This window comes from Micromonospora sp. CA-248212 (assembly GCF_050948405.1).
Classification (GTDB): domain Bacteria; phylum Actinomycetota; class Actinomycetes; order Mycobacteriales; family Micromonosporaceae; genus Micromonospora.
Map to the genome: position 1 here is coordinate 7,140,331 of NZ_CP192023.1, position 56,206 is coordinate 7,196,536.

General features: G+C 71.9%; 55 protein-coding genes and 1 pseudogene (2 of these 56 running past the window's edge). 32 read left to right on the forward strand and 24 right to left on the reverse strand.

From position 1 onward, the window contains the following. Positions 1-713, reverse strand: the 5' portion of a protein-coding gene (locus ACQP03_RS33655; protein ID WP_357131487.1) for an arginine deiminase. Its footprint begins 517 nt before the window's first position; the window shows 713 of its 1,230 coding nt (coding positions 1-713); it begins with the start codon at positions 711-713; its stop codon lies off the left edge, out of view. A gap of 163 nt (positions 714-876) precedes the next feature. On the opposite strand from ACQP03_RS33655, the gene ACQP03_RS33660 reads away from it, so the two are divergent. The 5 genes from ACQP03_RS33660 (at position 877) to pheA (ending at position 4,321) form a co-directional block, all read left to right on the forward strand. After that, positions 877-1,617 carry a hypothetical protein gene (locus tag ACQP03_RS33660; protein WP_357131483.1) on the forward strand — a complete coding sequence of 247 codons (741 nt, stop codon included), beginning with the start codon at positions 877-879 and terminating at the stop codon, positions 1,615-1,617. A gap of 168 nt (positions 1,618-1,785) precedes the next feature. Continuing rightward, a complete protein-coding gene (locus ACQP03_RS33665) occupies positions 1,786-2,244 on the forward strand; it encodes a hypothetical protein (RefSeq protein ID WP_357131480.1) in 459 nt (152 codons plus the stop codon). A 75-nt stretch (positions 2,245-2,319) separates the two neighbouring features. Next, positions 2,320-2,709, forward strand: coding sequence for an ACT domain-containing protein (locus tag ACQP03_RS33670; protein WP_357131477.1), 390 nt, complete (start codon positions 2,320-2,322; stop codon positions 2,707-2,709). 81 nt (positions 2,710-2,790) lie between these two features. After that, positions 2,791-3,357 carry a hypothetical protein gene (locus tag ACQP03_RS33675; protein ID WP_357171778.1) on the forward strand — a complete coding sequence of 189 codons (567 nt, stop codon included), beginning with the start codon at positions 2,791-2,793 and terminating at the stop codon, positions 3,355-3,357. Positions 3,358-3,367: 10 nt separating this feature from the next. Continuing rightward, the gene (gene pheA, locus ACQP03_RS33680; protein WP_357131471.1) at positions 3,368-4,321 is read left to right on the forward strand and encodes a prephenate dehydratase; all 954 of its coding nucleotides are present in this window, start codon (positions 3,368-3,370) and stop codon (positions 4,319-4,321) included. 64 nt (positions 4,322-4,385) lie between these two features. Here pheA and ACQP03_RS33685 read toward each other — a convergent pair whose 3' ends face one another. The 3 genes from ACQP03_RS33685 to ACQP03_RS33695 form a co-directional block, all read right to left on the reverse strand. Continuing rightward, the gene (locus tag ACQP03_RS33685; protein ID WP_357131467.1) at positions 4,386-5,108 is read right to left on the reverse strand and encodes an AIM24 family protein; all 723 of its coding nucleotides are present in this window, start codon (positions 5,106-5,108) and stop codon (positions 4,386-4,388) included. A 103-nt stretch (positions 5,109-5,211) separates the two neighbouring features. Beyond that, complete coding sequence (locus ACQP03_RS33690) at positions 5,212-5,559, reverse strand: metallopeptidase family protein (RefSeq protein ID WP_357131815.1); 348 nt, start codon at positions 5,557-5,559, stop codon at positions 5,212-5,214. Between the two features lie 93 nt (positions 5,560-5,652). Further along, positions 5,653-6,084, reverse strand: a complete 432-nt coding sequence (locus ACQP03_RS33695) for an OsmC family protein (protein ID WP_355048644.1) — start codon at positions 6,082-6,084, stop codon at positions 5,653-5,655. Between the two features lie 186 nt (positions 6,085-6,270). Between ACQP03_RS33695 and ACQP03_RS33700 the strand changes: the two genes are divergently transcribed. The 3 genes from ACQP03_RS33700 to ACQP03_RS33710 all read left to right on the forward strand — a co-directional run bounded on the left by ACQP03_RS33700 (position 6,271) and on the right by ACQP03_RS33710 (position 8,994). Beyond that, positions 6,271-7,014: a hypothetical protein gene (locus ACQP03_RS33700; RefSeq protein WP_357171777.1), complete on the forward strand. Its 744-nt coding sequence runs from the start codon at positions 6,271-6,273 to the stop codon at positions 7,012-7,014. A 346-nt stretch (positions 7,015-7,360) separates the two neighbouring features. Continuing rightward, positions 7,361-8,182: an HAD family hydrolase gene (locus tag ACQP03_RS33705; RefSeq protein ID WP_355048642.1), complete on the forward strand. Its 822-nt coding sequence runs from the start codon at positions 7,361-7,363 to the stop codon at positions 8,180-8,182. Continuing rightward, positions 8,182-8,994 carry a Cof-type HAD-IIB family hydrolase gene (locus ACQP03_RS33710; protein WP_357131459.1) on the forward strand — a complete coding sequence of 271 codons (813 nt, stop codon included), beginning with the start codon at positions 8,182-8,184 and terminating at the stop codon, positions 8,992-8,994. Before ACQP03_RS33705 ends, ACQP03_RS33710 begins: the two co-directional genes overlap by 1 nt. Positions 8,995-8,998: 4 nt before the next feature. On the opposite strand, the gene ACQP03_RS33715 is transcribed toward ACQP03_RS33710, so the two are convergent. Then, positions 8,999-9,589, reverse strand: a complete 591-nt coding sequence (locus ACQP03_RS33715) for a bacterial proteasome activator family protein (protein WP_357131456.1) — start codon at positions 9,587-9,589, stop codon at positions 8,999-9,001. Positions 9,590-9,674: 85 nt separating this feature from the next. Here ACQP03_RS33715 and ACQP03_RS33720 point away from each other — a divergent pair, with 85 nt between their 5' ends. Both ACQP03_RS33720 and ACQP03_RS33725 read left to right on the forward strand, forming a co-directional pair. Continuing rightward, the gene (locus ACQP03_RS33720) at positions 9,675-10,472 is read left to right on the forward strand and encodes an alpha/beta hydrolase family protein (protein WP_357171776.1); all 798 of its coding nucleotides are present in this window, start codon (positions 9,675-9,677) and stop codon (positions 10,470-10,472) included. Positions 10,473-10,551: 79 nt separating this feature from the next. Then, on the forward strand, positions 10,552-11,739 hold the full coding sequence (locus tag ACQP03_RS33725; RefSeq protein ID WP_357131451.1) for an ABC transporter substrate-binding protein: 1,188 nt from the start codon (positions 10,552-10,554) through the stop codon (positions 11,737-11,739). A gap of 73 nt (positions 11,740-11,812) precedes the next feature. Here ACQP03_RS33725 and ddaH read toward each other — a convergent pair whose 3' ends face one another. Further along, positions 11,813-12,598: a dimethylargininase gene (ddaH, locus tag ACQP03_RS33730; RefSeq protein WP_433461243.1), complete on the reverse strand. Its 786-nt coding sequence runs from the start codon at positions 12,596-12,598 to the stop codon at positions 11,813-11,815. 107 nt (positions 12,599-12,705) lie between these two features. Between ddaH and ACQP03_RS33735 the strand changes: the two genes are divergently transcribed. After that, positions 12,706-13,167, forward strand: coding sequence for an Lrp/AsnC family transcriptional regulator (locus ACQP03_RS33735; protein ID WP_354814963.1), 462 nt, complete (start codon positions 12,706-12,708; stop codon positions 13,165-13,167). A gap of 99 nt (positions 13,168-13,266) precedes the next feature. Beyond that, positions 13,267-14,223 (forward strand): zinc-binding dehydrogenase, encoded by a 957-nt coding sequence (locus tag ACQP03_RS33740; protein WP_433459723.1) that lies wholly within the window; start codon positions 13,267-13,269, stop codon positions 14,221-14,223. Here the strand turns inward: ACQP03_RS33740 and ACQP03_RS33745 are convergent. From ACQP03_RS33745 to mobA, 3 genes are all read right to left on the reverse strand, one after another. Beyond that, positions 14,220-15,314, reverse strand: coding sequence for a T3SS (YopN, CesT) and YbjN peptide-binding chaperone 1 (locus ACQP03_RS33745; RefSeq protein WP_357171774.1), 1,095 nt, complete (start codon positions 15,312-15,314; stop codon positions 14,220-14,222). The two genes, ACQP03_RS33740 and ACQP03_RS33745, sit on opposite strands and share 4 nt — an antisense overlap. Positions 15,315-15,422: 108 nt before the next feature. After that, a complete protein-coding gene (locus ACQP03_RS33750) occupies positions 15,423-15,686 on the reverse strand; it encodes a DUF6457 domain-containing protein (RefSeq protein ID WP_357131438.1) in 264 nt (87 codons plus the stop codon). Next, positions 15,683-16,417 carry a molybdenum cofactor guanylyltransferase gene (gene mobA, locus ACQP03_RS33755; protein WP_433459725.1) on the reverse strand — a complete coding sequence of 245 codons (735 nt, stop codon included), beginning with the start codon at positions 16,415-16,417 and terminating at the stop codon, positions 15,683-15,685. The genes ACQP03_RS33750 and mobA overlap by 4 nt, the downstream gene beginning before the upstream one ends. A gap of 102 nt (positions 16,418-16,519) precedes the next feature. Here mobA and fdhD point away from each other — a divergent pair, with 102 nt between their 5' ends. Further along, positions 16,520-17,383 carry a formate dehydrogenase accessory sulfurtransferase FdhD gene (fdhD, locus tag ACQP03_RS33760; RefSeq protein WP_357131432.1) on the forward strand — a complete coding sequence of 288 codons (864 nt, stop codon included), beginning with the start codon at positions 16,520-16,522 and terminating at the stop codon, positions 17,381-17,383. A 6-nt stretch (positions 17,384-17,389) separates the two neighbouring features. Here the strand turns inward: fdhD and ACQP03_RS33765 are convergent, their stop codons facing one another. Beyond that, positions 17,390-18,436 carry a DUF4192 domain-containing protein gene (locus ACQP03_RS33765; RefSeq protein ID WP_357392282.1) on the reverse strand — a complete coding sequence of 349 codons (1,047 nt, stop codon included), beginning with the start codon at positions 18,434-18,436 and terminating at the stop codon, positions 17,390-17,392. Positions 18,437-18,588: 152 nt separating this feature from the next. Between ACQP03_RS33765 and ACQP03_RS33770 the strand changes: the two genes are divergently transcribed. The 5 genes from ACQP03_RS33770 to ACQP03_RS33790 all read left to right on the forward strand — a co-directional run bounded on the left by ACQP03_RS33770 (position 18,589) and on the right by ACQP03_RS33790 (position 25,296). After that, positions 18,589-19,503 (forward strand): fructosamine kinase family protein, encoded by a 915-nt coding sequence (locus tag ACQP03_RS33770; RefSeq protein ID WP_357131812.1) that lies wholly within the window; start codon positions 18,589-18,591, stop codon positions 19,501-19,503. Next, entirely contained in the window at positions 19,500-20,513 is a 1,014-nt protein-coding gene (gene moaA / locus ACQP03_RS33775; RefSeq protein WP_357392279.1) for a GTP 3',8-cyclase MoaA, read from the forward strand. The genes ACQP03_RS33770 and moaA overlap by 4 nt, the downstream gene beginning before the upstream one ends. 3 nt (positions 20,514-20,516) lie before the next feature. Beyond that, positions 20,517-20,771, forward strand: coding sequence for a MoaD/ThiS family protein (locus tag ACQP03_RS33780; protein ID WP_355048625.1), 255 nt, complete (start codon positions 20,517-20,519; stop codon positions 20,769-20,771). A 12-nt stretch (positions 20,772-20,783) separates the two neighbouring features. Next, positions 20,784-22,034, forward strand: coding sequence for a metallophosphoesterase (locus tag ACQP03_RS33785; RefSeq protein ID WP_357392275.1), 1,251 nt, complete (start codon positions 20,784-20,786; stop codon positions 22,032-22,034). A 61-nt stretch (positions 22,035-22,095) separates the two neighbouring features. Further along, positions 22,096-25,296: a UvrD-helicase domain-containing protein gene (locus ACQP03_RS33790; RefSeq protein ID WP_357131419.1), complete on the forward strand. Its 3,201-nt coding sequence runs from the start codon at positions 22,096-22,098 to the stop codon at positions 25,294-25,296. Between the two features lie 128 nt (positions 25,297-25,424). Here ACQP03_RS33790 and ACQP03_RS33795 read toward each other — a convergent pair whose 3' ends face one another. Then, complete coding sequence (locus ACQP03_RS33795) at positions 25,425-26,054, reverse strand: prepilin peptidase (protein ID WP_357131416.1); 630 nt, start codon at positions 26,052-26,054, stop codon at positions 25,425-25,427. A 10-nt stretch (positions 26,055-26,064) separates the two neighbouring features. Beyond that, positions 26,065-27,069, reverse strand: a complete 1,005-nt coding sequence (locus tag ACQP03_RS33800; protein WP_357131413.1) for an EamA family transporter — start codon at positions 27,067-27,069, stop codon at positions 26,065-26,067. A gap of 519 nt (positions 27,070-27,588) precedes the next feature. On the opposite strand from ACQP03_RS33800, the pseudogene ACQP03_RS33805 reads away from it, so the two are divergent. The 3 genes and pseudogenes from ACQP03_RS33805 to ACQP03_RS33815 form a co-directional block, all read left to right on the forward strand. Then, positions 27,589-28,086, forward strand: a pseudogene (locus tag ACQP03_RS33805) (LppU/SCO3897 family protein); the annotation flags it as partial. Between the two features lie 398 nt (positions 28,087-28,484). Continuing rightward, positions 28,485-28,895, forward strand: a complete 411-nt coding sequence (locus ACQP03_RS33810) for an LppU/SCO3897 family protein (RefSeq protein ID WP_357131809.1) — start codon at positions 28,485-28,487, stop codon at positions 28,893-28,895. A 133-nt stretch (positions 28,896-29,028) separates the two neighbouring features. Beyond that, the gene (locus ACQP03_RS33815; protein WP_357131410.1) at positions 29,029-30,267 is read left to right on the forward strand and encodes an ATP-binding protein; all 1,239 of its coding nucleotides are present in this window, start codon (positions 29,029-29,031) and stop codon (positions 30,265-30,267) included. Between the two features lie 45 nt (positions 30,268-30,312). Here ACQP03_RS33815 and ACQP03_RS33820 read toward each other — a convergent pair whose 3' ends face one another. Next, a complete protein-coding gene (locus ACQP03_RS33820; RefSeq protein WP_357131806.1) occupies positions 30,313-30,861 on the reverse strand; it encodes a GNAT family N-acetyltransferase in 549 nt (182 codons plus the stop codon). A 134-nt stretch (positions 30,862-30,995) separates the two neighbouring features. Between ACQP03_RS33820 and ACQP03_RS33825 the strand changes: the two genes are divergently transcribed. Next, positions 30,996-31,541 (forward strand): DoxX family protein, encoded by a 546-nt coding sequence (locus tag ACQP03_RS33825; protein ID WP_357131407.1) that lies wholly within the window; start codon positions 30,996-30,998, stop codon positions 31,539-31,541. A 215-nt stretch (positions 31,542-31,756) separates the two neighbouring features. After that, on the forward strand, positions 31,757-33,202 hold the full coding sequence (locus ACQP03_RS33830; RefSeq protein WP_357131404.1) for a glycosyltransferase 87 family protein: 1,446 nt from the start codon (positions 31,757-31,759) through the stop codon (positions 33,200-33,202). A 43-nt stretch (positions 33,203-33,245) separates the two neighbouring features. Here the strand turns inward: ACQP03_RS33830 and ACQP03_RS33835 are convergent, their stop codons facing one another. The 5 genes from ACQP03_RS33835 to ACQP03_RS33855 all read right to left on the reverse strand — a co-directional run bounded on the left by ACQP03_RS33835 (position 33,246) and on the right by ACQP03_RS33855 (position 39,333). Then, a complete protein-coding gene (locus tag ACQP03_RS33835) occupies positions 33,246-33,674 on the reverse strand; it encodes a molybdenum cofactor biosynthesis protein MoaE (RefSeq protein ID WP_355048616.1) in 429 nt (142 codons plus the stop codon). Then, entirely contained in the window at positions 33,671-34,927 is a 1,257-nt protein-coding gene (locus tag ACQP03_RS33840; protein ID WP_433459732.1) for a molybdopterin molybdotransferase MoeA, read from the reverse strand. The genes ACQP03_RS33835 and ACQP03_RS33840 overlap by 4 nt, the downstream gene beginning before the upstream one ends. A 116-nt stretch (positions 34,928-35,043) precedes the next feature. After that, positions 35,044-35,514 (reverse strand): MogA/MoaB family molybdenum cofactor biosynthesis protein, encoded by a 471-nt coding sequence (locus ACQP03_RS33845; protein WP_357131399.1) that lies wholly within the window; start codon positions 35,512-35,514, stop codon positions 35,044-35,046. Continuing rightward, positions 35,511-36,002, reverse strand: a complete 492-nt coding sequence (gene moaC, locus ACQP03_RS33850; RefSeq protein ID WP_357131396.1) for a cyclic pyranopterin monophosphate synthase MoaC — start codon at positions 36,000-36,002, stop codon at positions 35,511-35,513. Before moaC ends, ACQP03_RS33845 begins: the two co-directional genes overlap by 4 nt. Before the next feature lie 265 nt (positions 36,003-36,267). Next, positions 36,268-39,333: an AfsR/SARP family transcriptional regulator gene (locus ACQP03_RS33855; RefSeq protein ID WP_433459735.1), complete on the reverse strand. Its 3,066-nt coding sequence runs from the start codon at positions 39,331-39,333 to the stop codon at positions 36,268-36,270. A gap of 553 nt (positions 39,334-39,886) precedes the next feature. On the opposite strand from ACQP03_RS33855, the gene ACQP03_RS33860 reads away from it, so the two are divergent. From ACQP03_RS33860 to ACQP03_RS33885, 6 genes are all read left to right on the forward strand, one after another. Beyond that, on the forward strand, positions 39,887-42,409 hold the full coding sequence (locus tag ACQP03_RS33860) for a putative bifunctional diguanylate cyclase/phosphodiesterase (protein ID WP_357131393.1): 2,523 nt from the start codon (positions 39,887-39,889) through the stop codon (positions 42,407-42,409). A gap of 77 nt (positions 42,410-42,486) precedes the next feature. After that, a complete protein-coding gene (locus tag ACQP03_RS33865; RefSeq protein ID WP_357392265.1) occupies positions 42,487-43,809 on the forward strand; it encodes a glycosyltransferase 87 family protein in 1,323 nt (440 codons plus the stop codon). A gap of 41 nt (positions 43,810-43,850) precedes the next feature. After that, positions 43,851-44,483: a phosphoribosyltransferase gene (locus tag ACQP03_RS33870; RefSeq protein ID WP_433459738.1), complete on the forward strand. Its 633-nt coding sequence runs from the start codon at positions 43,851-43,853 to the stop codon at positions 44,481-44,483. 22 nt (positions 44,484-44,505) lie between these two features. Continuing rightward, entirely contained in the window at positions 44,506-44,895 is a 390-nt protein-coding gene (locus ACQP03_RS33875) for a zf-TFIIB domain-containing protein (protein WP_357131384.1), read from the forward strand. Between the two features lie 96 nt (positions 44,896-44,991). After that, positions 44,992-45,669, forward strand: coding sequence for a maleylpyruvate isomerase N-terminal domain-containing protein (locus tag ACQP03_RS33880; protein WP_357131381.1), 678 nt, complete (start codon positions 44,992-44,994; stop codon positions 45,667-45,669). Positions 45,670-45,688: 19 nt separating this feature from the next. Then, positions 45,689-45,883 (forward strand): helix-hairpin-helix domain-containing protein, encoded by a 195-nt coding sequence (locus ACQP03_RS33885; protein WP_357131378.1) that lies wholly within the window; start codon positions 45,689-45,691, stop codon positions 45,881-45,883. A gap of 78 nt (positions 45,884-45,961) precedes the next feature. Here ACQP03_RS33885 and dnaB read toward each other — a convergent pair whose 3' ends face one another. Then, positions 45,962-47,365, reverse strand: coding sequence for a replicative DNA helicase (gene dnaB / locus ACQP03_RS33890; protein ID WP_357131374.1), 1,404 nt, complete (start codon positions 47,363-47,365; stop codon positions 45,962-45,964). Between the two features lie 397 nt (positions 47,366-47,762). On the opposite strand from dnaB, the gene ACQP03_RS33895 reads away from it, so the two are divergent. Next, positions 47,763-49,361: a hypothetical protein gene (locus ACQP03_RS33895; protein ID WP_357171766.1), complete on the forward strand. Its 1,599-nt coding sequence runs from the start codon at positions 47,763-47,765 to the stop codon at positions 49,359-49,361. 87 nt (positions 49,362-49,448) lie between these two features. On the opposite strand, the gene rplI is transcribed toward ACQP03_RS33895, so the two are convergent. From rplI to rpsF, 4 genes are all read right to left on the reverse strand, one after another. After that, on the reverse strand, positions 49,449-49,895 hold the full coding sequence (gene rplI, locus ACQP03_RS33900) for a 50S ribosomal protein L9 (RefSeq protein ID WP_007453817.1): 447 nt from the start codon (positions 49,893-49,895) through the stop codon (positions 49,449-49,451). A 14-nt stretch (positions 49,896-49,909) separates the two neighbouring features. After that, a complete protein-coding gene (rpsR, locus tag ACQP03_RS33905) occupies positions 49,910-50,149 on the reverse strand; it encodes a 30S ribosomal protein S18 (RefSeq protein ID WP_007073789.1) in 240 nt (79 codons plus the stop codon). A gap of 41 nt (positions 50,150-50,190) precedes the next feature. Beyond that, positions 50,191-50,727: a single-stranded DNA-binding protein gene (locus tag ACQP03_RS33910; RefSeq protein WP_433459743.1), complete on the reverse strand. Its 537-nt coding sequence runs from the start codon at positions 50,725-50,727 to the stop codon at positions 50,191-50,193. 90 nt (positions 50,728-50,817) lie between these two features. Next, positions 50,818-51,108, reverse strand: coding sequence for a 30S ribosomal protein S6 (rpsF, locus tag ACQP03_RS33915; RefSeq protein ID WP_007453836.1), 291 nt, complete (start codon positions 51,106-51,108; stop codon positions 50,818-50,820). 631 nt (positions 51,109-51,739) lie between these two features. Between rpsF and ACQP03_RS33920 the strand changes: the two genes are divergently transcribed. Continuing rightward, on the forward strand, positions 51,740-52,531 hold the full coding sequence (locus ACQP03_RS33920; protein ID WP_357131363.1) for a deoxyribonuclease IV: 792 nt from the start codon (positions 51,740-51,742) through the stop codon (positions 52,529-52,531). Continuing rightward, positions 52,528-54,741 (forward strand): hypothetical protein, encoded by a 2,214-nt coding sequence (locus ACQP03_RS33925; RefSeq protein WP_433459747.1) that lies wholly within the window; start codon positions 52,528-52,530, stop codon positions 54,739-54,741. Before ACQP03_RS33920 ends, ACQP03_RS33925 begins: the two co-directional genes overlap by 4 nt. A gap of 126 nt (positions 54,742-54,867) precedes the next feature. Here ACQP03_RS33925 and ACQP03_RS33930 read toward each other — a convergent pair whose 3' ends face one another. After that, positions 54,868-56,206 carry the 3' portion of a glycosyltransferase family 87 protein gene (locus ACQP03_RS33930; protein WP_357131357.1) on the reverse strand. The gene runs 182 nt beyond the window's last position, so the window shows 1,339 of its 1,521 coding nt (coding positions 183-1,521); its start codon lies beyond the right edge, outside the window; it ends in the stop codon at positions 54,868-54,870.

A 56,206-nucleotide genomic window follows, 5' to 3' on the forward strand; every position in this document is an offset into this window, starting at 1 on the left:
CGTTCCGCGCCCGCCGGGGTGGTCCGCTCACCCACGCCGACCGCCAGCACGCCGGGTGCGAGCAGCAGCACGTCCCCGCCCTCCAGGTGTTCCAGGTCGGGGCGGTAGACGAACTCGGTGCCGGCGAACCGGGGGTGGTGCCGGTAGATGGCGTCGGTCAGGGTGGTCTCCCGGCGGCGGGCCGGCATGGCGAGGCTGGTGACGCCGACCCGGTCGCCGATCCACAGCGACGAGTCCCGGGTGAAGAGCAGGTTGGGCAGCGGGTCGATGACGAAGTCGTGCCGGTCCATCAGGGTGTAGACGAGCCCGCCCGGCCGCTCCGAGCTGATCCGCAGCTCCTCGTGGGCCAGCCCGGCGGTCAGCACGTCGGCCAGCGCGGCCGGGTCCAGGTAGGCGAGGTGGTCGGCGACCCGGGCGCGGAGCGTGTCGCCGAGGCGGCGCGAGCGCAGCACCTGCTCGGTCAGTTCGGCGCGGGCGTCCGCGACGGCCAGCGCCTCGGCCAGCAGGGTGGCCAGGTAGAGCACCTCGACCCCGCGCTCGCGCAGCGCCGCCGCGAAGGCGTCGTGCTCCTCCTGCGCGCGGCCGACCCAGGGGATCGCGTCGAACAGGAGCGAGTCGTTGTTGCGCGGGGTGAGCCGGGCCAGCTCCGGGCCGGGCCGGTGCAGCAGGACGGTGCCGAGCCGGCCGACTTCACTGTCGACGTAGTGGGTCACTCCCGCAGCGTAGGGCAGGGTTTGGCGGCATCCGAGAAAAGAACTGTGGATGAATATGGCATTCATCCACAGTCACTCCGGCGTTCCGGCTTGCCGAACACCCACAGTGGCAACGTAGGGTAGTGAGGACATAACTTCGAGGGACCTTTTGCCGGAGGTCGCGATGACTGTCTTTCCCGCACGACGAGCCGTACCGACCGCACGGGCACTGCCGCCCATCGCGGTTCCCCACCCCCGCGTCGAGGCGCCGGGGGCTCTCGAACCGATCCGCCCCACACCGCTCGAGTGGGCCCGACGCCGCCGTGCCGAGCGAGGCGCCCGTCGGCTGGAGGCGGCCGGCGCGCGGGCACTCGGTCAACTCGACCACCTCGGGCCGTCCTGGCACGTCATCGAGTGGCCCCGCACCGACGTGGCGGACGTCCTGCTCGACCGCGCGCAGGACGACCGCGCCGGTTTCCTCGCCATCGGGCCGAGCGGCCTGTTCGCGGTGACCATCGCCGACCACGGCCGGGCCCGGGTGCTCGTCGCCGGGGACGTCGTACAGATCAACGGGAAGCGGCCCCCGTACGTGACCGAGGCCCGCCGGGACGCCAAGCGGGCCAGCAAGGCCCTCTCCGACGCGGTGGGGCTGACCATCCCGGTGACGCCCGTGCTGACCTTCGTGGGTTCCGGCGTGATCAGCGTCTACGGCCTCCCGAAGGACTGCCTGATGGCCACCCACCGGGAGCTGGACCGGCTTCTCGTGGCCGGTGGCAACCGGATCAGCCCGACCACGGCCGAGAAGCTGGCACGGGTGGCACAGCACCCGAGCACCTGGCTGAACGGCACGTACCGTCCATCGGCCGACTACCGGTGGTACGAGGAGGGCCGAACGGCCGCTGACAAGGCGGCCCACCGCCGGTAACGTCACCGGCGACGCCACGCGGCCCCGGTCCCCCACCTACCCACCGGCTCCCGCGCCGTCGCCGGCCGCCCGGGAGTTCTCCGCTGCGGCGCGGTGACCCGGCTCGCTCGGTGAATCCGTCGTTGACCGGCTAGCGTGGACAGTCCGTCGTTGTACATAGGAGGCGCGGTGGCCCACGTCGAACTCTCGCTCTCAGAAGTGTTCGTGCCCTCGGCCCGAGCCTCGACAGAGTCTGAGTTCGACAATGTCGGCCAGTGGTCCTCGACCGTCGGGCGGGCGGACGAGCCCTGCCTGCTGATCGACGCCGACACCCGGGTGGTGGCCATCTCCACCGCCGGCTGCGCGCTGCTCTGCCTGGGCGAGCCCGCCGGCCTGATCGGGCGTCCACTGCTCGACGGCGGCCTTCGCCTGCTCGACTTCACCGCGAACCGGGGCGAGCTGACCGAGGCCGAGATCGACAAGATTCCGCCCCTGCTGGCGCTCTCCTCCGGCCGGCTCGCCCGGGGCCTGCTGCGGGTGCAGGCCGCCTCCGGCGGGGGGCCTGACGCGACGGTCGACGCGATCTCCACGCCGGTGCTCTCCGACGGCGCCGTCGCGGGCTCGCTCACCTTCTTCTCCGAGGTCTGACCTGCGGCGCGATGTGGTGTTCGCCGCACGCGGCGATGCCCAGATGGGCTCGGTTCCACGCCGTAGGGTGCCCTCATGCTCGATATCACTCTGCTGCCGGGGGAGTACGCCGTGTGCCGGCTCGGTGGCGGCACCGCCCTGCCGGACGAGTTGTCGAGCGGGCTGGGTCGCGCCGACGTGGTCACGGTGAGCTGGACCGCCGACGGGATCTCGGTGATCTGCCCGGCCGATCGGTTGCCCGACGAGGCCGTGGTGGAGACCATCTGGCGCTGCCTTCGCGTCGCCGGTCCGGCGGGCATGGACGGCACCGGCACGCTCGCGGCGCTCGTGGACCCACTCGCCGCGGCCCGGGTCAGCGTGGTCACCTTCTCCACCTTCGACACCGACTACGTGCTGCTGCCGGCCGTCCGACTGACCGAGGGCACAACCGCGTTGGAGCGCGCCGGACACCGCGTCCTCGGCTGAGCTTCACCCGGCCGACCGCTCGCCCTACGATGGGCTCGGCCACCCGGCCGCGACGTATCCCGATGTCCCGAGGACCGGCCCGTGCCGTTCAGCCCACCCCGCCACCCGTCTGCCCCCACCGCGCCCGCGTGGGCGGCGCTGCTGGCGCTCCTCACCATCGGAGCGCTGACCGGCTGCGGAGCACCTCCGGAACTGCGTGACCCGACCGGCGTGCCCACCGGGGCCGGCAGCCCCAGGCCGTCGGGCCCGACCGGCGTCGCGACCGGCACGCCCTCGACCGCGCCGACCGCACCGCCGCCCGCCACCCACGCGGCCACTCCGGAGCCCGGCCTGGTGGCGACGACCTGCCGGAACGGGCCGACCGGGCAGCGGGTGGTGCAGTTGCTGCAGGGACGGGCCTCGGTGCTCCCGGACAACGTCCGGGTCCGGGTCCGCACCGGCCCGTTGTGCGCCGGGGACTGGCAGTACACCGTGCTGGAGGTGACCGGGCACGAGGAGCTTCAGGTCGTCACCCAGGGCGGGCCGACGGCTCTGCAACTGGTCACGGCCGGCACCGACGTGTGCACCATCGAGGTCCGGGCCACCGGGCCGGCCGGAATCCGTACGCTCGCCTGCGATCCATCTCCAGCGGTCGGACCGGGTGCGTAGTCTGGGCGGCATGCCCGGAACACCGCCTACGCGCTACGTGTACCTCGGCCCCGAGGGCACCTTCGCCGAGCAGGCCCTGCGCACCATCCCGGCAGCCGAACACGGCTCCCGTACGCCGGCTCGCAGCGTCGGGGAGGCGCTCGACAGCATCCGGGCCGCAGAGGCCGACGCGGCGCTCGTACCGCTGGAGAACTCGATCGGCGGGGCGGTCGGCGTCACCCTCGACGAGATCGTCGAGGGTGCGCCGCTGGTGATCACCCGCGAGGTGGTCCTGCCGGTGGAGTTCGTGCTCGCCGCGCGTACAGGCACCGCGCTGTCGACGGTCCGCTCCATCGCGGCACACCCGCAGGCGTCCACCCAGTGCCGCGGCTGGCTGCGTGACCACCTGCCCGATGCGACGGTCGTCGATGTCCTCTCCAACGGCGCGGCGGCGGCCGGCGCCGGGTCCGGCGAGTACGACGCGGCGATCTGCGCGCCCATCGGGGCGGCCCGGCACCGGCTCACGCTGCTCGCCGAGAAGATCGCCGACCACCCCGACGCGGTGACCCGGTTCGTGCTGGTCTCCCGTCCCGGGCCACCCCCACCGCCGAGTGGCGACGACCTCACCTCACTGGCCGTCTACATCGCTCACGACCGGGTGGGCGCGCTGCTGTCGGTGCTGGTCGAGCTGGCCGTACGCGGGGTGAACCTGACCCGGATCGAGTCCCGCCCGACCGGTGAGGCGCTGGGCCGGTACGTCTTCTTCCTCGACTGCACCGGGCACGTGGCCGACGTACGCCTGGGTGAGGCGTTGCAGGGGCTGCGCCGGGTGTGCGCGGAGGTCCGTTTCCTCGGGTCCTATCCCCGACACCGTTGGGTCGAGGCCGGCGAGCGGCGGGTGCCCGCGCCGGCCGGCCTGTCGGACGTCGACTACGCCGACGCGGCGGCCTGGCTGGCCCGGCTGCGCACCGGCGAGATGAGCTGACCGGGCCGAGCGCCGAGGCCCTGGGGGTGGGGTGCTCCGGAGCGCGCCCCACCCGGATCGGCGCTCAGCTCAGCAGACCGCCGAGCAGGCCACCCTCCTGCTGCTGCTGACCACTGCCCATGACGGGCGGCTCCTCGGACGGCTGCACCACGACGAAGCCCTGACCGGCGAAGCTCATGGTGAACGACTCGCCGGTGCGTCGACCGAGCAGCGTGCCGAGACCGAGCTGCTCGGCTCGGTGGTAGCCGGTCTGGAGGTTGGCCGACCAGCAGACGGCCGCCTGCGGGTCGACGTACGTCGGGGCGTCCACGTTGAGCACCACGGGAGTGCCCTTGGTCGTGATGGCGATCCGGCCGTACCCGCTGAACACGCAGTTGAACAGCCCGGACGAGGAGGCCATGCCGGCGCCGCCGACCATCCTGATGTCGTACTGCAGGGTCGAGTCGAAGGCGAGCACGCTGGAACCGTTGATGGAGAGCGCGTCGCCCGGCTCCAGGTCGATGATGTGGACGTCCTTGGCCAGCTCGGCGAGGAAGACGTCACCCTGGCCGGTGACCTTCATCAGGGGGACGCCCTCGCCGGTGAGCTTCTGCTTGAGGAACTTGCCGAGGCCGCCCGAGCCCAGCGCCTGGAACTGCACGTTGCCCTGGTAGGCGACCATCGAGCCGACCCGGGCCATCGCCTCGCCGTTGAGCTCGATCTTCAACATCTTGGAGTTCTGCAGACGCATGCCCGCCTGCGCCGACTCCTTCTCCAGATTCTCGGACGAGAACAGCTCGCTGCGCATGAAAGGTTCCTCCTGAAATGGTCGCGGTCGCTGCATCGACCGTAGGTGACCACGGCAACCGGAGGCGATCGGTTCAGCGGCGCGCGGACGGTGGGCTCGCGCGTCAGCCCCAGCCCAGGGCGTGCAGCCGCTCGTCGTCGATGCCGAAGTGGTGGGCGATCTCGTGCACCACTGTCACCGCCACCTCGTCGACGACGTCCTCGTCGTTGTCGCAGATCCGCAGGATCGGGTGGCGGTAGATGAAGATCCGGTCCGGCAGTACGCCGGAGTAGTCCCAGCCCCGGTTGGTGAGCGCGTGCCCCTCGTAGAGGCCGAGCAGGTCGGACTCACCCGGCGGTGGGTCGTCCTCGACGAGGATCACCACGTTGTTCATCAGGCCGAGAAGCCCTTCGGGCACCTCGTCGAGCGCGTCAGCGACCAGCTCCTCGAAGCGCTCGCGGGTCATCTCCACCGGCACGACGTTCATTCTGCCCGACGCGGGACCGATCGGCCGGGTCGCGCTCGGCGACCCGGGCCGTGGTCCACGTGTGTGCGGGTCGCCGGGTCAGGCGGCCAGGCGGGCGGTGAGGGTGATCTCGGCACCCGGCGAGAGCAGGCGGGAGATCGGGCAGTTGGCCTTGGCGGCCTCGGCGAGCTTCTGGAACTCCGCCTCGTCGACCCCGGGCACCTGGCCGACGGTCTCGAGGTCGATCCGGGTCACGCTGAACCCGGCGTCGGTCTTGTCCAGGTGGACCTTGGCGGTGGTCTCGACCGAGGTGGGCGTGGTGCCGGCGTCGGCGAGGGCCTTCGAGAACGCCATCGAGAAGCAGCCCGCGTGCGCGGCGGCGATCAGCTCCTCGGGGTTGGTGCCCTCGCCCTCCTCGAAGCGCGACTTGAAGGAGTAGTTGCCGGACAGGCCGCCCTTACCGGTGCGGACGGTGCCGGAACCCTCGGTGAGATTGCCCTGCCATTGTGCGGAAGCGGTACGGATAGGCATGTTGAGAACGCTAGCGGATACCTGACCTGCGGGCGACCGGCCGGCACCGAGGACCGCCCTGCGATTCCCGTCACCGTGATCGGCGGCGCGGCGGACGTGGGCGGGCGCGCGGTGTCGACGGCAGCGCCGCGACCGAGGGCTGTGCCATGATTCGACGCAGGCCCGTGACCGGCGGAGGGATGGCCGATGCCCGAGGATCTGCCCGTTCCGCGGCAGGGAGACTCGCCCGACGCGCCGGCTGTGATCGAGTGGGGCGCCGACGAGCCCGCGCGGACACGCCGGTTCGGTAATCCCCTGGTCGGCCTGACCCGTGACCCTCGTCTGCCGCTGCTGCTGGCCGGCCTCGGCGCGGTCGCCGGGATCGCGTCGATGATCGGCGAGTGGCTGCTGACGACCGTGCCGAGCGGCGGGGCCGAGGGGCCCAACACGATCGAGGTGCGGGCCAGCGTGTCCGAGATCGGCGGCTTCGGGGTCGCCTATCTCGCCGGCCTGCTCGGCCTGGCCTGCGCCGTGGCCCTGGCGCTGGGGGGCACGGCGGCGGTCCGTGCGAACGCGCGGCTGGTCGGGCTCACGCTGGCCGGCGCGCTCCTGGCGTTGCTGGTCGCCGCTACCGCGACGCTCCACGACACCGGGGAGCGGGCCCTTCTCTACTCGCCCGAGGAAGAGTTCCGGGTCGAGTACGGCCGCGGTCTCGTGCTGGCGTTCGTCGCGTGCGTCCTCTTCGCCGCCGCCCTGCGACTGGCCGGGGCCGTACCGGCCGACGCGTCCGCCGGGCCGGCTGACGACGATGCCCCGGCCGCCGACGTACCCGCGATGCGCTCCTGGCGTCGCCGCCCGGACCCGGGGCCACTCGACGACGGCCTACCCGCCCCCGCCGATCTGACGGTGGAACCGGCCACCCCCTTCGCCCGCCCCGAAAACCCCACCTAACCCCACCCCCACCCCCGCGCCCCGTCCCCGCGCCCCGCGCCCGCGCCCGCGCCCGCGCCGATCTTGCGATTTCTGTCCTCACATAAGGCGCATAAGTCGACAAATCAGCAACCGAAAGTGCAAGATCGGCGAGGCGAGGGCGGGGCGAGAGGCGCGGGCGCGGGAACGGGGCGCGAGAGGCGCGGGCGGGGTTGGACACCTGGCGGGTGCCGCGCGTTGGTGCCCGATTCGCCGGGAAGCCATGGTTGCGACCCTTTCGGCGAGGTACGGTTGCTGCCCGCCGTCACGCCGGGTCTCGACCAGGACCGCACGGCTGGCTGCGACGGCGGTGGGCGAAGGAGGAACGATGACCCGCCCGGGACTGCCCAAGCTGATCGCGACCGACCTCGACGGAACCCTCGTCCGCAGCGACGACACCGTCTCCGCGTACACCCACGGGGTGCTCGACCGGGTGCGGGCCGCCGGTATTCCGGTGGTCGGCGCGACCGGACGCGGCCCTCGCCTGACCGAGCTGACCCGCAACGACATCCGCGCCGCCGACTTCCTGGTGATGGCCGGCGGCGGACGTGTGGTCGACCAGAGCGACCCGGCCGGCCCGGTGGTGCTCCGCGACGAGCGCCTGCCCGCCGAGGTGCTGGCCCGGTTGCTCGCCGACCTGGAGGCCGAGGTCGGCCCGCTGACCGTGATGGTCGAGGCGTCCGACGAGCACGACGCCCCGCTCTGGGGTGACTACCACCCGAGCTGGCCCTACCAGGACCGGTTCGAGGCGCGCACCCGCGACGAGTGCCTCTCCTGCGACGTGCTCAAGGCGTTCGCCAGAACCGCCGACCACCACGTGGACGAACTGCTGGCGGTGGCCCGCCGGATCGTCGAGCCGCAGGTCGCCACGCTCACCCAGGCCGGGCTCGGTTTCATCGAGATCTGCCCGCCCGGGGTGGACAAGGCGACCGGGCTGACCGTCGTGGCGCAGACGCTCGGGGTCGACCCGGCCGACGTGCTGGTCTTCGGCGACATGCCCAACGACCTGCCGATGTTCGAGTGGGCCGGCTGGTCGCGGGTGGCGGTCGCCAACGCTCACCCCGACGTCCGCGCGGCCGCCGACGAGGTGACCCTGCGCAATGATGACGACGGAGTGGCGGTGTATCTGGACCGACTACTCTCCCGATGATGGGAGAGACACCCCGGCTGGTAGCCACGGACATCGACGGCACGCTGATCCGCGACGACCACACGGTCAGCCCGCACACCGCCGACGTGCTCGCGCGGATCTCCGCGCGAGGCACGCCGGTCGTGCTGGTCACCGGCCGCCCGGTCCGCTGGCTCAAGATGGTGTACGACCAGCTGACCGAGCCTCTGCCGGCGGTCTGCGCCAACGGCGCCGTGGTCTACGACCCGGTCAACGACGAGGTGTTACGGGCCGACCCGCTCGCGCCACAGCATCTGGTGGAGGTGGCCCGGCGGCTGCGCGCCGAGGTGCCCGGCATCAGCTTCGCCGTGGAGATCCTGGACAGCCGGGAGATGCGTCACGAGGCGGACTACCCGCTGCGCTGGGATGCCGACGCCGACGCCATCCGGCCGATCGAGACGCCGGAGGAGTTGCTCTCCGTGCCGGCGGTGAAGCTCCTCGCCCGGGCCGGCGAGCAGGACCCGGACGCGTTCGCGGCGCTGATCGCCAGGGCGCTGCAAGGGCTGGCCGAGGCGACGCACTCGTCGTCCTCGGGGCTGGTGGAGATCTCCGCGGCCGGGGTGACCAAGGCGGCCGGGCTCGACTGGTACTGCGACCGGCTCGGCGTGGCCGCGGCGGACGTGGTCGCCTTCGGCGACATGCCGAACGACGTACCGATGCTGAGCTGGGCGGGGCGCGGCGTGGCGGTGGCCAACGCGCACCCCGCCGTCCTCGCGGTCGCCGACGAGGTGACCGGCTCGAACTCCGACGACGGCGTGGCCGCGTACCTGGAGAAGGTGTTCGGGGTCCAGTGACCGGTCAGAGGTACTGGCCGGTGTTGTGACCCTCACCGCCGCCGGGCTGGCCGATGCCCGGCATGCCCGGGACGACCCCACCGGGGCCGCTGGGCAGCGCCTGCCGGCCGCCGCGCATCTGCTCAAGCTGAACCCGGGCGGCCATCTGCTGGGCGACCAGGGCGGCCTGGATGCCGTGGAACAGGCCCTCCAACCAGCCGACGAGCTGGGCGTGCGCGATGCGCAGCTCGCTCTCGCTGGGCGCCTTGTCCTCGGTGAAGGGCAGCGAGATCCGCTCCAACTCGTCGCGCAGCTCGGGCGCGAGACCTTCCTTCAGCTCGACGATCGAGCGTTCGTGGATCTCCCGCATCCGGTGCCGGCTGGCGTCGTCCAGCGGAGCGGCCTTGACCTCCTCCAGCAGCTGCTTGATCATGCTGCCGATCCGCATCACCTTGGCCGGCTGCTCGACCAGGCGGGTCGGATCCTCACCCTGACCCTCCTCGGTCTGCACGGTGCCGATCGGCCGCCCGTCCGGACCGACCACCACCACGGTGCCGGAGTGGCCGGAGTCGTCGGGGCCGGGCTGGTCGTTCTGCTCAGCGGTCATGGGGTCCATTTTTACCCAGGAGGTCCGGCCCACGCCGCCCGGGACCGACTCCCCTGGACCGAACCACCCGGGCGGGGCGCGCTACCGTCGCGCCATGTCTGCCGACCCACGCGCCGTGCTGACCCGGCCGGCGCCCGCGCCGGACCGGACGGTGGCGTACGGCGACCACCCCGACCAGGTCGCCGACCTTCGCCGCCCAGCCGGTTCCGGGCCGGCCCGGCCGCTGGTCGTCGTGGTGCACGGGGGCTTCTGGCGGGCCGAGTACGACCGGCGGCACACCGGACCGCTGGCCGCCGCGCTCGCGGCCGACGGGTACCCGGTGGCGCAACTGGAGTACCGACGTACCGGGCAACCGAGTGGTGGCTGGCCGGGCACGTTGACGGACGCCCTCGCCGGGATCGCGGCGCTGCCGGCGCTGGTCGCGCCGGCGCTGCCCGGTCGGGTGAGCGGGGCCCCGCCGATCCTGATCGGTCATTCCGCCGGTGGCCACCTGGCGTTGTACGCGGCGGCCACCGCGCCGTCGACGGTGGGTGGGGTGCTGGCCCTGGCCCCGGTGGCCGATCTCGCCGAGGCGTACCGGCTGGACCTGGACTCCGGTGCGGTCGCCGCGCTGCTCGGCGGCGGTCCGGGGGATGCGCCGGACCGGTACGCGGCAGCCGATCCACGATCATTGGTACCGATGCCAACACGCACGGTAGTGATGCACGGCTCACTGGACGAACAGGTGCCGGTCTCGATGAGCCGGGACTTCGTGGTGGCAGCTCGTACCGTGGGATCCGATATTTCCCTTGTCGAGCTGCCCGAATGCGAGCATTTCGGGCTGATCGATCCGGAGTCCTCGGCCTGGCCCCGAGTGCTCGATGCATTGCGGTCCCTGCACGATGATCACTAGCCATTGACGCAGCGTCGCCGAGCAGGTAGAACGCCGGAGGGGCGCTGTTCGCCCTGCAACGCTCCTGGGAAGGAACTCGGTGTCGCAGATGAATCGCAGGCGGGCGCTCCAACTCCTGGCCGCGCTCGGTACGACCGGATTCGCCACCGCGTGCGGCTCCGACACCGAGGCTCAGCCGACCCCCACCAAGAGCCCGATCAAGATTGGTCTGATCGCACCGAAGGGCGGCGGCTTCAAGTCCATCGGTGACGACATCACCAACGGCTTCCAGCTCTTCCTCGACCTGCACAACCAGCAACTGGGCGGGCATCCGGTCGAGCTGCTCACCGCCGACGAGGGCGAGACCGCCAAGACCGGCAAGGCCGCCGTCGACCAGCTCCTCAAGCAGAACGTGCTGGCGCTCACCGGCGTGGTCAACTCGTCGGTGATGGTGGGTATCCGCGACACCATCGAGGACGCCCGAATCCCGCTCATCGGGTCGAACGCCTCACCGAGCAGCCTGCAGAGCGTCGTCTACATCTGGCGTACCTCGTACGTGCTGGACGAGGCCGGGCGGGCACTCGGCCGCTACCTGCGCGACCAGCTCCCGGCGAACGGCCGGATCGCGATCATCGTGCCGGAGAACGTGGGCAGCCCGGACGTCGTGCGGGGCTTCAAGCAGGAGTTCGGCCCCACCGACCCGCGCATCGCCGACCCGGTGACCAACACCAGCCCCACCCCGAACCCGAGCAAGACCACCTACGTGGCGGACATCGAGAAGGCGCTGCGCAAGAACCCGACCGCTGTGTTCTGCTTCTTCGCGGGTGCGGCCGCCGTCGAGTTCATCAAGCAGCTCCGCGACCAGTTCTCCGGGCCCGTGTACGCCCCCGGCTTCCTCACCGAGGGCGCCGTGCTGGATAGCCTGGGCCGGGACGCGCTGGGCATCCAGACCGCCCTGAACTACTCGGCCGACCTCAACAACACGTCGAACCGGGTCTTCGCCTCGGCGTACCGCAAGAAGCACCAGAGCACGCCGACGACCTACGCGATGGCGTCGTACGACGCGGCCCAGGTGCTCGACCAGGCCATCCAGCTGACCGGCGGAACGCCCACCCCGCAGCAGGTCAACCTGGCGCTGGGCAAGATCGGCCAGATCGACAGCCCGCGCGGCATCTGGCAGTTCAACCAGCCGCGTACCCCGCAGCAGAAGTGGTACCTGCGGGAGGTCCAGCAGGACGGTCAGGTCATGTCGAACGTGCTGATCAACGAGCTGGCCACGCTGGGCTAGAGCCTGTCGGGACGAAGCAGGGGCCGGCCTCCCGTGGGGAGGCCGGCCCCTGCCGTACTCGGCGCTGTTCGGGTCAGTGCCGCAGTTCGGCGATGCAGCACTTCACGCTGCCGCCGCCCTTCTTCAGCTCGGCCAAGTCGACCGGCACCGGCGTGTAACCGGCGGCCTTGAGCTTGCCCGCCAGTCGGGTGGCCTCGCTGTTGAGCACCACGTTCGCGCCGTCGCTGACCAGGTTGAGCCCGAAGGACAACGCGTCCTCGTCGTCGGCGATCACCGCGTCCGGGAAGAGCTGCGTGAGGACGCGCTGACTGGCCGCGGAGAACGCGCCGGGGAAGTAGACGATGTTCGCGTCGTCGAGGGCGGCGAGCGCCACGTCCAGGTGGTAGAAGCGCGGGTCGACCAGCCGCAACGACACCACCGGCCGACCCAGCGCCTCCTGCGCCTCGGCGTGTGCCGGAATCTCGGTACGGAAGCCGTGCCCGGCCAGGATGAGTCCGCCGTGCGCCTCCGGCACGTACGCGAAGTCGCCCTCGCCCTCGTTGGTCTCGTTCGGGGCGAGGAAACGCCAACCCTGCTGCTCGTAGAACGCGTGGTGCGCGGCGGCCTCGGCGGTCCGCTGCTCGTGCTTGAACCGCGCGCCGTAGACGCTGCCGTCGACCACGAAGGCGCCGTTGGCGGCGAACACCATGTCGGGCAGCCCCGGCTCCGGCGTGAGCAGGTGCACCTCGTGGCCGAGACCGACGAGCGTGTCGCGCAGCCGGTCCCACTGCTTGACGGCCAGTTCCCGGTCGACCGGGGTGGTCACGTCCATCCACGGATTGATCGCGTACTCGACCGCGAAATGCTCGGGCGAGCACATGAGATATGTCCGCTTTCGCGGGACTCGCTGCTGGTTCACGGTCACCAAGAGTAGGTATCGTTGAACTTTGGTAACAGCCACAACCATTGCTTCCCAGAGGCGGAACGTTGCAGATAGACGCCGTTGACCAGCGGATCATTGCGTTGCTTGTCGCCGACGCCCGCGCGTCGTACGCCGACATCGGCACCCGGGTGTCACTCTCCGCCCCGGCAGTCAAGCGCCGGGTCGACCGACTGCGCGCCACCGGCGTCATCCGGGGATTCACGGCCGTCGTCGACCCGGCCGCCGTCGGCTGGACCACCGAGGCGTTCGTCGAGCTGTTCTGCGCCGGCCGGACCACCCCGGCGCAGATCGGCGTGGCCGCCCGCCGACACCCCGAGGTGGTCGGCGCGTACACCGTCTCCGGCGAGGCGGACGCGCTGGTGCACCTGCGTGCCGCCGACATCGCCCACCTTGAGGCGGCCCTCGAGCGGCTGCGCGCCGAGTCGTTCGTGACGTCCACCCGCAGCACCATCGTGCTGTCCCGGCTGGTCGAATCCCCCGGCGTCGGGCCGTCCACCGGCGCCTGACCGTCCGCCGCCCGGCTCGGCCCGCAATGCGCGGCTTGACCTCAAGTCTGGTTCAGGTGTTGGACTCGTGGCGGCATGGCACGACACGAGGGGGAAGTGATGCGGGCGATCTGGCTACGTGAGTTCGGCGGTCCCGAGGTGCTGACGCCCGGCCCGGCGCCGGATCCGACGCCCGGCCCCGGCCAGGTGTTGATCGACGTCGCGCACGCGAACGTCACCTTCGTCGAGACGCAGCAGCGCTCGGGGCGTCCCGGGCCGAACCGGTACGCCCCGCCGCTGATCCCCGGCAACGGCGTCGGCGGCGTCATCACCGCCGTCGGGTCGGACGTCGACCCGGCCCGCATCGGGCAACGGGTGGTCACCGCCACCGGCGGCGCCGGCGGGTACGCCGAACAGGTCGCGGTGGACGCGTCCGCGCCCATCGACGTGCCGGCCGGGCTGGCGCTGGACGCGGCCGTGGCGCTGCTCGCCGACGGGCGTACCGCCACCATGCTCGTCGAGGCGGTCGGCGTCCGCGCCGGCGACCGCGTGCTGGTCGAGGCCGCCGCGGGTGGGGTGGGGAGCATGCTCGTCCAGATCGCGAGGCGGGCCGGCGCACACGTGATCGGCGTGGCCGGCGGACCGCGCAAGGTGGCCCTGCTGCCCGGGCTGGGCGCCGACGTGGCGGTCGACTACCTACGGCCGGGCTGGGCCGATGGCGTCCGCGACGCGGTGGGCGGGGTCGACGTGGTGTTCGACGGCGTCGGCGGCTCGGTGGCCAGGGCGGCGTTCGAGCTGTTGACCCCGGGCGGCCGGATGATCAGCTACGGGCTGGCCAGCGGCGAGTGGTCCCCCGTCACACCGGAGGCCGCCGCCGAACGCCAGATCACGCTGATCCGGCCGGACGTGCCGCCGGCGCGGCTGCGGGCGTACACCATCGGGGTCCTGGGGGCTGCGGCGGCCGGGCAGCTCCGGCCGCTGGTCGGCCAGCGCTTCCCCCTCGAACGCGCCGCCGACGCGCACGCCGCCATCGAGGCGCGCGCGACGGTCGGCAAGACCCTGTTGGACGTGGCCTAGAGGTACATGCCGGTGCGGTGCTGGGAATCGTCACTCCGGACCGGCTTGTCGCCCTCGCCGAAGAAGCGCTTACCGCCGAACTCACCGTGCAGGCGATCGTCCAACTCGTCGGCGAGACCGGTCATCACCTGCACCGCCAGCATGAGATGGGTCGCCTGAAAGTTACGGCCGAAGACCGGGATGGAGGCCCAGACCGTGTCGTCGGCGCAGTACAGGCGACCGATCGGCATGCGGTTGGTCAGCTCCGACAGCTTGACGTAGAGCCGTTCGGTCGGCTCGACCTCGGTGAGGACCGGGGAGAGGACGTCCACCAGCGGCGGATTGTCCCGCACCCGCACGAAGACCATCGCCGAGCCGGCCCGGATGGTGATGTCGCCGTCCGAGTCGATCTGCAACCGCTCGGCGTCGGACTTCAACATCGTGGACACGACGGTACGGACGCGCTCCGGCAGGTCCAGCACGTCGTCCCGGTCGGCGGACGCCTCGGCCAACGCCTCCTGAAGGTCCCCCTCCACGTCGGCGTCCGGGCCGAACTCGCTGCGCGCGGTGCCCAACGGCTCGACGGCCAGTGGCTCGCCGTCGGCGTCGTGCACCAGGTAGACGAGGAAGGCCGGGTGGGGTGCGCCGTACACGTCGCGCAGCGTCCGGGACAGCAGCGGGGCGATCCGGTTGGCCTCCGCCACCGTGCCGTCCAGCCCGAACGCGCCGCCGGAGCCGGCCACCACGCCGGGCGGGGACCAGCCGAGCGCCACCATGTCCGCCACGGCGGCACGGTCCAGCCGGTAGCCCTGCGGCAGCGCCGCGTTACCGACCGCCCGAGCGGAGAGACCGCCGTCGTCGGTCGCGTCGACGCTGATCGAGTAGACGGCGTCACCCGTACCGGAGGCGGTGGGATCGAGGGTCAGTTCGAGGTGCGCGCCGGCCGGTAGCTCGCGTAGCCGCAGGGCGAGCATCCGGGCGAACTCCCGCCAGGCCTCCGTCACCTTGGCCCGCAGATCGGTGGTGCTGGGGTCGTCGAGCAGGATCGACTCCGCCGGCTCGGGTGTACCGCCGGGCTCTGAATCCGACGCCGAGGGGTGGTCAGCCGTCATGATCGCCTCCGTCCGTTCCGATCACCCTACCCACGGTCCACTCGGCTCGAATCAGCCCGGACCGGGATCGGACACCCGGCGCCGTGACACCCGCACGGGGCGCGGCGGTCAGGAGGTGGGGTCGGCGAGTTCGGCGTCGAGCCCGACCGGCCAGTCGGCCGCGAGGGCACTGAGCCGGGCCGCGGCGTCCGCCGGATCGGCGCCACGACCGACGGCCAACCCCAGGAGGTACGCGCTGACCGGCGCACCCGGTCGCACCACCTGGTGGGCGACGTCGCGGGCCAGGTCCAGCACCGCCGGAACCGGCACCTCGGCCGGGTCCAGACCCACCTCGGCGCAGGCCGCCGTGACCCAGTCGTCCAACACCGTCATTGCACCCACTCCTCCGCCCGGCGTACGTCCTCGTCAGTGTCGCAGTCGAACCAGGGCGGCGGACCGGCACCGGCCCACGGCACGTCGTGGATCGCCAGACCGGCCAACAGCGCCCGCATCGAAGCACCGGCCGGACTGCCGCCCCGCTCGGCGGCCAGCCGCAGCAGCCCGGCCCGCAGCGCGTCGACCCGCCACACTCCGCAGAGCGACTGCCGCCGTCCGTCCGCGTCGACGAAGCACACCCCGTCGACAGCCTCAGGGTGAAGGCCGGCCGGGCTGTCCGCCGGGGCGGCGAGTGCCGGGCTGTCCGCCGGGGCGGCGAGTGCCGGGCTGTCCGCCGGGGCGGCGAGTGCCGGGGTGTCCGCCGGGGCGGCTGGTGCTGGCCTCCCCGCGGCGGCGAGGTGGGTCAGCAGGTCGCCGATCGCGGCGCGGGTGAGCAGCGGCAGGTCGGCGGCGAGCAGCGCGACGAGCGTCGTGTCGGGGTCGAGCAGCGCCAACCCGGCCGCCGTCGCGGCGACCGGCCCGCCTCCGGGCGGATCCTCGCGCGTCACCCGTACGTCGTCCGGCACGCCGTCGGCGGGCCCGACCAGCACCCGCGGCGCGGCGTCCCCCACCGCGGCCAGCACCCGGTCGCGCATCGAGCGACCACCGACCGGCAGCGCGGGCTTGTCCACCCCGCCCATCCGGCGGGCGGCCCCACCCGCGAGCACCACGGCGGCGTACGTCCCCATCCGGTCACGGTAGCCGTGCCGGCGCTCGGCCGCCGGGCGCTGCGGGGTGCCTGATGGGCGGCGGCCGTGCGGGCCGGCCGGGGCGGGGTGCAGGATGGCGGGATGGGACGGGCGACTGACCGACGGCGCGTACTGCGGATCGACCTGGACGCGGCCGACGGACGCGCAGCCGTCAAACGGCCTGACACCCTCTCGGTGGAGGAGCCGTTGGAGATCCGGGTCGGCCCGGCCGGTCCGGACCGACGCAAGCCGCTCGCCGTCACCATGCGCACCCCCGGAGACGACCTGGACCTGGCGATCGGCTTCCTGCTGACCGAGGGGTTGATCCGGTCCACCGACGACGTGCTGACCGCTCAACTCTGCTCCGGCGCGGAGACTCCGAACACGTACAACGTGGTGGACGTGGTGCTGGCCCCCGGCGTCCCGGAACCAACCACCGACCCGTCCCGGAACTTCTACACGACCAGCTCCTGCGGGGTCTGCGGCAAGGCCAGCATCGACGCGGTCCGTACCCGCTCGCTGTTTCCGGTCGTCCAGGACCCGCTCGCCGTACCGGCCACGCTCCTCGCCGAGCTGCCCGACCGGCTGCGGGCCGCCCAGCGCGCCTTCGACCGCACCGGCGGGCTGCACGCGGCGGGGCTGTTCACCCCGGCCGGTGAGCTGGTGGCGCTGCGGGAGGACGTGGGCCGGCACAACGCCGTCGACAAGGTCATCGGCTGGGCGGTGCGGGAACGGCACCTGCCGTTGACCGGGCACCTGCTGCTGGTGTCCGGCCGGGCGAGCTTCGAGTTGACCCAGAAGGCCTGGATGGCGGGACTGCCGCTGCTGGCGGCAGTGTCCGCGCCGAGCACCCTCGCGGTCGAGCTGGCCGAGGAGGCGGGAATGACGCTCGTCGGATTCCTGCGCGGCCGGACCATGAACGTGTACGCCGGCCCACAACGGATCACCGTCGAGCAGCCGACCTGACCCGGGTCAGCGGCGGCCGCGTCGACGTCGCTTGCGGGGGCGGACCACGCCGGGCATACCGACCGAGGGCCAGCCGTCCAGTTCGGAGGGGGGTACGCCCCGCCGGAGCAGGTCGTCCAGGAGCAGGGCCAGCGAGTATTCGGGGTGCAGGCTCAGCGTCCGTTCCAGCGCGACCGCCGCCAGGGCCCCCTGACCCGCCCGCCACGCCGCGAACGCCAGGAGCGCGCCGGGCGCGGCGGTCAACTCCGGCTCGGCCCGGCGTAGCACGTCCGTCCAGAGGTCGATGTCCCGCTCGCGGCCGTCGGTCCGTTCCCAGGCGTGGTCGCGGACCGGCAGGTGCCCGAGGAGCAGGCTGAGCCAGGCCACCTCGTCGTCGTCGAGCCGCTCACCGCGCCGCTGTCGTCGTTGCGCGTCGCGGACCGCCGTCACCCCGGCGGAGCGTACGGCCCGCCCGCCCAGCAGGTCGCTGGCGGGCGCCTGCTCGATCAGCTCGATTAGCCGTCGCTCGGCCCGGACGGTGGCCGCCCGCAGCGCCTCGCGGGCCGGGCCGGCCACCGGCGACACCTGCGCCACGAGGGCCGCCCGATCGGGGAGGGCGACCTGACCGGCGAACACGGCCGACGCGGTCACCGCATTGGCCTGCGGGTCGTAGCGCCGACCCTCGGGCGGGCAGCAGTCCACCTCGGTGCACAGGTAGGACCACCACCGGCCGTCGGTCACCCGCAGCGCGTCGAGCACCTCCAGGCCGGCCGCCGTCAGGGCGGCGCGCACCGCGTCCACGCTCGGGGTCACCCTCTCGGGTGACCCGTAGCCCACCACGGTGGCGGCGTCCGCGCCCTGCCGGTGGATCACCCCGGCCAGGTGCCGGGCACGGTCGACCGGATCCGTCGCCGGCTCGGGCAGGTCGGCGCGGGCGGCGAAGATGATCTGTCGACCGCGCAGCGCCACCGCGACCACGCTGTCGGCCGGGTGGAAGCCGAGCAGGTACGGCACGGCGGCGATCAGATCTGCGGGCGAGCGGACGGAGAGCTTCGGACGTTCGGTCGAGGTCATGCAGGAAGGCTGCGTCCGAGCCGCGGAGCCTTCCAGACCCTGTGGATGACACGCGACTTATCCACAACTACGGAGCGTATTCCCAGAGGTAGAAGCGATTCGATGTGCTCACAGGACACCGTGGTGTCATGGGCAGCCGCTACCGTGCGCTGATGGACCTGGCGTACCTGCGCGCGCACCCGGCACACCTGCCGACGTTCCGGACCCACCAGCGGCTCCGGGAGACGCCGGTCGCCGGAGGCGACATCTGCGCCGCCGCCCGGCTGACGCTGGACGACGGTCACTCGGTCTTCGCGAAGTCCTGGCCGGAGGGGTCCGACCGGCCGGCACCCGAGGGCTTCTTCGCTGCCGAGGCCGCCGGGCTGCGCTGGCTGCGGGAGGCCGACGCGATCGGCGTACCCGAGGTGATCGTGGCGTTGCCCGACCTGCTGGCGCTCGACTGGGTGGAGCCCGGCGAGCCGACGCCGCAGGCCGCCGATCGCTTCGGTCGGGAGTTGGCCGCCCTGCACCGGGCCGGCGCGCCTGCCTTCGGCGCGCCGTGGGACGGCTTCATCGGTGCGCTTCCTCAGGACAACACCCCCGACGACGGCCCCTGGTCGACGTGGTTCGCGCGGCGGCGACTCGTTCCCTACCTACGCCTGTCCGTCGACGGCGGTGCGCTGACCAGCAGCGATGCCGCGCTCATCGAACGGGTGATCGGGCACGTCGGTGAGTTCGGCGGGGACGAGCCGCCGGCCCGCGTCCACGGCGACCTGTGGCCGGGCAACGTGCTGTGGGGCATCGACGAGCGGGCCTGGCTGGTCGACCCGGCGGCGCACGGCGGGCACCGCGAGACCGACCTCGCCCAACTGGCGCTCTTCGGTGGTGTCGCGCAGCTGGACCGGGTCCTTGCCGCCTACCGGGAGAGCTGGCCGCTGGCCGACGGTTGGCGCGAGCGGGTGCCGCTGCACCAGCTGCATCTGCTGCTCGTGCACACCGCGCTCTTCGGCGCCGGTTACCGCGATGCGGTTGTCCGGGTCGCCCGAGCCGCCCTGGTCGGCGTCGAGCGCGCTACGGTCGACCGGTGAGTGTCGACCGACGTACCGACGGCGTCCTCGTCGACCGGTACGGCCGCGTCGCGCGGGACCTGCGCGTCTCTCTCACCGACAAGTGCAACCTGCGGTGCACGTACTGCATGCCGGCCGAAGGGCTGCCCTGGTTGGCCGGCCCGGAGCTGCTCACCGACGAGGAGATCGTCCGGCTGATCCGGGTGGCCGTCGAGCAGCTCGGCGTGACCGAGGTGCGATTCACCGGCGGGGAGCCATTGATCCGGCCCGGACTGCTCGGCATCGTGGGCGCGGTCGCCGCGCTCGATCCGCGCCCCCGGATCTCGCTCACCACGAACGGCATCGGCCTGGACCGGCTGGCGCCCGCGCTGCGGACGGCCGGCCTGGACCGGGTGAACGTCTCGCTGGACACCCTGGACGCGGCCCGGTTCGCTCAGCTCACCCGCCGTCCCCGCCTGGACGCGGTGCTGGCGGGGCTCGCCGGGGCGGCGGCCGCGGGTCTCGACCCCGTAAAGATCAACTCAGTCCTGATGCGTGGGGTCAACGAGGACGAGGCGCCGGCCCTGCTCCGCTTCGCGCTCGACCACGGCTACCACCTGCGGATCATCGAGCAGATGCCGCTGGACGCGCAGCACGGCTGGGACCGGAGCACGATGGTCACCGCCGAGAAGATCCTGGCCTCCCTGCGTACCCAGTTCGACCTCAGCCCCGACCCGGCCGAGCGCGGCGCGGCGCCCGCCGAGACCTGGCTGGTCGACGGCGGCCCGGCCCGGGTCGGCGTGATCGCCAGCGTCACCCGGCCCTTCTGCGGCGACTGCGACCGCACCCGGCTGACCGCCGACGGCCAGGTGCGCGCCTGCCTGTTCGCCACCGAGGAGTCCGACCTACGGGCGGCGCTGCGCGACGACGCGACCGACGACGAGTTGGCGCAGCGGTGGCGTACCGCGATGTGGGGCAAGCGGGCCGGGCACGGCATCGACGACCCCACCTTCCTCCAGCCGACCCGGCCGATGTCCGCGATCGGGGGTTGAGTCGTGGAACCGAGGCCGTTGACCGTCCGCTACTTCGCCGGGGCGCGGGCCGCCGCGGGCCGCTCGGAGGAGGTCACGCCTGCCGGCCGGTCTCTCGACGACCTGACGGCCGAGCTGTCCCAGCGGCACGGCGACCGACTGGCCGCCGTGCTGCGGGTGGCCAGTTTCCTCGTGGACGGCGTCACCTGCCATGATCGTCGGGCACCCCTGCCGGGCGGGGCCACGATCGATGTCCTACCCCCGTTCGCGGGCGGCTGAGGGGGCGCGCACATGTTGGCGGTTCTAGGGTTCATGGGCGTACTGGCCCTGGTCACCGGGCTGATTCACCTCTACCTGTGGAAGCGTCTCGTCCGGGACACGACGACGCCGGGTCGCTGGCGGCGGGTCGGCGGGATCGCCGCCGGAGTGCTGGCGGTGCTCGTACCGGTCACCCTCGTCGGCACGCAGGCCGGCCTCTACTGGCTCGCCTGGCCGGGCTACGTGTGGCTCGCCGTCATGTTCTACCTGCTGGTCACGCTGGTCGTGCTGGAAGTGCCGATGCTCATCGCGCGTCTGGTGCTACGCCGCCGGGTGACCGTCGCCGAGCCGACCACCGCCGCGCCCGAGCCGGTGCTGGTCGGGGCCGCCGGGCCCGCCGATCCGCCGGCCGCCGGCGCGGTCGCGGCACCGGACCACGACCCGGCCCGTCGCCTGCTGCTGGCGCGCGGCGCGGCCATCTTCGCCGGCCTCACCGCCACCGGCATCACGGGGTACGGCGTCCGCACGGCGCTCGGCCCGCCCCGCCTCGACCGGGTGCGGATCCCCCTGGCCAAGCTTCCACGCAGCATGGACGGCCTGCGTATCGCCACCGTCTCCGACATCCACCTCGGCCCGCTGCGCGGCCGGGCACACACCGAACGGATCGTCGCCGCGATCAACCGCCTCGACGCGGACCTGGTCGCGGTCGTCGGCGACCTGGTCGACGGCTCGGTCGCCGAGCTGGGCCCGGCCGCCGCGCCGCTGCGTGACCTGCGCTCCCGGTACGGCAACTTCTTCGTCACCGGCAACCACGAGTACTACTCGGGGGTCGAGGAGTGGGTCCAGGAGGTGGACCGGCTCGGCCTGCGGGTTCTGCAGAACCGCCGGCAGGAGATCCAGGCCCGGGGCGGTGTGCTCGACCTGGCCGGCGTCAACGACCTGAACGCGGACCCCAAGGGCACCGGCCTGGCCGCCGGCCCGGACTTCGAGGCCGCCCTCGGCGACCGCGACCCGAGCCGCCCGGTCGTCCTGCTCGCACACCAGCCGCTCGCCGCCAAGCAGGCGGCCCGCTACGGCGTCGACCTGCAACTTTCCGGGCACACGCACGGCGGGCAGCTGATGCCGTTCAACCTGGCGGTCCGTCTTCAGCAGCCGGTGGTGAGCGGGCTCGGCGAGGTCGACGGCACGAAGGTCTACGTGACCAACGGCGCCGGTTTCTGGGGTCCGCCGGTGCGGGTGGGCGCCGAGCCGCAGATCAGCCTCGTGGAGTTGCGCTCGGCATAGCGGAGGTCACGTCCGCGCGTGGCGGAAGGCGGGCCGCGTGGCGGGCGTGACAGGATGCGGCGTGCCCCCGTTCAGTGACGTACCCCCCGGTGGCCTTGCGCCCTTCGTCGCGGACCTGCACATCCACTCGAAGTACTCGCGCGCGTGCAGCCGGGACCTGACCCTGCCGACCCTCGGATGGTGGGCGCGGCGCAAGGGCATCGCCCTGCTCGGCACCGGCGACTTCACCCACCCCGCCTGGTACGACCACCTGGTGGAGACGCTGCGCCCGGCCGAGCCTGGGCTCTACCGGCTCAGCGAGGAGACGGAGCGCGACATCGCCCGCCGGCTGCCGCCGCGACTGGCCGGTACGACCGACGCGGACGCGGTCCGTTTCATGCTGAGCGTGGAGATCTCCACCATCTACAAGCGGGACGACCGGACGCGCAAGGTGCATCACCTGGTCTACCTGCCCGACCTGGAGGCGGTGGCCCGCTTCAACACCGCTCTGGGGCGGATCGGCAATCTCGGCTCCGACGGCCGGCCGATCCTCGGTCTGGACTCGCGGGACCTGTTGGAGATCACGCTGGAAGCCAGTCCGGACGGGTATCTCGTGCCGGCGCACATCTGGACGCCGTGGTTCTCCGCGCTGGGCTCGAAGTCCGGCTTCGACGCGATCGCCGACTGCTACGCCGATCTGGCCGAGCACATCTTCGCCGTGGAGACCGGTCTGTCGTCCGACCCGGCGATGAACTGGCGGGTCGGCAGCCTGGACGGGTACCAGCTCGTCTCCAACTCGGACGCGCACTCGCCGCCGGCCCTCGGTCGGGAGGCGACCGTGCTGACCGGCGAGCGGGACTACTTCGCCGTCCGGGAGGCGCTGCGCAGCGGTGTCGGCCTGGCCGGCACCATCGAGTTCTTCCCCGAGGAGGGCAAGTACCACGCGGACGGGCACCGGCTCTGCGGCGTCAACTGGTCCCCGGAGCGGACCCGGGCCGCCGGAGGGCTCTGCCCCGAGTGCGGCAAGCCGCTCACCGTGGGCGTGCTCAGCCGCATCGAGGAGCTGGCCGACCGACCCGACGGGCACCGCCCGGCGCACGCCCGGGACGTCACCCACCTGGTGCCGCTCGCCGAGATCCTTGGTGAGATCAACAAAGTGGGCGCCCGGTCGAAGAAGGTCGAGGGGCGGCTCAACGAGCTGCTCGCCGCGCTCGGCCCCGAGTTGGAAATTCTGACCACGACGCCGCTGTCCGACATCGCGCAGGCCGGCGGTGAGCTGCTCGCCGAGGGCATCGGTCGGCTGCGGCGGGGCGACGTACGCCGGGTGCCGGGTTACGACGGCGAGTACGGGGTGATCACGCTGTTCGATCCGGCGGAGCTGGGCACGGGCGCTGGCACGGCGCAGGAGACGCTGTTCGACGTACCCGTGTCGGTGCCGTCGCAGCGACGTCCGGCGGAGCCGGCGGCTCGCGCGACGGCGAAGCGCCCGGCGGCGGCCAAGGCGGAGTCGAAACGCAAGCCGGCCCCGCCTCCCGCGCCACCGATCGCGCCGCCGCCGTCACCGCACGAACCGTTCGAGCCGATGCTCTCCGGTATGGAGGAGGTCGGCACCGGCCTGCTGGACCGTTTGGACGCGATGCAGCGGGTGGCGGCGTCCGCTCCCGGCGGACCGCTGCTCATCGTGGCCGGACCGGGCACCGGCAAGACCCGGACGCTGACCCACCGGATCGCGTACCTCTGTGCGGAGCTGAACGTCTTCCCCGAGCACTGCCTGGCGATCACGTTCACCCGCCGTGCGGCCGAGGAGCTGCGGCACCGCCTGGACGGGCTGCTCGGTCCGGTCGCCGAGGACGTCACCGTGGGCACGTTCCACGCGCTGGGGTTGACCATTCTGCGGGAGAACGCCGACGCGGCGGGCCTGCCGGCCGGCTTCCGGATCGCCGACGACGTCGAGCGGGCGGCGGCCCGGTCTGAGGCGGGTGACGACACCGCCGGCTACACGGCGCGGCTGCGCAAGCAGGACCTGGTCGACCTGGATGAACTGGTCACCCTGCCGGTGGAGCTGCTGCGCGCGGACCGCAAGCTGGTCGAGCGGTACCGGGACCGCTGGCGGTGGATCTTCGTCGACGAGTACCAGGACGTCGACGCGGTGCAGTACGAGCTGCTGCGGTTGCTCAGCTCCGCCGACGGCAACCTCTGCGCCATCGGCGACCCGGACCAGGCGATCTACTCCTTCCGGGGCGCCGACGTCGGCTACTTCCTGCGTTTCTCGCAGGACTTCACGGACGCCCGGCTGGTCCGGCTCAACCGGAACTACCGCTCGTCGGCACCGATCCTGGCCGCCGCCGTGCAGGCCATCGCGCCGTCCTCGCTGGTCCAGGGCCGGCGACTGGATCCGGCCCGGCTCGACCCGGAGGCCCCGCTGGTCGGCCGATACCCGGCGGCGTCCGTGGCCGACGAGGCCGACTTCGTGGTCCGGACCGTCGACGAACTGGTCGGCGGGCTGTCCCACCGATCGCTGGACTCGGGCCGGATCGACGGCCGGTCCACCACGCTGTCATTCTCCGACATCGCCGTGCTGTACCGCACCGACGCGCAGGCCGCTCCGATCGTGGACGCCCTGACCAGGGCCAACATCCCCGTGCAGAAGCGCTCGCACGACCGGCTTCGGGACCGGCCCGGGGTGGCGGCGATCGCCCGCGAGCTGCGGCACGCCGACGGGTTGGCCGGGTCGCTGGCGGCCCGGGTGCGGCTGGCCGGCCAGACGGTCGCCGAGCGGTTCGCGGTGCCCACCCTGGACGGCACGGGTAGCGGGGCCCGCCCCGAGGACGTGCGCTCGGCGGTGGACCTGCTGACCCCGCTGGCCCACCGCTGCGGCGACGACCTGGAGGTGTTCCTGTCGCAGCTGGCCACCGGCGCCGAGGTGGACGCGCTCGACCCGCGCGCGGAGGCGGTCACGCTGCTGACCCTGCACGCCGCGAAGGGCCTCGAGTTCCCGGTGGTCTTCCTGGTCGGCGCCGAGGACGGGCTGCTGCCGCTGCGCTGGCCCGGCTCGACGCCCGACGAGGACGCGGTCGCCGAGGAGCGCCGACTCTTCTTCGTCGGCCTGACCCGGGCCCAGGACCGGCTGTACGTCAGCCACGCCGCCCGCCGTACCCGGCACGGCGCGGAGCGCGACTGCGCCCCCTCGCCGTTCCTCGCCACGATCGACCCGGGCCTGTTCGAACGGTTCGGCGAAACGGAACCCCGCCGCCCCAGGGACCGCCAACTCCGCCTGATCTGAGCCCCGGGGGGCGCGGAGGCCAGGTGGCACGTTGAGCGTGATGCCTCAGAGGCATCAAGATGACTCAGAGGCATCACGCTCTTTCGGGCGGGCCGGCGGGAACGCGCCGTGCCGGGCATGCCAAAATCTCAGCCGAGGAGCACGCCGAGCCACGCGCCAGCGAGCAGGGCCGGCCCGAGCGGGAGCAGGGTGTCGCGGCGTACCCGTCGCGTGGCGAGCAGGCCGACCACCAGCCCACCCTGTAGCAGGTGCGCCAGCAGGAGCCCGGTGAGCAGGGCGTCGTGTCCCAGCCAGCCGAGCGGCAGTCCGAGGACCACGGCGAGCTTGACGTCCCCGAAGCCGAGCCGGGATCTCGGCAGCAGGGCGAGCAGCACGTGCGCCGCGCCGCAGAGAACCGCACCGACCAGAGCGCCGACCAGACGCCCCGGAGTGGCGGCCAGCAACGCCGTCCCGGTCAGGCCGCCGAGGGCCAGCGTGCCGGCAGCAGCGACCAGTGGGTCGGGCAGCCGCAGGCACACGAGGTCGACCACGGCCAGCACCAACCCCACCACCGCCACCGCGACAAGGACCGGCAGCGCCGGGTCGTCGCGCCGCACGGTGGCGAGCCCCACGAACACCACGACCGCCACCGGTGGACAGAGCCAGGCCGACCCGATCCGCCGCGCCGGCGGATCGACGAACCGCCGGGCCAGTGAGGGTACGACCAGACCGACCAGACCGCCGAGCAGCGCCACCCCGAGCAGCGTGGCGGCCGACATGGGCCGGACGTTACCGGCGGGCTCCCGTCCGCGCCGCCCCCGATCGTGGTTCCGCTGCCTTGCCGCGTGGACGTTCGGTGCTCACTACCAGGGCCACCCCGGCGACGATGACCGCCCCGCCGAGCAGCACCTGCGGCGTGATCGGCTCGGCCACGAACAACGCGCCGAGCGCCACCGCGACCGCCGGGTTCACGTACGCGTACGTCGACACCAACGAGATGGGCGCGCTCTGCAGCAGCCAGACGTACGCCGTGAAGGCCACCAGCGATCCGGCCACCATGAGGTAGCCCAGCGCCAACCAGGAGCGGGCGCTGACGGCCGACGGGTGGAAGTCGCTCAGTTCACCCCGGCCGGCGGCGACCACGGCCAGGGCCAGCGCTCCGGCCGCCATCTCGTACACGGTCGCCACGAACGGGTCGGCGGGCATTCCGATCCGTCCCGACAGGAACGACCCGAACGACCAGGCGGCGGCTCCCGCCACCACCGTCAGCGCACCGACCAGTGGCACCGCATCCGAGGTACCGGCCGGCAGCACCAGCAGCACCAGACCGACGAAGCCCACGGTGACCCCGGCGAAGGTCCAGAGCGGCGGTCGGTCGCCGGTGACCGACCGCAGCAGCACCACGAGCAGGGGCACGGTCGCCACCAGCAGGGCGGCGACGCCGGAGGGCAGCGCCACCCCGGGCGGCCCGGACTCGGCGAGCACCACCAGCCCGTTGCCGCCGGCGAGCAGGAGCACACCGACGAGCGCGGCCGAGCCGAGCTGTCGAGGCCGCACGCGGAGCGCGCCCGGCCCTCGGCGCAACCGCAGCACCACCGCCAGCACCAGACCGGCCACCGCGAACCGCATCGTGGCGGACAGCAGCGGCGGCAGCGTCTCCACCGTGATCCGGATGGCCAGATAGGTGGAGCCCCACAGCAGGTAGACCACGATCAACGCGGTCCAGACCAGGCTTGGCGCGGCGTCGGCGCGGCGGCCGGATGCGGCGGCGGCGCTCGGTGGAGGTGAGCTCATCGGTGGACCACGCTACGGTGACCTCGGAGTCGGCGTCGCGCTTTGGTGGCCGGCCTCTCACCACTTGTGCAGGAGGGCGGCATGACGAACTACGGACCACCGGGTGAGGGCTACGGACGCCCGTGGCGTGGGCAACGCCCCGACGAGACGCCCAACCGGCCGCCGCAGCAGCCCTATCCGCCGGCCGCGGAGCCCTATCCGCCGGCGGTCCAGCCCTACCCGGTGGCGTCGCAGCGGCCCGGACCCTACGGCGACGGCCCGTACGGCGGCGCACCGGCGGCGCCCTATGAGGGCGGCCAGTACGGAGGCGGCCAGTACGGAGGCGGCCAGCACGGAGGCGGCCAGCACGGGGGCGGCCAGCACGGGGGCGGCCAGCACGGGGGCGGCCAGCACGGGGGCGGCCAGTACGGAGGCGGCCAGTACGGGGGCGGGACGGGGACGCCGTACGGCGGCGGGGCCTCGGAGCCCTACGGCGGCGCGTACCCGACCGTCGACGGGAACCCGGCTTACGGCCCCGGGCCCTACCAGCCCGACGGTGACGGCCCCGAATCCGGGCCGCCGAGGCGCGGACGGGGACCGCTGATCGCGGTGCTGGCGGTCGTTCTGCTGCTGGTGGTGGCCGGCGGCGCGTACTGGTTCCTGCGGGGATCGGACGATCCGGCGCCGACCACGGCCGCGCCAAGCGGCTCGGCCGCCGCGGCGGAGCCCACCGCCGGTGTGACCGAACCGGACGAGCCGGCGCCGAGCGCCGCGGCGCCGGAGTCGTCGGCCGATCCGCGGTTCGTCAAGGTCGGGCAGTGTGTACGCAACGACGGCGTGTCGGGCGGCAAGCCCAAGCTGCTGATCAGCGGCTGCGCGCCGAAGTCGTACGAGGTGCTACGCCGCGTCGACGGCGCGACCAGCGGTGAACGCGACGCCGAGGCCAAGTGCGCCAAGGTCGAGGGCTACACGAACTGGTACTTCTTCGATAGCGAGCTGGACACTCTCGACTTCGTGCTCTGCCTCAAGCAGCGCTGACCACCCACCCTGGGGATGACATGACGACCTACGGACCACCGGGTTCCGGGCAGCCGGACGACCCGTACCAGCGTCCGCCGACCGGCCCCGGCGGCCCGCCACCGGTCGATCCGACGCTCCCGCAGTGGGGGCCACCACCTGAGCCCTCGCAGTGGGCTCCGCCGCAGCAGCCGGCGCAGTGGAACGCTCCGCCGCAGCAGCCGACGGAGTGGAACGCTCCACCGGGCCAGCCGGCGCAGTGGAACGCTCCGCCGCAGCAGCCGACGCAGTGGAACGCTCCGCCGGGGCCGTTCCCGCCCGCCCCCGGTCAGCCGGGAGCACCGTTGGGCCCGCCGCCGCCCGGCGCGTACCCGATGCCGCCCGCCGCCCCCGCCGGTCGCAACGGCCGCAAGGTCGCCCTGATCGTGGGGTTGGTCGTGTTGCTTCTGCTCTGCCCCTGCCTCGGTCTCGTCGGCTGGGCGGCCTGGCGGATCGCCGACTCCGACAGCGACGTCACGCCCGTGCCGTCGGCGAGCGCGCCGGTCGTTCCTCCCGGCCTACCCAGCGATGCGCCGAGCCAGGTCGCGCCGTCGCAGGACGAGGAGGAGGAGTTCGCCAAGGGCGACTGCGTGGTCAACGACGGCAGCGAGGACGACGCGGAGCTGCGCAAGGTGCCGTGCGGCCCGAACACCTACCAGGTGCTGCTGCGGATCCCGGCGACCACCGACGGGGACCGGTGCGAGACGCTCGCCCCGCAGGCGACCGCGAACTACGTACACGACAACTCGATCGACCTGTTCGACTACGTGCTCTGCCTGAAGAAGCAGTAGACGATTCCCGAAACTAGGGCTGTCTAGCGTGGACGCTAGACAGCCCTAGTTTTGTCTCGACGACCCCGACACGCCGTAGCCTCATCTATCCATATCTAGCTTCCCAGCTAGAGGGCCCGATATTCTGCGATGCGTGGATCCGGTCCGCAACCCGTACGCCCCCGGCGCCGGTCAGCGCCCACCCGAACTCGCCGGACGGGGGCGCGAGCTGGACGTGTTCGACATCGTGCTGGAACGCATCGCCCGCGGCCGGCCCGAGCGCAGCCTCATGCTCACCGGGCTGCGCGGCGTCGGCAAGACCGTCCTGCTCAACACCCTGCGGTCACAGGCGATCAACCGGCTGTGGGGCACCGGCAAGATCGAGGCTCGTCCGGACCAGTCACTGCGCCGCCCGGTCGCCGCCGCGCTGCACATGGCGGTCCGCGAACTCGCCCCACGCCACCGCGCCCCAGACCGGATCGACGCCTTCCTCGGGGTGCTCAAGGCGTTCGCCCAGCGGTCCACGCCGACAGGCCGCGGGGCCACGCCCAAGCTGCGCGACCGGTGGCAACCCGGCATCGACGTACCCGCCGCCAGTGGCCGGGCCGACTCCGGCGACATCGAGATCGACCTGGTCGAGCTGTTCAGCGACGCCGCCGACGTGGCCAGCGACGTCGGCACCGGCATCGCGCTCTTCATCGACGAGATGCAGGACGTCGGGCCGGAGGACGTCTCGGCGCTCTGCGCCGCCTGCCACGAGCTGTCCCAGATCGGCGCCCCACTGATCGTCGTCGGCGCCGGGCTGCCCCACCTACCGGCCGTGCTCAGCGCCGCCAAGTCGTACTCCGAGCGGCTCTTCCGCTACCAGCGCATCGACCGGCTCGACCGGATCGCCGCCGACCAGGCGCTCTGCGCGCCGGCCGAGCGCGAGGAGGTGGAGTACGAGCAGAAGGCGCTCGACCTGCTCTACGAGAAGTCCGGCGGCTACCCGTACTTCGTCCAGGCGTACGGAAAGGCGACCTGGGACCACGCGCCGCGGTCGCCGATCACCGCGGCGGACGTCCGGGTCGCCGCGCCCGAAGCCGAGGCCGAACTGGCGGTCGGGTTCTTCGGCTCCCGGTTCGAGCGGGCCACCCCGGCCGAGCGTGAGTACATGCGGGCGATGGCCACGCTGTCCCTGGTGGAGGGCGAAGCCAGCGGGACGGTACGCGACGACATGGACGCCGCCGTGCCCACCGCCGAGATCGCCCGCGCCCTCGGCCGCAAGCCGGCCAGCCTCTCCCCGGCCCGGGACGCGCTGATCAAGAAGGGGCTCATCTACTCCGGCGAGCGGGGCACGGTGGCCTTCACCGTTCCACACTTCGGCCGCTACCTGCGCACCCAGCCGGCCTGACCCCGCGACCGGTCGGCCCGACGGGCGCGGTGGCGGGCCGGCGAGTCAGACCTGGGACCAGGGCGCGGGGAAGACGACCTCGCCGCGCGGCGGCGGGCCCTCCTCGCTGGTGGACGGCGGCAGCACCAGCGCCTGCCAGGGTTCACCCAGACCGGCCCACGGGCTGCTGAGACCCAGCTCGGTGGCCGGCCCGAAGCCGAAGCGCCGGTAGAAGGCCGGGTCACCGAGCACCACGACCACCCGCTCACCCAGTTCGGTGGCGGCGTCCAGGGCGGCCTGCACCACCGCGCTGCCGTGTCCGACCCGCTGTCGGTGCGGCGCCACGGCCACCGGTCCGAGTGCCAGGGCCGGCACCACGGCACCGCGTTCGGGCCGTACCCGGACCCGGGTGAGCAGCGCGTATCCGACGATTTCCCCGCCGTACTCGGCGACCATGGCCAGTTCGGGCAGCCAGGCGTCGGTGCCGCGCAGGTCGTCGACCAGTCCCACCTCCGGCGGCGTCTGCACGTCCGGGCGGGCGAACGCCGAGGCCAGCACCCGTCGCACCGGGCCGGCGTCGGCCGGGTTCTCGGGGCGGAGCCGCAGCGTCGTCACCCGCGCGACCTTACCCGTCACGCCCCGTCCATCAGCGATGGTCGCTCGATTCGGCGTGGCGCGCGCGGCCGCGGATCGATCCGGATCCGCCGGTTGACCGGGTAGTAAACGCCGCGAGGGGGTATGACTGATCCATGACGCCCGTACGCTCCCTCGCCCGCGCCATGCTGAGCGGCATCTTCGTGATCCAGGGATACCGCAACCTCCGCAACCCGCACCGCCTGGCGGAGACCGCCAAGCCGGTGACCGACAAGGTCGCGCCGTTGCTGCAGAAGGCGCACCCGAAGTTCCCCACCGACACCGAGTCGTTGATCCGGCTCAACGCGGCGACGCAGGTCGGGGCGGGGCTGATGTTGGCCACCGGGCGGTTCAGCCGGCCCGCCGCGCTGGTCCTCGCCGGCACCCTGGTGCCCGTGACCATCGCCGGGCATCCGTTCTGGAAGAACGACGACCCGATCGCCAAGAACAACAACCAGATCCACACCCTCAAGAACCTCGGGCTCCTCGGCGGTCTCCTCCTCGCGGCCGTCGACACCGAGGGCAAGCCCGGCGTGCGCTGGCGTACGGGTCACCGCATCGGCCACTCTCGACGTTCCATGCAGCGGGCGGTGCGCACCGCCCGTCGCGAGGCGCGGATCGCCGTCCGGTCGGCGGCCACCGCGCGTCGACTCCCAGGCTGACCTGCCTCGATGCCTCTCGTTGTCACCCCCACCCCCCGCTAAGGCCGCGAATTACCTGAACCACCCGGTAGGCGTTAACGCGGTGGAAATGTCAAAAACATGTGTGGGATCGGACACGGTCGCATAACGCGGGAGGCATTGACGTGAGGCGCCGTTCTAGGCTCCGTGCAGGACCTGGACGGGTAGGACGACCTTGGTACGGGGGTGGCCACGCCATGCCGACGACTGTCGGTAGACGGGCGGACCGCCTCGCCCCAGTTCAGCGCATGACCCGGGGGATCGATCGCAGGAATGTCGTGCGGGGCGCCGTCGTGGTCGCCGTCGCCTACGCCGCGTGGCTCGCCATCGGCGAGTTCGGGCGGCCGTACAACTTCTTCGATATGAAGATCTACCATGGCGCGGTGGTGTGGTGGGCGAGCGGTCACGAGCTCTACGAGTTCATCGCGCCCGGCACCACGCTCGGTTTCACCTACCCGCCGTTCGCCGGACTCGTCATGTTGCCGATGGCACAGTTGCCGATCGGCGCGGCCGGGATGGTCAACGCGCTCGCCAGCATCGCCGCGCTGGCCCTGGTGCTGGCCGGGCTGCTGCGCCCCATCGTGGACCGGTTGGCGTGGCCACTGTGGTTCACCGTGGCCCTGGCCGTCCCGCTGGCCGTCGCCATCGAGCCCAGCCGCGAGACCCTGGGCTACGGCCAGGTCAACCTCCTGCTCTTCGCCCTGATCATGGCGGACCTCATCGGGCTGCGGTGGCGCTCCCGCCGGGGCACCCACTACGCCGCGACCGACGGTCCGCTGCTGCGCTTCGTCTACGGTGGCGCCTGGGCGGGCGCCGGCATCGGCCTGGCCACCGCCGTCAAGCTCACCCCGGCGCTGTTCATCGCCTATCTGCTGATCACTCGGCAGTGGCGGGTGGCGGCCACCGCGATCGGCACGGCGATCGGCGTGACCATCGGTACCTTCGCGATCGTCGGCGACGAATCACGTACCTACTTCGGCAGCGTGCTCTGGCAGACCGAGCGCGTCGGCGCGGCCGACATGACGCCGAACCAGTCGCTCGCCGGCCTGCTGGCCCGCCTGTACGACTCGATCGAGACACCCGGCCTGCTCTGGCTCGCCTTCTCGGTGCTGATCCTGGCGCTGGGCCTGTCCCGGGCGGCCAGTTCACGCGCCGAGGGCGACGAGCTGACCGCGTTCACGCTTGTCGGACTGACCGCCAACGTGATCAGCCCGATCTCCTGGACGCACCACCTCGTCTGGGTGATCCCGGCGATCATCGTGCTGGCCGACGCCGCCGTACGCCGCCGCGAGGCCAGCCGGGGTCTCCCGCAGCGCACCGGCCAGGGGCCGGCGTTCGGTGGCCTGAGCGGCCTGAACGCCCTTCGCCCGCCGATCTGGTATCCCACGCTGACCGGGCTCCGGCACGGCGTCGCCGCTGTCGGGCTCTACCTGCTGTTCCTCATCTCCCCCATCTGGCCGTACGAGCACCAGTTGCCGGAGGTGTCGCACTACCAGGACGGCCTGTTCGGGGCGCTGATGGAGAACTCGCTGGCTCTCGCCCTGATCGTGCTGGTCGCGGCCCTGCCCTGGCGGCCCGGCGCTGAGCCGGCCTTCTACGGGGAACGACTCGCCCGAGCAGTGGTGGTGAACGGCCGCCGCTAGGGTCTGTTTCAGAAGAACTGGCCGGCCTAGGGCTCTGGCCCGGTCAGGGGCAGTTGACCCACTCCTCGGTGCCGTCGGCGAAGACCTGCCGCTTCCAGATGGGCAAGCGGGCCTTGGCCTCGTCGACCAGTCGGGCACACGCGGTGAAGGCGGCGGCGCGGTGCGCCGTGCTCACCGCGGCGACCAGCGCCACGTCACCGATGGCCAACGGGCCGACCCGGTGCGAGACCGCCACCGCGTAGACGTCGGGGTCGGCCGCGATCTCGGCGGCGACCTCGCGCAGCACCTGCGCGGCGCTCGGGTGTCCCTCGTAGTCCAGGCTCACCACCGCACGCCCGTGGTCGTGGTCGCGGACGACGCCCTGGAAGGAGACGACCGCGCCGGCCCGACGGTCGGCGACCGCCGCCTCGTGGGCGGCGAGGTCCAGGGGCCGGTCGGTGACCTCGACGACGGTGATCGCCGGCGCGGTCACGACGCCCGCTCCCCGGGCAGCAACGGCAGCGGCACGATCGGCACCCGGTCACCCTGCGCACCGCTGGTGCCCGGTCGGATGACAGCGAACCCGTCGGCGCCCGCGAGGCCGCGCAGCATCGCCGAACCGACGTGCCGCACCGGGTACGCCGTGCCGGCGGTCCGGTCCAGCCGAACCAGCGCCAGGTGGGTGTGGTCACCGCGCCCGGGCACCGCCTCGGCCAACGTGGCGTGCGGCAACACCGGCATCGAGCGACCCGCGAGGCCGGCGAGCAGCGGCGCGACCAGTGACACCAGCGCGACGATGGCGGACTGCGGATTGCCCGGCAGGCCGGCGACGAACCGGACCCGCCCGTCCGGATCGGCCAGCCGGGCCAACAACATCGGGAAGCCCGGCCGGACCGCCACCGTGTTGACCACGTAGTCGGCGCCCAGCGCCTCCAGGGTGGGGTGCAGATGGTCCACCGGACCGTGCATCGTGCCGCCGGTGGTGCAGACCAGGTCGGCGGTGGTCAGCGCCGTACGCAGCGCCGCCACGTGCGCGGGCAGCGTGTCCGCCACCGGCCCCACCACGTCCGAGGGGCGGACGTGGCACCCGTACCGCCGCAGCCACGCCGGCACCGCTGGGCCCAGCGCGTCCCGCACCCGACCCGCCGCGGGCGGACCCGCCGTCAGCAACTCGTCGCCGAAGACCAGCAGCGCGGCGCGCGGCGCGCGCCGGACCCGCAGCGTGTCGTGGCCGCAGGAGGCGGCCAGGCCGATCACCGCCGGGTCGACCGGCGTGCCGACGGGCAGGAGCTCCTCATCGGCGTACGCCTCCTCGCCCGGCTGCCGCCACTCCGGCGTGCGCCGGGGCGTTCCGCTGACCAGACCGTCGGCGACGGTTGACTCCTCGACGCGCAGCACGGCGCTGGCGCCCTCCGGGACCATCGCTCCGGTCGCGATCTCGACGGTGGTGCCGTCGTCGGTGAGCGGCCCGGGAGTGTTGCCGGCCAGTACCCGGCCGACGATCCGCCACGGCCCGTCGCCCCGGACGGCCCAGCCGTCCACGCTGGAGGTCGGAAACGCGGGTAGGTCGGTGCGGGTGGTCAGGGGCTCGGCCAGGGTCAGTCCGTCGGTGTCGACCAGCGGCCGGGCGACGGCGGGCAGCGCGGCGGCCAGGCCTACCGCGTACACCCGGGACCGCGCCTCCTCCCACCCGGCCGGCGGGGGCGCGGCGACCTGGGCCACCGTTGGTGTGGTTTCCGTTCGCACCGACCGAGCCTATCGGCACGGACGGACAGCCGGCGCGCTCTGACGACGCGAGACGGGTTGCGGGCCGTTCGGTGATCGCTGCGGCGCGGCTGGCTGGTCCGGTTCCGCGCGTGCGGTCAGTGGTCGCCGCCGCGCAGTTGGTCGACGGTGTGGCTGAGGATCGGCCCCAGCACGGCGAGGCCGTCACGGGCGCCGCCCGTCGAACCGGGCAGGTTGACCACCAGCATCCGGCCGGCCACCCCGGCCAGCCCTCGGGACAGCACCGAGGTGGGCACTCGCTCCCGACTGTGCGACCGGATCGCCTCGGCGATGCCGGGGATCTCGTAGTCCAGCAGGGCCCGGGTCACGTCCGGCGTCCGGTCGGACGGCGTGACGCCGGTGCCACCGCTGGTCAACACCACGTCGACACCGTCGCTGACGGCCTCCCGCAGGGCGTCGCCGACGGGCTCACCGTCGGGCACCACCACCGGATCGTCCACCTGACAGCCCAACTCACGCAGGCCCGCGACGAGCAGCGGACCGCTGGTGTCGGCGTAGACGCCGGCCGCCGCCCGGTTGGACGCCACGATCACCCGGGCCCGGATCACGGCCGGTCCTCCGGCCGCACCCACTCGCCGGTCTTGCCGCCCTCCTTGCGCAGCACCCGGACCGCCTCCACCGAGGCCGCCGGGTCGACCGCCTTGACCATGTCGACAAGCGCGAGGCCGGCGACCGCGACGGCGGTGAGCGCCTCCATCTCGACTCCCGTCCGATCCGCCGTGCGGGCGGTGGCGGTGATCTCCACGGTGTCGGTCGTCAGCCGCAGGTCGACGGTGACGCCGTGCAGGGCGATCGGGTGGCAGAGCGGGATCAGCTCCGGGGTGCGTTTGGCCCCCATGATTCCGGCGAGCCGGCCCACCGCCAGCGCGTCGCCCTTGGGCAACCCGTCCCGGTGTAGCAGGTCGACGACCTCTTCGGTGGTGCGCAGACGGCCCGCCGCGACGGCCAGCCGCCCGGTCACCGCCTTGCCGGAGACATCGACCATGCGGGCCGCGCCGGCACGGTCGACGTGGCTGAGCTGCGCGGGTTCGGTCACGGCGCTGAGCCTATCGGGGCGGTACGACGCTCGGACGCTCGGAAGGGGTGACGGCACAGCGGCTCGCCGGGTGCGACGGCGCCTCCACTGGATCGTCACCCCTTCCTGGCCCGACCCGTCACCGGAGTCGCTGGGGGGTGACCCGGTGACGGGCGTGTCTCGACGACCTGGTTCTGCCCAGGGGCAGAACCTCCCCCGTTCGTCGATACGTGGGAGAAGCTACCGAGCCCGGCGATAAGAAATCGATAAGCGACGTGTGGGCAGGTCAGCGACCTGTCTCGTCGTCCAGCCCGGCGAGGCGACGCTCCACGTCGAGGCGTTCCGGCACACCCATCCGGCGGAAGATGGCGAGCGCCCGTTCCCAGTGCCGCCGAGCCTCGGCCGGATCGATGCTGGCGAAGTGTTCGCCCAGCCCAGCCAGCGCCCGTCCCTGCTCGTGCGGGTGGGCGATCCGGGTCGCCAACCGCAGCGCCTCACGGTGCGTCTCGGCTGCCTCGCGGTCCCGCCCACGTGCCCGCAACGTGCTGCCCAGCTCGTTCAACGCCGCCGCCTCGACGTGCCGTTCGCTCGAACCGACCGCCAGGCTGCGGGCCAACTCGTGCTCGTGTTGCGCCTCCGCCAAACGACCCAGACCGCGATAGGCGACACCGAGGTCCAGGCGTACCTCCGCTTCTCCGTAGCGGTGGCCGGTACGGTCGCGAAGCGCCAGCGAAGCCCTGAGGATCCTGATCGCCTGGGGGAGGTCCCCCTTACGCGCGCGTACCGCCCCGATATGGCTGAGGGCGTTGAGCACGTGGAACTCGCTCGAAGTCGTCCGGGCCCAGGCCAGATGACGGCGATGCATCCACAGCGCCTCTTCGTAACGACCCAGTGACATCAGGGCGAGACCGACATTCGCTAACGCCATCGGTGCCCCGACATTGCCGTAGTCCCGGTAGTCACGCAGACGTTCCTTACCGAGCGCCACAGCTTCGCTGAGATGACCGCTCCAGTAATAGACGGGGGCAAGATTGGCCTGGTAGCGAGCCGTACCCAGCCTGTCCCGCGATTCCTTGGAAAGCTCGACCGCGCGGGTCAGATGTTCGAGCGCCCTCCGATTGTCGCCGGTCTTGACGTAAGCGGATGCAAGGTAATTGTGCATCAGCGCCGTCGGCTCGGTGTCGCCCGTCGCCTCGGCCGCAGCCAGCCCATGCTGGTGCGTCGTGACGATGTCCTCGAAGTACCCGCGGATGTAGCAGAATCGCCACAGGGCGCGGGCCAGTCGCCAAGCGTGTTGATGAAAGCCCGACTCATGGGCTGACACCACCATCGTCACCAACTCCGCCCGTTCCGCCTCCAACCACTCGGCACTCGGCTCGCCGAGGGTCTCGAGCAGTTCGGGTCGGTCGAAGGCAAGATGTTCTACCTGGCTTTTGATGACGACCGGCTCGATGGTCTCGGCGATCCGCAGTGCCGCCTCCAGGGCGAAGCCGAACAGTTGGGCCATGGCCGACCTGCGGTCCTGCGGGGAATCGAGGCGAATGCACAGCTCGACCGAGTACTGACGCATCAGGTCGTGTAAGCCGTACTGCCCCGACTTCAGGTCCTGGGCGAGGTGTCGGTCCGTGAGGTCGTCGAGAGCGGCATGAGCTTGTGCCACCGTCAGTCCGGTAAGCGCCGCGACCGTCGTTGAGCTGAAGCGATTACCGGGATACAGGCCCAGAAATCGAAAGACCCGCTTCGTCGACTCGGGAAGAGGTTCGTACGAGGTGGCGAACGCACCGGTGACGGTGGTGTTCTCTCCGCCCAGATGAGGAAGAACCGACGTGGCGGTGGCCATCTGTGCCGCAAGATCCGCCAACCGCCAACCGGGCCGGTGAGCCAGTCGGGCTCCCGCCAGGCGAATCGCCAGCGGAAGGTGGCCGCACCGCCGGACCACCTCGACGGCCGCTGCCGGCTCGGCGTCGATCCGTTCCCGCCCCACGCTCAGCGCCAACAGGTCGACGCCCTCTTCGGGCGACATGACCGGCAGGGACTGAGACGTTCCGAGATCAGGATGGGTGAGACGTCGTCGTGACGTGACCAGGACGACGGCGGTCGGCTCGATCGGCAGGAGGGGAAGGATCTGGTCGCTGCTGGCGGCATTGTCCAAAATGATCACCGACCTGCGGAGGGCCAGCTCGCGTCGCCAGAGTTCCGTCCTGTCGTCCAGGTCAACCGGTATCCGCTCGGACGGCACTCCGAGCTGGCGAAGCAGGACGACCAGGGCCGACGCCGGTCCCACCAGTTCCTTCTCGCCATGCCCGCGCAGGTCGACGTATAAGCGGGCGTTCGGGTACCGCGCGCTCAGTCGACGGGCCAGGTGCACGGCGAGGGTCGTCTTGCCGCTGCCGGCCATCCCGTCGATGAGGTGCACGGCCGGGACGCGGTCCTCGACACGCCGCGTCTCCGCCAGTAATCGTGCCACCGCGGCCTCGCGACCGACGAAGTCGGTGACCGAACGGGGCAGATGATCCACCGTGGCGACCACGGGTCTTGGCGGGGCCGTCGGGTGTCCCGCCGGCCCCGGGGCGGACGTCACCAGCCGTCCCAACCGGGCTTCGCGGTCGGCGACGACGACTGATGCCAACTTCGGCGTCTCGGCGACGATCAGGCCGCGGAGGTCTTCGAGGTTGTTTCCCGGGCTCACGCCCAACTCCGTGACCAGTTGCCGACGAATCTCGTCGTACACGACAAGCGCCTCGGCGCTGTCACCGCGTTCGTGCAGGGCCCGCATGAGCAGGAGGTACGTCGGTTCCCGGAGCGGATGGCGAGCAGCCACCTCCCGCAACGACGGAATCGCGAGATCGTCCCGCCCGGACCGCAGGTGCACCTCGGCGAGGAGTTCCACCGCCAGTAGCCGCTCCTCCTCGACCGCTACGGTTCGAGCCGTCAGGACGGGGCCGAGCGGTAGGCCGGCGAGCATGGAGCCCTGCCACCGGGCCAACGCACGGCCCAGTAGTTCTGACGCCCGCGCCAGGTCGCCGGCGCCCAGAGCGTTCCGGCCCGCGTAGAGCTCCTTCTGGAAGCGGAAGACATCGATCACATCCGGTCGCACGGTGAGTCGATAGCCGTTCCCCTGCCGTACGAGAGTCGCGTCCGCGAGCGCCAACGTCTCGAACTCCCGGCGAAGATTTGCCGCGTAGGTCCGCACATTCGCTACGGCGGATCGCGGAGGGCGCTCCACCCACAGCTCGTCTATGAGATCGGTCAGCGTCACCAACTGGCCCGGTTGAACAGCGAGCATCGCGAAGACTACCCGTTGTTTCGGTGTGCCCAGGTGCAACTTGTGGTCAGCAAGCAGCACCTCCACGTCACCGAGCAGGTTGATCTTCAACCGTTCCCCCGAATTCACATCCATCGGTGTTTAGCTGATCACACTGGGAAAGGCTATCGGCGTCCACAATTCGGAACAGCCCCTCGACCAGACCCCCCAAACCCACACCGACCAGGCAAGAAAGACCAGATTCTGCCCGACCGGATTGAGCCTGAACCCGAACTGACGGATAGGCCGTCCGCACACCGTCGCCAGACTAGGGAGGAGGTGGCAACGCCGATAGCCTCTCAGCAGGGCGCAAGCTGCGAACCGCCAGTGCAGTACGACCGCGCTCCGCTCAGGCGGCATGGACAGACCGTCACAAAGCTCGCCAGCTTGGCTAATGTTGCGTATACCGACATTTATTGCTACTAAAACCGCGTAGCTCCTCTTAGGCTCCCCGTCACGAGAACGGTTCCGGAATACGGAAACGGCCGGACGAGTGGAGGGGGCATGCAATGCGCGGCAGCGACTGGTACTGACATCCGGGTGACACTGAGCGGTAAGCTCCCGTCGTCAACAGGTAACTGTCGGCGACGACGGGAGCTTCATGGGCCAGGGGTCACCGCAGAGTCCCAGGACAGATCGGCAGCTTCTGCTGCTCGTCGGTCTCATCGTCGTCATGGCAATCGTCCCCACAGTCGTCGCCGGGGCCGACGTGTCGACCCGTCCGCCCGACTCCGTGGGCGACGGCGCGACGTTCGTGGCGCTGACCTTCATGACTGCGCTCGGCACAATCGTCATGGCGCCTATCCGTATCCGCTCCACCACCCACGCCATCACCTGGGTCGAGACGGCGATCGTGATAGGGCTCGCCGTCGCACCACCCTCCTGGGTGGTCCTGGCAACGGGCGCCGGCGTCGGTGTGGGGTCGGTAATCATGAAGCTGCCAACGATCAAGGCAGCTTTCGCAGTCAGCAAGAACATCCTGGTGGCCGGTGGGGCGGGCGTCGCCACCGTGGCCGTCCACTGGCAGTGGCCGTCCGCCGGCGTGGTCGAACTGGCCTCCCTGCTCGGTGTGATCTACCTGGTAGCGGCGCTGCTCGACGATCTGCTGGCGATCCCGGTGATCGCGCTGGCCACCAGCACGCCCATTTCGCGGCAGTTCCTGAACAACCTTGACCTCCGCATCGCCGGCTTCGGCGTGCGCTTCATCGTCGCCTTCTGCACGCTCCTCATCCTCCGGGAAGATCCCCGACTGCTGCTCGCTGTCCCGCCACTGATGTTGAGCCTGCACCTCGCCTACTCCGCACGTATCCGGGGTCGCACCGAACAGCAGGCGTGGCAGCGACTCGCCCGCACCACCGACGCGCTCAACGTGGTCGACCTGGACAACGTCCTCACCACGGCCGTCACCCAGGCCGCCGAACTGTTCTCCGCCGACGAGGTCGAGATCGAGCTCCGCGACGGTGGTCGCACCGTCCGGGGCGCCACCGGTGGCATCACCTTCGACGGGCCGACCGACACAGCCACCGAGGTGGACGGCACCGTCGTGCCCACTCCGCTGGAGGGCCACGACCGCTCCGTCGACATCGGCGTCCTGCGCCTACGCTTCCGTGGGCCGGTACGGCTGTCCGAGCGGGAGCAGTACACGCTGCGGACCTTCGCCTCGGCGCTCTGCACGGCGGTCCGTAACGCACAGGCGTACGCCGAGCTGGCCCGGGTGGCCGACGAGCACGCGTACGCCGCCGCGCACGACGCCCTCACCGGCCTCGCCAACCGGCGGCAGTTGCTCGATCAGGGCACCGAGCAGCTCAGTGCCCGGCACGCCGACGGGGTGACCGCTCTCGTGCTGATCGACCTCAACCACTTCAAGGAGGTCAACGACACCCTCGGCCACGCTGCCGGCGACCAGGTGCTGGTCCAGGTCGCCGACCGGCTGCGCGGGGCCGCCCAGGCGAGCGACCTGGTGGCCCGCCTCGGCGGCGACGAGTTCGCCGTACTCCTGCGCGGGCTGCCGGCGCCGGCGGTGGCCGCGCACCGGGCCGACACGCTGCTGGCTGCCCTGCACGAGCCGTTCGAGCTGGACGGGATGCGGATCAGCGTCGAGGCCAGCGGCGGGATCTCCGTGGCCCCGGCCAGCGGTGGCATGGCCGAGCTGCTGCGCCGCGCGGACGTGGCGATGTACCAGGCGAAGCGGGCCGGGCAGCGGATCTCCACGTACGCGCCGACCCGGGACACCGCCGACCTGAACCGCCTCACCCTCGGCGGTGACCTGCCCCGCGCGGTCGCCGACCACGAGTTCATCGTCAACTTCCAACCCATCGTCGACCTGGGCACCGGCGAGGTGACCAGCGCCGAGGCGCTGGCCCGCTGGCACCACCCCACCCACGGGCTGATCGACCCGCTGCGCTTCCTGGAGGCGGTGGAACGCTCGGGAATGCTGCCAGCCTTCGCCGAGGCCATCCTCGACCAGGCACTGATGGCCGCCGCCGACTGGCGTGACGCCGGCTTCGACGTGCCGGTGGCGGTCAACGTCTCGCCGCGCAGCCTGCTCGACGCGCGCTTCCCCGGCTCGGTACTGGCCCGGCTGCGCGCCCACGACCTGCCGCCCGAGCGGCTGGTGCTGGAGCTGACCGAGACGTTGACGCTCAGCCAACTCGACGTGGTCGACCGGGTCCTCAGCCGGCTGCGCGACGAGGGCGTCCGGTTGGCGCTGGACGACTTCGGCACCGGCTACTCCTCCCTCTCGCTGCTCTCCCGGATACCCGTGCACGAGTTGAAGATCGACCGCAGCTTCGTCACGACCATGGAGAGTTCGGCCGAGGCCGCGGCCGTCATCCGCTCCACCCTCGACCTGGGCCGCAGCCTCAACCTTGCGGTGGTCGCCGAAGGCGTGGAGAGCGAACCGCAGCGGCGGGCCCTCTGGGAGCTGGGCTGCTCGGCCGGTCAGGGCCACCTGTTCGCCCGACCGATGCCCGCCGGGACCCTGCTCGCCACGATGCAGCGAGGCTCGGGGGGCCAACCCGGGACGCTGGCGCCGCCGCTGCACGACACCGGCGCGGTGATCCGCCTCAACCAGACCCGCCGCCAGGCCGGTCGCTCCCGCCCGGACCGCCACCTCCCGGCCTGACCGGGCACCTGCGCACCGACCAGGCTGCGGCCGGACGGCCAGCTGGGTGAGCAGCGAGATCTGCCAGACTGGCGGCCGTGACCGCCGACGCCCCGACCGCCCTTCACCAGCGCTGGCGGACGCTCGACACCGCCGCCGGCGGACTCGCCCTCGACCTGGGTCTCTACACCGTGTCGGCCCTGTTCGCGGCGATCACCGCGAGCACGTCGACCCTCCTGCCGCACCGGGCCTGGGGTGCCGTCGCCGCCGTCGGCTACCTGGTCGCGACGATGGCGGTGATCGTCCAACTCGTGCTGCGCCGACGCAGCCCCCGGCTGGCCGGCCTCGCCTCCCGCTGGGTGGTGACGGGTTTCGCCTGGGTGACCACCGCACTGGTACCCGTGCTCTGGCAGAGCATCGAACGGGCCAACGGACGCACCGACCGGGCCCAGGAGGAAGTGCTGGTCGTCGAGCAGGCCGGCATCCGACTGCTCGACCATGCCACGCCGTACCTCGGTCGGGACGCGATCGCCGCCCTGCCGCCCGGTGAGCAACTGCTCGGATACACGCCGTACCAGCCGGGCATGGCGATGTTCGGCCTGCCCCGAGCCCTCGTCGACGTCTGGTGGACCGACGCCCGGGTGTGGTTCGCGCTGGGCACCGCGCTGGCGCTCGCCCTGGCCGTGGTCGCGCTGCGCGCCGCGCAAGCCACCCTCGACGCGAAACAGCGGCGGGACGCCGCCCTGCTGCGGGGAGTGCAGGCCGCCACCGTCCTGCCCGTCTGCGCGCTGACCCTGGCCACCGGCGGCGACGACCTACCCGTACTCGCGCTCTGCCTGCTCGCCCTCGCGCTCGCCGCCGCCGGACGGCCGGGCCGGGCCGGTCTCGCGGTCGGCCTGGCCGGCGCGCTGAAGCTGTTCGCCTGGCCGATCGCCCTGGTCCTGATCGTCTGGGGTCTGACCCGGCGAGCCGGCGCCCGGGTCGCGGCCGGCGCGATCGGGCTACCCGTGCTCGCCCTGCTCCCGGCGTTGCTCGTCGACCGCGGGGCCCTCACCGAAAACGTGCTGCGCTTTCCCCTCGGCCACGGCCTGGTCACCAGCCCGGCGCAGTCTCCGTTCCCCGGCCACCTGATCGCCACCACCCTGCCGGGAGGCCGGCTGATCGCCGCCACCCTCCTGGTCGCGGCCGGCGCGGCCATCGCCGTCCGGCTCGCGCGACGCCCGCCCGGCACCGCCGCGACCGTCGCTTCGATCTGCGGGTACGGGCTACTCGCCGCCATCGCCCTCATGCCCTCCACCCGGTTCGGTTACCTGCTCTACCCGGTGGCGCTGCTCGTCTGGGCACCCGCGGTGCACCGCCCGGAGTCCGCACCCACCACCCCGACGCCCGAGCACCTGCCCGGTCGGGCCACATCGGCGTAACCGGCGGGCGAAACGACGTCGCACGGCGTACACCTGAGGGCATGACCACCTACCGCGACCGCGCCGAGGCGGGCCGGGTGCTCGCCGAACGGCTCACCGCCCTGGTCGGTGACCCGGACGCCGTCGTCCTCGGCCTGGTCCGCGGCGGCGTACCGGTGGCCCAGGTCGTCGCCGAACGGCTCGGCGTCCCCCTCGACGTGCTGGTCGTCCGCAAGCTCGGCATGCCCTGGGCGCGGGAGGTCGCCTTCGGCGCGCTCGGCCCCGGTGGCGTGCAGGTGCTCAACGACGCGATCGCCAGCCGCCTCGGCAGCAGCGACATCGCCGAGGTCAGCCACCGCGAACAGGTCGAGTTGGAGCGCCGCGAGCGGCTCTACCGGGGCGGTCGCCCACCGCTGGACCTCACCGGACGCGTCGCCGTGATCGTCGACGACGGTCTGGCCACCGGCGCGACCGCCCGTGCCGCCGTCGAGGTCGCCCGCCGGCTCGGCGCCCGCCGCGTCGTGGTGGCTGTGCCGGTCGGCGCCCAGGAGGCGTACGAGCTGCTGGCCGCCGAAGCCGACCAGGTCATCTGCGCCCAACGCCCGCCGGAGTTCGGCTCGGTGAGCGCCTACTACGACGACTTCCACGAGGTCTCCGACGACGAAGTCATCGCGGCGCTCACAGCAATCGCTTAGGTCGACCGGGTACCGTCGGGTGATGAGTGACCTCATCTGTCCCAAGTGTCGCGGCGAGATGCGCCAGTACGAGCGCAGCGGCGTCGTCATCGACCAGTGTGGCGAGTGCCGGGGCATCTTCCTCGATCGCGGCGAGCTCGAGAAGCTGTTCGAGGCAGAGGCCAACTGGAGTCGCCAACAGGCCGGGCCGACCGCGCCGGCCCAGCAGCCGGGCGGTTACGCGCCCCCACCGCCGCCGCCCGCCCAGCACCAGCCCGGTTACGGCGCCGTCCCGCCACCGCCGCCCCCGCCGCCCGCGCACGGCTACCCGCCGGCGCCTGCCTATGGCCACCAGCAGCAGCAGCACTACGGCTACCACGGCCACTACCGGCACAAGAAGCGCAAGAGCTTCCTCGACGAGATGTTCGGCTGAGCCCAGCCGAGTCTTCCTGCCCGGGTCGATCCACGTCGACCCGGGCAACGCCGCGAGTGATTGGCTGACCCGGCGGTCCGTGCGAGGCTGCATCGCATGACCGCCACCCGGCACGACGAGGCCCTCGCCGAGGCGTACGACGGCATCACCGCAGTGGTCGACGCCCTCGACGACGCTGACCTGCAACGGGCCACCCGATGCCAGGGCTGGCTCGTCGCCGACCTGCTCCTGCACGTGCTCGGCGACGCCCAGCGGGCACTGGTGGCCCTGGCCAGCCCGGTCGACGGTCCGGCAGACGTGGACGACGTCTCCTACTGGCGGGGCTTCCCGGGCGGCGACGAACAGGCAGCCCGGCACGCCTGGTGGATCCGGCGGTCGGCGTCCGCCTTCGACCGGCCGACGGCCATCGTCCGGCTGTGGCGGGAGACCGCCCCGGCGGCGGTCCGCGCCGCCGGGTTCGCGGACCCCGAGGGGTACGTGACCACACAGGGCCACGTGCTGCGCGTACCCGATCTCCTGGCGACCCTGACCACCGAGGCCGTGGTGCACCACCTGGACCTCACGGTGGAGCTGCCGGCCGCGCCGCCGCCCGGACCGCTGGCGGTGCGCGTGGCGGTGTCCACAATGGATGGCCTGTTGAGCGACGACGCCGTACGCCCTGCCGGGTGGGATGACCAGGAGTTCCTGCTGAAGGCGACCGGCCGGCTGCCGCTCACCGACCGGGACCGGCTGGAGTTGGGCGAGGCGGCGGGCTGGTTCCCTCTGCTGGGGTGACGTAATGCACCGTGGACACATGGATTCTTCAACCGACCTGCTGCCGAAGATCGGTGCGCCGGCCACCCGCGCCTTGCACAACGCCGGTTACACGACTCTGCGCGAGTTGGCCGGGGTGCCCCGTAAGGAGCTGGCCGCACTGCACGGCATGGGCCCGAAGGCGCTCGACATCATCCAGGCCGCTCTCGAGAAGCACGACCTCAGCCTGGGGTGATGCCTGTCTCCAGCCGTTGCCTCGGGCGATTCGGCCGGCGGCGGATTGGCGAGCCGTACGGCGCCCCGCGGACGCCGATCATCCGATGGCCATGTCCACGAATCGCGAGAGGTGCAGTTGGGCTGCGACCGTCACCGTGTCGGTCGGGCCATTTCGATGCTTGGCAACGATGAAGTCCGCTTCGCCCGCCCGCGGTGACTCCTTGTCGTAGTAATCGTCGCGATGCAGCAGGATGACAACGTCTGCATCCTGCTCAATTGAACCCGATTCACGCAAATCGGACAACTGTGGACGCTTGTCGGTGCGCTGCTCCGGGCCACGGTTGAGCTGGCTGACCGCGATGACGGGGCACTCGACCTCCTTGGCCAGCAGCTTGAGGCCACGGGAGAGGTCGGCGACCTCCTGCTGGCGGCTTTCGGTGCGTTTGGGCGAGGTCATCAGCTGGAGGTAGTCGACCACGATCATCTTGAGGTCGTGCCGCTGCTTGAGTCGGCGGGCCTTCGCGCGAATCTCCATCAGGTTCATGCTGGGCGTGTCGTCGACGAACAACGGCGCTTCGCTGATCTCACCCATGCAGCGGGCCAGCTTGGTCCAGTCGTCGTCGGAGAGCTGCCCGCTGCGCAGCACGTGCAGCGGCACCCGCGCCTCGGCCGAGAGCAGTCGCATGACGATCTCGACCTTGCTCATTTCCAGCGAGAAGATGGCAGCGGCCTGGTTGGCGCGAATGGCGGCATTTCGGGCAAAGTCCATACTCGCCGTAGATTTTCCCAAACCGGGCCGCCCGGCCACAATGATCAACTGCCCCGCGTGCAGGCCGTTGAGCAGCCGGTCCAGGTCGCTGAAGCCGGTCGGCACGCCCGTCATCACGCCGCCCTGCGCGCCCACCGCCTCGATCTCGTCCAGCGTCGGCTGGAGCATGTCGGCCAGGATCGCGAAGTCCTCGCTGACCCGGCGTTCGGTGACGTCGTAGACGGCCTGCTGGGCGAGGTCCACGACGTCGTCGACGTCGCGGCTGCCGCCGCTGGCGGTGCCGTAGCCCAGCTGCACGATCTTGGTGCCGGCCTCGACGAGCCGACGCAGCACGGCACGCTCGCTGACGATGCGGGCGTAGTACGAGGCGTTGGCGGCGGTGGGAACGCTGGCGATGAGGGTGTGCAGATAGGGAGCGCCACCGATGCGGGCCAGGTCGCCCGAGTCGGTCAGGGCGGCGGCCACGGTGATCGGGTCTGCCGGCTCACCCCGGCCGTAGATGTCGAGGATGGTGTCGAAGATGGTGGCGTGCACCGGCCGGTAGAAGTCGTTGGTCTTGAGGATCTCGACGACGTCGGCGATGGCGTCCTTGGAGAGCAACATGCCGCCGAGGACGCACTGCTCGGCAGCGACGTCCTGGGGTGGAGTCTTGTCGAACTGGCCGTCCCGCTGCACGGGTGGCTGGCCGTTGCCGGACCGGGCCTCCGCCCGCATGTCGTCGGTGACCGACACCGGTCCCCCCTCCACTGCGTCGGATCCGTCCCAGCATTACCGCCCGGGTACGACAGTTCTCCCGACCGGAACCGGTCGATCGGGGGCCATCGCGCCGGCGGTCGAGGGCCAACCATACGGACCCCGAGGTCAGCGACTCAACAAGCACGGTGGACGAGCCTCGGGACAACCTGTGGACGCCGGTGGGCGAGCATGTGCGCAGGGTGTGCACAGCCTGTGGACAACCGCTGGGGAATTCTCGGCCGCAGGTCGTTGACCTGGCGATATGCGGTCCCCACCCTGTGGAGGAGAATATTTCGGTCGGTTCTTTTACACGATCTTCCCGTACTATCTCCAGCGAACGGCTACACCTGGACAGCGGATCACGCTTTGGGTTCAGAAGGGTCACACTCCGGCCGTGAGTTACCGGGACTGGGGACGCGGGGAGGGCAGCCCGCGGGAGCGTCCGTCAACCGCCTCGTGGGGTCAGCCCGCGCTGCCCGCTCCGGCCGATCCGTACGACGAGGACGCGCCCTACCGCACCTCCAGTCGGCGGCGTGCGCGGGACCGTGGGCAGGACGAGCCGGTCGACGCCTACCTGCCGCGGTGGGCGCTGGAATCGGGGGTCCAGCGTGCCGACGGTGGTGGACGACACGCCGCGCCCGACGAGGCACAGGACGAGGTGGAGCCGGAGCGTCCGAGCTCCGGCGCCGGTTGGCGCAGCGCCGAGACGACGGGCAGACGCCGGGCTGACGCGAGCGGTCGGCGCGAGCAGCGGGCGATCGGTGCGAGTGGTCGGCGCGAGCAGCCGGCGATCGGGGCGGGTGGTCGGCGCGAGCAGCCAGCGATCGGCGCGGGCCCCGAATCGGACCACACCCGGGAGTGGACGCTCGACCGTCCCCAGGAGCAGGGCTATGCGGGCCGCCGACGCGCCGACTCGGCGGAGGAGGAGCCGGTCTCCGGCGCGGCCGCCGACCGTCGTCCCCGTCGTGCGCCGGCCGGTCGTCCGCAGGTGATCTGGTCCGGTGGGGACCTGGAGGCCGGCCCGGCCGAGGCGACGTCCCGCCCGGAGGTGAGCCGACCGACGCGGCGCAGCCGGCGCGCGGCGGAGGAGTCGTGGACTCGTCCGGCGGTCGATCCCTGGGAACGCGGGTCGGAGCGGCCGGCGGAGCCGGATCCGTCGTACGCGCCCGCGGTGGACCCGTGGGACGCGTCGGGCGTGCACGCGTGGCCGCCGCCCGGCCCGGACACCACGGACCTGAGCGGGCAGTGGTCGCAGGGGGAGAGTGTCGGTGGTTGGGAGCGGTCGGACCGCACCGGCCAGTGGGAGCGGTCCGCGGTCGAGGACGACCAGTGGGACCGGACGCTGCCACCCCGCTCGGATCGACTGACGGAGGGATGGCCGAGCCGGGACAGCGGTTTCTGGCCCGGTACGCGGTTGTCCGGTGACGATCCGCGCTGGATGGACACCACGACGACGTCGGCGCCTCGGTCGCCGGTGGTGGGTTACACCGCCCCGCGACCGCGTAGTGCGCCCGTACCCCCTTCCGGCACCGTGCGTCGGGCGGACCGGTCGCCGGTCGGTACGGCGGCGGTGCGGCGGCGGGTCGAGTCGGTGGCGGCGGGCGGCTGGGCGCGGCGTCTGGAGGATGACCTCCTCGACCCTGATCCCGGTGGGTCGGTCCGGCCGCTGCTGTACACCACCGCCTGCTACGTGGTGCCGGCCGTGCTGATCTTCCTGTGGTTGCTGACGCTGGACGGGCAGGCGCCCGCCGGTTGTGTCACCGACATCTCCGGGGGTGGCTGCGACTCCGCACGGTCCCGTGCGTTGGAGTCGTTGCTCGCCGGTTCCCCGCGTTTCGGGTTGGCGCTGGTGAGCAGCCTGGTGGTGGCTGCGCTGCTGCGGCGGGTCGGCACGACGTGGCGGTCGGCGACGATCGCGCTCGCCGCGGCGGTGGTCGGTGGTGGTCTGTCCACGGTGCTGATCAGCGCGGTGACCGGTCAACCGATCGGCTGAGGCTGGCGAGCCGGATCACTTGTGGCGTATGCGCGAAGGCCCGCACCGATCGCTCGGTGCGGGCCTTCGTCGTGGTCCAGCGGGTCGTCAGCCCTGAACGACGTTCAGGTTGAACGACGCGGTGACCTCGGGGTGCAGCTTGATCTTCACCGGGTAGGTGCCGGTCGACTTGATGTGACCGGGCACCTCCAGCCGACGACGGTCGAGGACCGGACCGCCGGCGCCCTTGACGGCGTCGACGATCTCGGCCGAGGTGACCGAGCCGAAGAGCCGCCCGCCGTCGCCGGCACGGGCCTTCAGGTTGACCTTGAGACCCTCGAGCTGGCCCTTGACCTCGTTGGCGTGGTCGAGGTCGCGGATCTCACGGGCCGAGCGGGCCCGCTTGATGACCGTGACCTGCTTTTCCGCGCCCTTGGTCCAGGCGATCGCGAAGCCCTGCGGCAGCAGGTAGTTACGGCCGAAGCCGTCCTTGACCTCGACGATGTCGCCCGGGGCACCGAGGCCGGACACTTCCTGAGTCAGGATGATCTTCATATCGGTGCCTCCTCTCAGCGGGCCGTTGCGGTGTACGGCAGGAGCGCCATCTCGCGGGCGTTCTTGACCGCGCGGGCGATCTGCCGCTGCTGCTGCGAGGTCACGCCGGTGACCCGCCGAGCGCGGATCTTGCCGCGGTCGGAGATGAACTTGCGCAGCAGCGCCGTGTCCTTGTAATCGATGTAGGTGATCCCGTCCTTGTCGAGCGGGTTCACCTTCTTCTTAGGCTTGCGAAGTGCCGCAGCCTTGGCCATTGACCTTGCTCCTGGTTTGCGATCGCGGGCGCTCGGCGCCATTAGAACGGAGGCTCCTCGTCGAAGTTGCCGCCCGAACCGGCACGCGCGGGAGAGGGTGCGGCCGAAGCCCAGGGGTCGTCGAAGTTGCCTCCGCCGCCACCCTGGCTACCACCACCGCCGCCACCACCGAAGCCGCCGCCACCGCCACCGGAGCGGGACATCTTCTGCACCTTCGCCGTGGCGTAGCGCAGCGACGGGCCGATCTCGTCGACCTCAAGCTCGATGACGGTGCGCTTCTCACCCTCGCGGGTCTCGTATGACCGCTGACGCAGCCGGCCCGAGACGATCACCCGAGCGCCGCGCTGCAGCGACTCGGCGACGTGCTCGGCGGCCTGCCGCCAGACGGTGCAAGCGAGGAACAGCGGCTCGCCGTCCTTCCACTCGCCCGACGCCTTGTCCATGAATCGGGGCGTCGAGGCGATACGGAACTTGGCGACCGCAGCCCCGGAGGGGGTGAACCGCAACTCGGGGTCATCGGTCAGATTGCCGATGACCGTGATGGTGGTGTCTCCTGCCATGACCATCTCCTCGCGCACTCAGCGTCTCGTCGTACAGGCTCTCAGAGCCGTACGACAGAGTCGCGGAGGCTGATCCGGGCGAACCGGGTTGAATGCCGGACAGAATGCTTAGCGCATCTCCGGCCGGATGACCTTGGTGCGCAGCACGGACTCGTTCAGCCGGAGCTGACGGTCCAGCTCAGCCACGGCAGCAGGCGTGGCCTGCAGGTCGACGACGGCGTAGATGCCCTCGGCCTTTTTGTTGATCTCGAACGCGAGGCGCCGGCGGCCCCACACGTCCGTCTTCTCAACCGAGCCACCCGCGGTCCGAATCACGTTCAGGTACGTGTCGAGCGACGGGGCGACGGTGCGCTCCTCGAGGCTGGGGTCGAGGATCACCATGATCTCGTAATGACGCAAGACGTGCTCACCTCCTGTGGGCTAAGCGGCCACGGTCCTTCCGTGGCAGGAGGTCGTGCGTCGCTGCCCGCACGTGCCGGGGGAACCCGGCCGGACGCGGACAACCTGACCAGGATACCCGGTCCGGACGATCATGCCCGGGGTGGTCGGGCCAGTGCCCCGGACATGCCGACGGGGGCCCGCCACCCGACCGTCACTGGTCGGTGGCGAGCCCCCGTCAACGAGGCCGCGGAGCGTCCCGTCCGCATTCCTTGGGTGGGACCTGGGGAGGAACGACCACACCGATGAGGTTGGACCGGAGACGCCCCGCGGAGCTTTATCGTGTTGTTATCTGACGATACAACGGGTTTCGTCCCGTGTAGGGCGAAAAGGCAGAAATTTCCGAGATTGTGGATCCGGGCCGATCTGGCACTACGACGGGTCTCCCCCCGCGACGCCGGGCCGCGCCGCAGGGGTGACCTCGCTGTCGGGCCGACGAACACCCGCTGGCCGTACCCGGGCACCTCGTCGCGCCCAGCCCCGGGCCCCGCTCGTCGGATCCCATCCCCTCAACGATCGTCCGACGGCCGGAGTGACGACATCGCGCCGACCGTCAGCACACCCGCCGTGGTCCCGACGTAGGCTCGCTGCCATGCGTATCGGAGCCCACGTCGATTCGACCGACCCGCTGGCGGAGGCAGCAGCACGGTCCGCCGACACCGTGCAGTTCTTCCTCTCCGACCCGCAGGGATGGAAGGCACCCAAGCCTCGGGAGGACGCCGAGCGGCTGCGGGCCACCGACGTCGACCTCTACGTGCACGCGCCGTACGTCATCAACGTGGCGACCCTCAACAACCGCATCCGGATCCCCAGTCGCAAGCTGCTGCTCGGGCACGCGACCGCGGCGGCCGAGATCGCCGCCAAGGGCCTGATCGTCCACGGTGGGCACGTCAACGCCGGAGACGACCTGGCGGTCGGCTTCGACAACTGGCGCAAGACCTTCGCGTACGCGGCCGACTCCGGCGGGTTCGGCGTGCCGGTCCTCATCGAGAACACGGCCGGCGGCGACAACGCGTGCGCCCGCCGGCTGGACGCGCTGGCCCGGCTCTGGGACGCAGTCGGCGACTACGAGGTCGGCTTCTGCCTGGACACCTGCCACGCGTACGCCGGAGGTGAGGAGCTCCTCGGCCTCGTCGACCGGGTCAAGGCGATCACCGGCCGGATCGACCTGGTGCACGCCAACAACTCCAAGGGCGCGTTCAACTCGGGGCAGGACCGGCACGACAACCTCGACGGCGGGACGATCGACCCGGAGCTGGTGGTGGCGGTGATCCGCGCCGCCGGGGCGCCGGTGGTCGTCGAGACCCCGGGCGGCGTCGAGGGCCAGGCCGCCGACATCGACTTCCTGCGCCAGCAGCTCCCGACGGAGCGCCCGGCAGCATGACGACCGGCCAGTCCAAGCCGGGGAAGGCTCGGCCCGCGTCCACCGGCGACCAACCCATCCGACCGGCCGCGCCGCCCACCGGTGACACCCCGGCCGCCTCGCCCGGAACCACCACGAACGGCGCGACCCGCGACGACCCGGCGCAGGGGAAGGCTCGCACGAGCGCCAGCACGGCCGCGAAAAGCGCCGCCGACGAGCAGGCCGCGAACACCGCCGGCACGGCCGCGACGGGCACCCCCGGCAGGAACGGTCGCGCCAGGGGCGGCGCGGAGAAGGCCGACAAGGCCACGACCGTCGGTACAGCCAGCGACGGCGAGAAGAAGGCCGACCGGGCCACGAGCGTCGGTACGACCAGCGACGGCGAGAAGAAGGCCGACGACGCCAGGGACGCCACCGCCAAGGACGACGAGGCGACCGACGAGGCCAAGCCGGTCGACCCCGACCGCTGGGAGGCGTTCGCCTCGGCACCGGAGCCCCGGCCCAGCTGGCTCACCCGGGCCGCCCGCCCGGTGGGCCGCTCCCTGGTCCACGAGTGGACCCTGGCGGCCCTCGCCTCGTTGGCGCTGGCCGTGCTGATGACCTGGCCGACGCTGCGCTACCCGCGCTACACCCTGCCGCAGGACACCTGGGACCCGAGCCTCCAGGCGTGGCAGATGGCCTGGTCCGGCCACATCCTGCTGGCCGACCCGGCCCGCCTGTGGCAGTCGAACACGTTCTTCCCGGAGCTGTGGAGCTTCGCGTTCTCCGACACGCTGCTCGGCTACGCCCCGGCCGGGATGCTCGGCAGCGGCCCCGAGGACGCGGTGCTGCGCTACAACATCATGTTCGTGCTGGCGCACGCGCTCGCCACGCTCGGGGCGTACGCCCTGGCCCGGCAGCTCGGGGCCGGCCGGATCGGCGCCGCCGTCGCCGGGGTCGGCTACGCCTACGCGCCGTGGCTGCTCGCCCAGGCCGGGCACCTGCACGTGCTCTCCAACGGTGGCATCCCGCTGGCCCTCGCGATGCTCGCGCGGGGACACGGCTGGTCGCTGCGCCACGGCTACCGGCCCGAACGACGGCACGACGGCTGGGTGTACGGCGGTTGGCTGGTGGCGGCCTGGCAGATCAGCCTCGGCTTCGGCATCGGCCTGCCGTTCGCGTACTTCCTGGCCGCCGCCGCGCTGGTCGCCGCCGTGCTGTTCGGAGTGAAGTGGCTGCGGTCCGGTCGTACCCTGCCGTTCGGCCGCCGGCTGCTCGTGGCCGACCTGGTCGGCGGGTTGTTCTTCGCCGGGGTGGGGGCGCTGATGGCGTTCCCGTACTTCCAGGTGACCGAGCTGCACCCGTACGCCGAGCGGACCGTCGACGACATCTCCATCTTCTCGCCCCCCGCGTCCGGCTTCGTGACCGCGCCCGCGGAGTCGCGGATCTGGGGTGGGTTGCACGAGGGTGCCCGCGCGGCGCTGCCGTTCCATGCGGAGATGACACTGCTGCCGGGTTTCGTGCTCTACGCGCTGGCGTTCGGCGGGCTGTTCTTCTCGGTCTGGCGGCTGCGACACCGCCTGTTCCTGCTCGGCGGTGTGCTGGTCACGATGGTGTTCGCGATGGGCACGCGCTTCTTCGACGGCACCTTCACCTACGTGCCGCTGTTCGAGCACGCGCCGGGCTGGAACGCGCTGCGTACCCCCGGGCGGTTGATGCTCTGGATCACGTTGCTGCTCGCGCTGCTCGCGGCCGGCGCGGTCACCGCCCTCACCGACCGGGTCCGTGAGCTGGCCGCGCAGCGGGTGCCGTCCTGGCCCGGCCCGTGGCTGCGGATCGCCACGCTGTTACCGCTGCTGCTGGTCACCGTCGAAGGGTTGAACGCCACCCCGCATCCGGTGGTGCCGAGGCAGCCCGCCGCGATGCGCTCGGCGGAGGGTCCGCTGCTCGTGCTCCCCAGCGACCAGGGCATCGACCAGCACGTCATGCTCTGGTCGACGAGTGGGTTCCCGGACGTGGCGAACGGCGGCAGCGGCTTCACGCCCCGGCAGCTCGACGAACTCCGCCGGGCCAGCCAGTCGTTCCCCGACCAGACCAGCGTCAACTACCTGCGAACGTACGGCGTGCGGACGGTGGTGCTGCTACGCGACGAGGTGCCCGGCACGCCATGGGAGATCACCATCGACGCGCCGGTCGAGTCGCTCGGCATCACCCGCCAGGAGGTCGGCGACGCAGTGGTGTATCGGCTCTGATGCGCTCGCCCTGCTGGGGCGGTTTGCGGGGGAGCCCGCCCGGCTCCGGGCGGTCAGGCTTGATCCCTGCGCCGGGCGGGCTCCCCCGCAAACCTGACGTGGGTTCGGCGCGTCAGGTCCTGGGGATCAGGTGGCGGTGGCGGTGGCGGCGGCGGTTTCGGGCTCCAGGTCGGGATTGGTCGCGGGGCGGCGCCAGCGGTCCAGCCAGTGGGCGTCCGGTGCGCCGTCCAGTACGCCGCCGTCCGGGTCGTCGGCGTAGGTGGCGCGTACCGCGTCCTGCTCCGGGTGCAGGATCTCCCGCACGACAAGCACGCACAGGGTCACCACGGTCGCCAGCCGCAGCGTCGAGGCCAGCACGAACACCCCTTCGGGGAAGACGGGACGGCTGGTCGCCGCGCCCAGCAGCTCACCGTAGAAGGCCACGAAGTAGCAGACCTCGGCGAGTTGCCAGGCCAGGAAGGCACCCCACTTCGGCCGGGCCAGCACCACCAGCGGCAGCATCCAGAGCACGAACTGCTGGGACCAGACCTTGCTGAAGATGAGGAACGCGGCGACCACCAGGAAGGCGAGCTGGGCGAGCCGCGGCCGGCGCGGGGCCCGCAGCGCCAGCACCGCCACGCCGATGCAGGCCAGCCCGAACAGGGCGTACGAGATGGTGTTGAGGGTCGGGATGTTGGTGTTCAACCATTCGAACGGGCCCTGCTCGCCGGGGTCGTTGCCGACCTTGCCGTCGAGGTAGCGCCCGATGTACCAGAGCGTGCCCCAGTCGATCGGCCGAGTGGTGTTCAGCTCGAAGAACCGACCCCAGTTGTCCGGGTTGGCGCGGTAGGCCGGCAGGTTCACCAGCACCACGGCCACCACCGCCGCGCCGAGCGCGGTGAGCGCGGCGCGGAGCCGGTTGGCCCGCAGCGCCAGGACGAGGATCGGCCCCAGCAGGAACAGCGGCCAGAGTTTCGCCGCGCCGGCCAACCCGAGCAGCACGCCGGCCACCACCGGTTGTCGCCGGGCCCAGGCCAACAGACCGAACGCCGCCAACCCGATGGCGAGCAGGTCCCAGTTGACGGTGGCGGTGAGCAGCAACGCCGGGGCGAGCGCGAACAGGGCGGCGTCCCAGGGTCGTCGTCGGCGCAACGCGAGGATCACCGCGACGGTGGCCACGGCGAGCGCGCCCAGCACGAGCGCGTTCAGGTTGTAGAACCACTGACCCTGGTTGATGCTCGGGTCCCCCTTGCCGATCGCGTGCACCGGCAGACCGAGGGCGCCCATGAAGTAGCCGGTGAGCACCGGGTACTCCACCGGGTGATCCCGGTAGGGCACCTTGCCCTCGTTGAGGCCCTCGGCGTAGTAGAGGGCGAGGACGTCCGTGTAGCAGAACCGGTTGTACTGGACGTTGTTCTGCCACGCGCCGTCCTGACACGGGGACTTCTGCACCCAGTGCAGCGCGAGCGTGAGGCAGGCCAGCGCC

What these genes read in the sequence shown, in the direction of transcription:
- ACQP03_RS33800 (WP_357131413.1), bottom strand. Translation starts at nt 27,069, where the DNA reads ATGAGCTCACCTCCACCGAGCGCCGCCGCCGCATCCGGCCGCCGCGCC.
- ACQP03_RS33785 (WP_357392275.1), top strand. Translation starts at nt 20,784, where the DNA reads ATGTTGGCGGTTCTAGGGTTCATGGGCGTACTGGCCCTGGTCACCGGG.
- ACQP03_RS33660 (WP_357131483.1), top strand. Translation starts at nt 877, where the DNA reads ATGACTGTCTTTCCCGCACGACGAGCCGTACCGACCGCACGGGCACTG.
- pheA (WP_357131471.1), top strand. Translation starts at nt 3,368, where the DNA reads ATGCCCGGAACACCGCCTACGCGCTACGTGTACCTCGGCCCCGAGGGC.
- ACQP03_RS33670 (WP_357131477.1), top strand. Translation starts at nt 2,320, where the DNA reads ATGCTCGATATCACTCTGCTGCCGGGGGAGTACGCCGTGTGCCGGCTC.
- ACQP03_RS33860 (WP_357131393.1), top strand. Translation starts at nt 39,887, where the DNA reads ATGGGCCAGGGGTCACCGCAGAGTCCCAGGACAGATCGGCAGCTTCTG.
- ACQP03_RS33795 (WP_357131416.1), bottom strand. Translation starts at nt 26,054, where the DNA reads ATGTCGGCCGCCACGCTGCTCGGGGTGGCGCTGCTCGGCGGTCTGGTC.
- mobA (WP_433459725.1), bottom strand. Translation starts at nt 16,417, where the DNA reads ATGGGGACGTACGCCGCCGTGGTGCTCGCGGGTGGGGCCGCCCGCCGG.
- ACQP03_RS33830 (WP_357131404.1), top strand. Translation starts at nt 31,757, where the DNA reads ATGCCGACGACTGTCGGTAGACGGGCGGACCGCCTCGCCCCAGTTCAG.
- ACQP03_RS33925 (WP_433459747.1), top strand. Translation starts at nt 52,528, where the DNA reads ATGACGACCGGCCAGTCCAAGCCGGGGAAGGCTCGGCCCGCGTCCACC.
- ACQP03_RS33750 (WP_357131438.1), bottom strand. Translation starts at nt 15,686, where the DNA reads ATGACGGTGTTGGACGACTGGGTCACGGCGGCCTGCGCCGAGGTGGGT.
- ACQP03_RS33920 (WP_357131363.1), top strand. Translation starts at nt 51,740, where the DNA reads ATGCGTATCGGAGCCCACGTCGATTCGACCGACCCGCTGGCGGAGGCA.
- rplI (WP_007453817.1), bottom strand. Translation starts at nt 49,895, where the DNA reads ATGAAGATCATCCTGACTCAGGAAGTGTCCGGCCTCGGTGCCCCGGGC.
- ACQP03_RS33885 (WP_357131378.1), top strand. Translation starts at nt 45,689, where the DNA reads ATGGATTCTTCAACCGACCTGCTGCCGAAGATCGGTGCGCCGGCCACC.
- ddaH (WP_433461243.1), bottom strand. Translation starts at nt 12,598, where the DNA reads ATGTGCTCGCCCGAGCATTTCGCGGTCGAGTACGCGATCAATCCGTGG.
- ACQP03_RS33880 (WP_357131381.1), top strand. Translation starts at nt 44,992, where the DNA reads ATGACCGCCACCCGGCACGACGAGGCCCTCGCCGAGGCGTACGACGGC.
- ACQP03_RS33825 (WP_357131407.1), top strand. Translation starts at nt 30,996, where the DNA reads ATGACGCCCGTACGCTCCCTCGCCCGCGCCATGCTGAGCGGCATCTTC.
- ACQP03_RS33765 (WP_357392282.1), bottom strand. Translation starts at nt 18,436, where the DNA reads ATGACCTCGACCGAACGTCCGAAGCTCTCCGTCCGCTCGCCCGCAGAT.
- ACQP03_RS33870 (WP_433459738.1), top strand. Translation starts at nt 43,851, where the DNA reads ATGACCACCTACCGCGACCGCGCCGAGGCGGGCCGGGTGCTCGCCGAA.
- ACQP03_RS33715 (WP_357131456.1), bottom strand. Translation starts at nt 9,589, where the DNA reads ATGGACCCCATGACCGCTGAGCAGAACGACCAGCCCGGCCCCGACGAC.
- fdhD (WP_357131432.1), top strand. Translation starts at nt 16,520, where the DNA reads ATGGGACGGGCGACTGACCGACGGCGCGTACTGCGGATCGACCTGGAC.
- ACQP03_RS33875 (WP_357131384.1), top strand. Translation starts at nt 44,506, where the DNA reads ATGAGTGACCTCATCTGTCCCAAGTGTCGCGGCGAGATGCGCCAGTAC.
- ACQP03_RS33695 (WP_355048644.1), bottom strand. Translation starts at nt 6,084, where the DNA reads ATGCCTATCCGTACCGCTTCCGCACAATGGCAGGGCAATCTCACCGAG.
- rpsR (WP_007073789.1), bottom strand. Translation starts at nt 50,149, where the DNA reads ATGGCCAAGGCTGCGGCACTTCGCAAGCCTAAGAAGAAGGTGAACCCG.
- ACQP03_RS33740 (WP_433459723.1), top strand. Translation starts at nt 13,267, where the DNA reads ATGCGGGCGATCTGGCTACGTGAGTTCGGCGGTCCCGAGGTGCTGACG.
- ACQP03_RS33700 (WP_357171777.1), top strand. Translation starts at nt 6,271, where the DNA reads ATGCCCGAGGATCTGCCCGTTCCGCGGCAGGGAGACTCGCCCGACGCG.
- ACQP03_RS33710 (WP_357131459.1), top strand. Translation starts at nt 8,182, where the DNA reads ATGGGAGAGACACCCCGGCTGGTAGCCACGGACATCGACGGCACGCTG.
- ACQP03_RS33770 (WP_357131812.1), top strand. Translation starts at nt 18,589, where the DNA reads ATGGACCTGGCGTACCTGCGCGCGCACCCGGCACACCTGCCGACGTTC.
- ACQP03_RS33685 (WP_357131467.1), bottom strand. Translation starts at nt 5,108, where the DNA reads ATGCGCAGCGAGCTGTTCTCGTCCGAGAATCTGGAGAAGGAGTCGGCG.
- ACQP03_RS33720 (WP_357171776.1), top strand. Translation starts at nt 9,675, where the DNA reads ATGTCTGCCGACCCACGCGCCGTGCTGACCCGGCCGGCGCCCGCGCCG.
- ACQP03_RS33745 (WP_357171774.1), bottom strand. Translation starts at nt 15,314, where the DNA reads ATGACGGCTGACCACCCCTCGGCGTCGGATTCAGAGCCCGGCGGTACA.
- ACQP03_RS33705 (WP_355048642.1), top strand. Translation starts at nt 7,361, where the DNA reads ATGACCCGCCCGGGACTGCCCAAGCTGATCGCGACCGACCTCGACGGA.